General features: G+C 73.9%; 42 protein-coding genes, 1 tRNA gene, 1 other RNA gene, 1 pseudogene and 1 riboswitch (2 of these 46 cut by a window edge). Of the genes and pseudogenes, 10 read left to right on the forward strand and 35 right to left on the reverse strand.

Annotated features, from left to right (window positions below):
- A protein-coding gene (locus ACZ6Z8_RS26515) for an RDD family protein (RefSeq protein ID WP_465612547.1) crosses the window boundary here: on the reverse strand, positions 1-1,035 show its 5' portion. Its footprint begins 468 nt before the window's first position; only the first 1,035 of its 1,503 coding nucleotides appear in the window; the start codon lies at positions 1,033-1,035; the stop codon falls past the left edge of the window.
- 577 nt (positions 1,036-1,612) lie between these two features.
- On the opposite strand from ACZ6Z8_RS26515, the gene ACZ6Z8_RS26520 reads away from it, so the two are divergent.
- Positions 1,613-2,029, forward strand: a complete 417-nt coding sequence (locus ACZ6Z8_RS26520; RefSeq protein WP_030284038.1) for an SsgA family sporulation/cell division regulator — start codon at positions 1,613-1,615, stop codon at positions 2,027-2,029.
- A 155-nt stretch (positions 2,030-2,184) separates the two neighbouring features.
- On the opposite strand, the gene ACZ6Z8_RS26525 is transcribed toward ACZ6Z8_RS26520, so the two are convergent.
- From ACZ6Z8_RS26525 to ACZ6Z8_RS26535, 3 genes are all read right to left on the reverse strand, one after another.
- On the reverse strand, positions 2,185-3,585 hold the full coding sequence (locus tag ACZ6Z8_RS26525) for a glycosyltransferase 87 family protein (RefSeq protein ID WP_465612548.1): 1,401 nt from the start codon (positions 3,583-3,585) through the stop codon (positions 2,185-2,187).
- A gap of 323 nt (positions 3,586-3,908) precedes the next feature.
- Positions 3,909-5,384 carry a sensor histidine kinase gene (locus tag ACZ6Z8_RS26530; protein ID WP_465612593.1) on the reverse strand — a complete coding sequence of 492 codons (1,476 nt, stop codon included), beginning with the start codon at positions 5,382-5,384 and terminating at the stop codon, positions 3,909-3,911.
- A 17-nt stretch (positions 5,385-5,401) separates the two neighbouring features.
- Entirely contained in the window at positions 5,402-6,106 is a 705-nt protein-coding gene (locus tag ACZ6Z8_RS26535; protein ID WP_465612549.1) for a response regulator transcription factor, read from the reverse strand.
- A gap of 142 nt (positions 6,107-6,248) precedes the next feature.
- Here ACZ6Z8_RS26535 and ACZ6Z8_RS26540 point away from each other — a divergent pair, with 142 nt between their 5' ends.
- Positions 6,249-6,785 (forward strand): hypothetical protein, encoded by a 537-nt coding sequence (locus tag ACZ6Z8_RS26540; RefSeq protein ID WP_465612550.1) that lies wholly within the window; start codon positions 6,249-6,251, stop codon positions 6,783-6,785.
- Between the two features lie 154 nt (positions 6,786-6,939).
- Positions 6,940-7,497, forward strand: a complete 558-nt coding sequence (locus tag ACZ6Z8_RS26545; protein ID WP_465612551.1) for an Lrp/AsnC family transcriptional regulator — start codon at positions 6,940-6,942, stop codon at positions 7,495-7,497.
- 14 nt (positions 7,498-7,511) lie between these two features.
- Here ACZ6Z8_RS26545 and ACZ6Z8_RS26550 read toward each other — a convergent pair whose 3' ends face one another.
- The 3 genes from ACZ6Z8_RS26550 to ACZ6Z8_RS26560 form a co-directional block, all read right to left on the reverse strand.
- Positions 7,512-8,318 carry a S16 family serine protease gene (locus tag ACZ6Z8_RS26550; RefSeq protein ID WP_465612552.1) on the reverse strand — a complete coding sequence of 269 codons (807 nt, stop codon included), beginning with the start codon at positions 8,316-8,318 and terminating at the stop codon, positions 7,512-7,514.
- 51 nt (positions 8,319-8,369) lie between these two features.
- A complete protein-coding gene (locus tag ACZ6Z8_RS26555) occupies positions 8,370-9,020 on the reverse strand; it encodes an IclR family transcriptional regulator (RefSeq protein ID WP_030284022.1) in 651 nt (216 codons plus the stop codon).
- Between the two features lie 374 nt (positions 9,021-9,394).
- Positions 9,395-11,227 (reverse strand): DEAD/DEAH box helicase, encoded by a 1,833-nt coding sequence (locus tag ACZ6Z8_RS26560; RefSeq protein WP_465612594.1) that lies wholly within the window; start codon positions 11,225-11,227, stop codon positions 9,395-9,397.
- Positions 11,228-11,534: 307 nt separating this feature from the next.
- Between ACZ6Z8_RS26560 and ACZ6Z8_RS26565 the strand changes: the two genes are divergently transcribed.
- Positions 11,535-11,963 (forward strand): SsgA family sporulation/cell division regulator, encoded by a 429-nt coding sequence (locus ACZ6Z8_RS26565; RefSeq protein ID WP_465612553.1) that lies wholly within the window; start codon positions 11,535-11,537, stop codon positions 11,961-11,963.
- Between the two features lie 73 nt (positions 11,964-12,036).
- Here the strand turns inward: ACZ6Z8_RS26565 and ACZ6Z8_RS26570 are convergent, their stop codons facing one another.
- The 3 genes from ACZ6Z8_RS26570 to ACZ6Z8_RS26580 are packed head-to-tail and all read right to left on the reverse strand — an operon-like array spanning position 12,037 to position 16,531.
- The gene (locus tag ACZ6Z8_RS26570; RefSeq protein WP_465612554.1) at positions 12,037-14,577 is read right to left on the reverse strand and encodes a bifunctional lysylphosphatidylglycerol flippase/synthetase MprF; all 2,541 of its coding nucleotides are present in this window, start codon (positions 14,575-14,577) and stop codon (positions 12,037-12,039) included.
- Positions 14,574-15,890 carry an alpha/beta hydrolase gene (locus ACZ6Z8_RS26575; protein ID WP_465612555.1) on the reverse strand — a complete coding sequence of 439 codons (1,317 nt, stop codon included), beginning with the start codon at positions 15,888-15,890 and terminating at the stop codon, positions 14,574-14,576. Before ACZ6Z8_RS26575 ends, ACZ6Z8_RS26570 begins: the two co-directional genes overlap by 4 nt.
- Complete coding sequence (locus tag ACZ6Z8_RS26580) at positions 15,887-16,531, reverse strand: class F sortase (RefSeq protein WP_465612556.1); 645 nt, start codon at positions 16,529-16,531, stop codon at positions 15,887-15,889. The genes ACZ6Z8_RS26575 and ACZ6Z8_RS26580 overlap by 4 nt, the downstream gene beginning before the upstream one ends.
- Positions 16,532-16,982: 451 nt before the next feature.
- Here ACZ6Z8_RS26580 and ACZ6Z8_RS26585 point away from each other — a divergent pair, with 451 nt between their 5' ends.
- Complete coding sequence (locus ACZ6Z8_RS26585; RefSeq protein WP_465612557.1) at positions 16,983-18,305, forward strand: polysaccharide deacetylase family protein; 1,323 nt, start codon at positions 16,983-16,985, stop codon at positions 18,303-18,305.
- 19 nt (positions 18,306-18,324) lie between these two features.
- On the opposite strand, the gene ACZ6Z8_RS26590 is transcribed toward ACZ6Z8_RS26585, so the two are convergent.
- A complete protein-coding gene (locus ACZ6Z8_RS26590) occupies positions 18,325-19,797 on the reverse strand; it encodes an MFS transporter (protein WP_465612558.1) in 1,473 nt (490 codons plus the stop codon).
- A 92-nt stretch (positions 19,798-19,889) separates the two neighbouring features.
- Positions 19,890-20,204, reverse strand: coding sequence for a DMT family transporter (locus tag ACZ6Z8_RS26595; protein ID WP_465612559.1), 315 nt, complete (start codon positions 20,202-20,204; stop codon positions 19,890-19,892).
- 44 nt (positions 20,205-20,248) lie between these two features.
- Positions 20,249-20,314: riboswitch (guanidine-III (ykkC-III) riboswitch) on the reverse strand.
- A gap of 83 nt (positions 20,315-20,397) precedes the next feature.
- Here ACZ6Z8_RS26595 and ACZ6Z8_RS26600 point away from each other — a divergent pair.
- Positions 20,398-20,469: transfer RNA gene (locus ACZ6Z8_RS26600), tRNA-Cys, on the forward strand.
- 105 nt (positions 20,470-20,574) lie between these two features.
- Here ACZ6Z8_RS26600 and ACZ6Z8_RS26605 read toward each other — a convergent pair.
- From ACZ6Z8_RS26605 to ACZ6Z8_RS26630, 6 genes and pseudogenes are all read right to left on the reverse strand, one after another.
- Positions 20,575-22,905 (reverse strand): xanthine dehydrogenase family protein molybdopterin-binding subunit, encoded by a 2,331-nt coding sequence (locus tag ACZ6Z8_RS26605; protein ID WP_465612560.1) that lies wholly within the window; start codon positions 22,903-22,905, stop codon positions 20,575-20,577.
- A 623-nt stretch (positions 22,906-23,528) separates the two neighbouring features.
- Positions 23,529-24,080: pseudogene (locus ACZ6Z8_RS26610) on the reverse strand ((2Fe-2S)-binding protein); the annotation flags it as partial.
- Between the two features lie 71 nt (positions 24,081-24,151).
- A complete protein-coding gene (locus ACZ6Z8_RS26615) occupies positions 24,152-25,018 on the reverse strand; it encodes an FAD binding domain-containing protein (protein ID WP_046385723.1) in 867 nt (288 codons plus the stop codon).
- Positions 25,019-25,342: 324 nt separating this feature from the next.
- Entirely contained in the window at positions 25,343-26,953 is a 1,611-nt protein-coding gene (locus ACZ6Z8_RS26620) for a beta-N-acetylhexosaminidase (RefSeq protein WP_465612561.1), read from the reverse strand.
- An 84-nt stretch (positions 26,954-27,037) separates the two neighbouring features.
- A complete protein-coding gene (locus ACZ6Z8_RS26625; RefSeq protein WP_030283993.1) occupies positions 27,038-27,316 on the reverse strand; it encodes a DUF3039 domain-containing protein in 279 nt (92 codons plus the stop codon).
- A 72-nt stretch (positions 27,317-27,388) separates the two neighbouring features.
- Positions 27,389-27,982 (reverse strand): YqgE/AlgH family protein, encoded by a 594-nt coding sequence (locus ACZ6Z8_RS26630; protein WP_465612562.1) that lies wholly within the window; start codon positions 27,980-27,982, stop codon positions 27,389-27,391.
- A gap of 299 nt (positions 27,983-28,281) precedes the next feature.
- Between ACZ6Z8_RS26630 and murA the strand changes: the two genes are divergently transcribed.
- A complete protein-coding gene (murA, locus tag ACZ6Z8_RS26635; RefSeq protein WP_030283988.1) occupies positions 28,282-29,622 on the forward strand; it encodes a UDP-N-acetylglucosamine 1-carboxyvinyltransferase in 1,341 nt (446 codons plus the stop codon).
- A 69-nt stretch (positions 29,623-29,691) separates the two neighbouring features.
- Here the strand turns inward: murA and ACZ6Z8_RS26640 are convergent, their stop codons facing one another.
- From ACZ6Z8_RS26640 to ftsE, 8 genes are all read right to left on the reverse strand, one after another.
- Positions 29,692-29,973 (reverse strand): HU family DNA-binding protein, encoded by a 282-nt coding sequence (locus tag ACZ6Z8_RS26640; RefSeq protein WP_030059737.1) that lies wholly within the window; start codon positions 29,971-29,973, stop codon positions 29,692-29,694.
- Positions 29,974-30,482: 509 nt separating this feature from the next.
- Positions 30,483-31,952 (reverse strand): NAD-dependent malic enzyme, encoded by a 1,470-nt coding sequence (locus ACZ6Z8_RS26645; RefSeq protein ID WP_465612563.1) that lies wholly within the window; start codon positions 31,950-31,952, stop codon positions 30,483-30,485.
- 349 nt (positions 31,953-32,301) lie between these two features.
- Positions 32,302-34,605 carry a HelD family protein gene (locus tag ACZ6Z8_RS26650; protein ID WP_465612564.1) on the reverse strand — a complete coding sequence of 768 codons (2,304 nt, stop codon included), beginning with the start codon at positions 34,603-34,605 and terminating at the stop codon, positions 32,302-32,304.
- 151 nt (positions 34,606-34,756) lie between these two features.
- Positions 34,757-35,138, reverse strand: a transfer-messenger RNA (tmRNA) gene (ssrA, locus tag ACZ6Z8_RS26655).
- 86 nt (positions 35,139-35,224) lie between these two features.
- The gene (gene smpB, locus ACZ6Z8_RS26660) at positions 35,225-35,701 is read right to left on the reverse strand and encodes an SsrA-binding protein SmpB (RefSeq protein WP_350741094.1); all 477 of its coding nucleotides are present in this window, start codon (positions 35,699-35,701) and stop codon (positions 35,225-35,227) included.
- 63 nt (positions 35,702-35,764) lie between these two features.
- Positions 35,765-36,904, reverse strand: a complete 1,140-nt coding sequence (locus ACZ6Z8_RS26665) for a S41 family peptidase (protein ID WP_465612565.1) — start codon at positions 36,902-36,904, stop codon at positions 35,765-35,767.
- 113 nt (positions 36,905-37,017) lie between these two features.
- Positions 37,018-37,929 (reverse strand): permease-like cell division protein FtsX, encoded by a 912-nt coding sequence (ftsX, locus tag ACZ6Z8_RS26670; RefSeq protein ID WP_465612566.1) that lies wholly within the window; start codon positions 37,927-37,929, stop codon positions 37,018-37,020.
- Between the two features lie 77 nt (positions 37,930-38,006).
- Positions 38,007-38,696: a cell division ATP-binding protein FtsE gene (ftsE, locus tag ACZ6Z8_RS26675; RefSeq protein ID WP_030059730.1), complete on the reverse strand. Its 690-nt coding sequence runs from the start codon at positions 38,694-38,696 to the stop codon at positions 38,007-38,009.
- 368 nt (positions 38,697-39,064) lie between these two features.
- On the opposite strand from ftsE, the gene ACZ6Z8_RS26680 reads away from it, so the two are divergent.
- Positions 39,065-39,259: a hypothetical protein gene (locus tag ACZ6Z8_RS26680; protein ID WP_030059729.1), complete on the forward strand. Its 195-nt coding sequence runs from the start codon at positions 39,065-39,067 to the stop codon at positions 39,257-39,259.
- Between the two features lie 97 nt (positions 39,260-39,356).
- Here ACZ6Z8_RS26680 and prfB read toward each other — a convergent pair whose 3' ends face one another.
- The 3 genes from prfB to ACZ6Z8_RS26695 all read right to left on the reverse strand — a co-directional run bounded on the left by prfB (position 39,357) and on the right by ACZ6Z8_RS26695 (position 43,873).
- Complete coding sequence (gene prfB / locus ACZ6Z8_RS26685) at positions 39,357-40,469, reverse strand: peptide chain release factor 2 (RefSeq protein ID WP_465612567.1); 1,113 nt, start codon at positions 40,467-40,469, stop codon at positions 39,357-39,359.
- A 68-nt stretch (positions 40,470-40,537) separates the two neighbouring features.
- Positions 40,538-41,794, reverse strand: coding sequence for a serine/threonine-protein kinase (locus tag ACZ6Z8_RS26690; protein WP_465612568.1), 1,257 nt, complete (start codon positions 41,792-41,794; stop codon positions 40,538-40,540).
- A gap of 246 nt (positions 41,795-42,040) precedes the next feature.
- Positions 42,041-43,873, reverse strand: a complete 1,833-nt coding sequence (locus tag ACZ6Z8_RS26695) for a serine/threonine-protein kinase (RefSeq protein ID WP_465612569.1) — start codon at positions 43,871-43,873, stop codon at positions 42,041-42,043.
- 345 nt (positions 43,874-44,218) lie between these two features.
- On the opposite strand from ACZ6Z8_RS26695, the gene ACZ6Z8_RS26700 reads away from it, so the two are divergent.
- Positions 44,219-47,128, forward strand: coding sequence for an FtsK/SpoIIIE domain-containing protein (locus ACZ6Z8_RS26700; protein WP_465612570.1), 2,910 nt, complete (start codon positions 44,219-44,221; stop codon positions 47,126-47,128).
- Between the two features lie 130 nt (positions 47,129-47,258).
- On the opposite strand, the gene ACZ6Z8_RS26705 is transcribed toward ACZ6Z8_RS26700, so the two are convergent.
- The 5 genes from ACZ6Z8_RS26705 to ACZ6Z8_RS26725 all read right to left on the reverse strand — a co-directional run bounded on the left by ACZ6Z8_RS26705 (position 47,259) and on the right by ACZ6Z8_RS26725 (position 56,712).
- The gene (locus ACZ6Z8_RS26705; protein ID WP_465612571.1) at positions 47,259-52,205 is read right to left on the reverse strand and encodes an NAD-glutamate dehydrogenase; all 4,947 of its coding nucleotides are present in this window, start codon (positions 52,203-52,205) and stop codon (positions 47,259-47,261) included.
- A 286-nt stretch (positions 52,206-52,491) separates the two neighbouring features.
- Positions 52,492-54,117, reverse strand: a complete 1,626-nt coding sequence (pruA, locus tag ACZ6Z8_RS26710; protein WP_465612595.1) for an L-glutamate gamma-semialdehyde dehydrogenase — start codon at positions 54,115-54,117, stop codon at positions 52,492-52,494.
- Between the two features lie 124 nt (positions 54,118-54,241).
- Positions 54,242-54,898: an HAD family hydrolase gene (locus ACZ6Z8_RS26715; protein ID WP_465612572.1), complete on the reverse strand. Its 657-nt coding sequence runs from the start codon at positions 54,896-54,898 to the stop codon at positions 54,242-54,244.
- A gap of 84 nt (positions 54,899-54,982) precedes the next feature.
- Positions 54,983-55,492 (reverse strand): DUF6912 family protein, encoded by a 510-nt coding sequence (locus ACZ6Z8_RS26720; RefSeq protein ID WP_465612573.1) that lies wholly within the window; start codon positions 55,490-55,492, stop codon positions 54,983-54,985.
- Between the two features lie 122 nt (positions 55,493-55,614).
- Positions 55,615-56,712: a patatin-like phospholipase family protein gene (locus tag ACZ6Z8_RS26725; RefSeq protein WP_465612574.1), complete on the reverse strand. Its 1,098-nt coding sequence runs from the start codon at positions 56,710-56,712 to the stop codon at positions 55,615-55,617.
- A 353-nt stretch (positions 56,713-57,065) separates the two neighbouring features.
- On the opposite strand from ACZ6Z8_RS26725, the gene ACZ6Z8_RS26730 reads away from it, so the two are divergent.
- Positions 57,066-57,593 carry an Rv3235 family protein gene (locus tag ACZ6Z8_RS26730; RefSeq protein ID WP_465612575.1) on the forward strand — a complete coding sequence of 176 codons (528 nt, stop codon included), beginning with the start codon at positions 57,066-57,068 and terminating at the stop codon, positions 57,591-57,593.
- A 77-nt stretch (positions 57,594-57,670) separates the two neighbouring features.
- Here ACZ6Z8_RS26730 and secA read toward each other — a convergent pair whose 3' ends face one another.
- On the reverse strand, position 57,671 holds a 1-nt sliver of the coding sequence (gene secA / locus ACZ6Z8_RS26735; RefSeq protein WP_465612576.1) for a preprotein translocase subunit SecA. Its footprint extends 2,762 nt past the window's final position; only 1 of the gene's 2,763 nt is visible here; its start codon lies off the right edge, out of view; only part of the stop codon is in view: it crosses the right edge, with 1 base visible at position 57,671.

A 57,671-nucleotide genomic window follows, 5' to 3' on the forward strand; every position in this document is an offset into this window, starting at 1 on the left:
CCGCCGCCCCAACCCGGCGGGCGCCGGGGCCGCCGACCGACCGCGGACGGCGGTCTTCCGGGCCGGCCGCGCCGCGGGCAGCGGGGCGGCGGGAGGCGCCGCGGGCCCGGCCACCGGCGCGGGGGTCTCGACCGGACGGGTCGCCACCCGGACCGGGACGGGCGGCTCCTCGGGTTCGGCCGCCACCTGGACCACCGGCATCGCGATGACGGCCTCGACCGGCGCCGACACCTCGCGGACCGCCACCGCCACGGCGGGCGCGGCGGGCGCAGCGGGCGCGGCGGGCGCAGCGGGCGCGGCGGGCGCAGCGGGCGCGGCGGGCGCGGCGGGCGCGGCGACCTCCACCGCAACAGCAGTGCGCTCCCCCTCCGCGCGCCCCTCCTCTTGCTCGGGCGCCCCCGGAAGCACCCCCCAGGACACCCAGCGCGCGGACCCTCCCGTCTCCATCAGCCCCCGCTGGGCCTGTGGATCCACCTGCCATCCGGAGGCCCCGGGTGCCCCGGTGGCCTCCTCCGCCGAGGGCTCGACGGTGCGGAACACCGGGCCGCCGATCACCTCGGCGACCCGCGGCCCGATCACGAAGGACGCCCCGCCCGTGGTCTGGTCGAGGTACACCGGCCCGGTGTCGCCGGAGCCCGGGACCTCCCGGGACGGTGACGTCGTACGCGAAGTCGCGGGCACCACCACAGGCAGCTCCGGACGCTCGGGCGACGCCGACAGCGCCACCGGCGCCGACACCGGTACGGGCCCCGGCTCATGGGCGGGCGCCGATACCTGCGCGGGCGCCGGAACCGATGCCGGCACCGTCGGAGGCGGCACCACCCGCGCCGCCGCGACGTCGGGGGCGGGCCGCCGGGCGGCGTACCGGGGCGGCCGCAGCACCTCGCCCTCGGCGGGCGCCGGCCGGGTGGTGCCCGGCACCCAGGCCGAGCCGCCCCAGTACCGGATGAAGCCGGGGATCGACGGGTCGGGGTAGTAGCCGGGCTCGGGAGCGACGGCCGGGTCGCCGTCGGCGGCGAAGGGGCGGTCCGTCATGGGGTCTTCTCTCCTGTCAGGTCCTGACGAGGGGCGGCGGGGGGCGGCCGGCCCTCAGCAGGTCGAAACGGGTCCGGACGGGTGGAGGAAACGGGTGGAGCAAAACGGGTGCAGGAAAGCGGGTGCAGGGAAACGGGTGGAGGGGACGGTGCGGGAAGCAGGCGCGGGAAGCGGGTTCAGAAAACGGATGCGGGAGTACGGCGGCGCGCGAACAGGTCTAACGGGTCGAACGGGTCTAACGGATCGAACGGGCTGCGCGCCCGCGCACGCCCCCGGGCGACGACGCACGTGGGGGCTCCACCGAAGGCGGACAGTCGCCGGGTAGTCACAAAGGGTAGTACCTCGCCGGAGTGCCGACGGGAAGTTGGCGATTCCCCGGACAGCGGACGGCCGCCCGGGGTAAGGAACCGGGCGCGCGACGGCAGCCCGCGCGCCGCACCCACCGGCCGTTCACCACCCCGCACGGAACTACCCGAAGAAATTTCGGAAACGTGTGTAAGAACCGCGCCGGACCGCCCTCTCAAAGGTCACAGGGCCCGCAACCGGGCACGAACCGAAGGCAGAGAGGTAGACGATCATGGACCGCCCCGTCAGCGTCGTGGAGCACGAGTTGGAGCTGAACCTGGTGCTCTCCCCGGAGCACAGCGTCCCCGTCCCGGCCCGGCTGACCTACGGCAGCCACGACCCGTACGCGGTGTACATCACCTTCCACCTGGACACCGGCTCCCCGGTGACCTGGGTGTTCGCCCGCGAGCTGCTGGTCGAGGGCACCTTCCGCCCGTGCGGCCAGGGCGACGTGCGGATCTGGCCGACCCGCTCGGGGCGGCGCAGCGTGCTGTGCCTGGCGCTGAGCTCGCCCGCCGGCGACGCGCTGCTGGAGGCGCCGCTGCCGGCCGTCGCCGCCTGGCTGGAGCGGGCCCACCGGCTGGTCCCGCCGGGCAGCGAGCTGGCCGCCCTCGACCTGGACGGCTCGCTCGCCGAGCTGCTCGCGTAGGCGTGCCGGTCGTGCGCCGCAGCGTGCACTGGTACGTCCAGGAACTCCGTGACGCCGGGGACCGCCCCGCGCAGGAGCACCGGCACGCCGGCGACCAGGGGGTCGACGGCAGCAGCCGGAACAGGGGAGGCGGGAGCGACGGCGCCCCCGCCGGGTCAGCGGGCCGCGGGGGCCTGCTGACGACCGCGGGCGGTGTCCGGGCCGCCGCCGTCGCGCTGTCCGGGCAGCCGGACGAGCGGGGCGCCGGCGGAGCGTCGCCGTGCCCTTATCCGGATGGCGGCGGCGAGCAGGAAGCAGAGTCCGACCCACGGATAGATCGAGGTGGGCAGCTGGCGCAGCGGTGACATGTGGAGGACGGCCGCACCGAGCGGCTTCGCCGCCCACATCGCGAAGGACAGGAAGGCGAGCAGGGTGGCCCAGAAGGCGGCCCGCCAGCGCAGCCGGCGGACCGCGGCGGGGCGGGCGTGCTCGACCGAGGCCTCGGCGGCGAGCAGGACGAGCATCGGGACGCACCAGACCCAGTGGTGGGTCCAGCTGATCGGCGAGATCAGCACCGCCGTGACGGCCGCGACGCAGACGCCCCAGGCCTCGGACCGGGGCAGCCAGCGGCCGCTGCGGGCGGCCCAGGCGGCGACGGCGAGGCCGGCGACGGCGACCACGCCGGCCCCGAGGGTGGCGAGGATGCCGGGGTCCGGGGTGTGCAGCAGCCGGGCGAAGGCGCCGCGCAGCGACTGGTTGTCGACGATCTCGGTCTTGCCGACCCGGGACGAGTCGTAGAGGTACTTGGTCCAGAAGCCCCAGGTGGCGTCGGGCAGGAAGAGCGTCCCGATCAGGAAGGTGCCGAGGAAGGTGAGGCCGGCCGTGAAGGCGGCCCGGACCCGGCCGGTGATCAGCAGGTAGACCGCGAACAGGCCGGGGGTGAGCTTGATGCCGGCGGCGATGCCGATCGCCAGGCCCTTGCTGCGGCGCCCGTCCGACCGGGTGAGGTCCCACAGGATCAGGCAGCCGAGCGCGAGGTTGATCTGGCCGTACCGGAGCGTGGTGAAGACGGGTTCGAGCCAGACGCCGAGGCCGGTGACCAGGACCACGCCGATCGGCCGCAGCTCGCGGCGTGGCCAGCCCACCAGCTTGAAGGACAGGTGGGCCATCAGGGCGAGCAGCCCGAGGTTGCCGAGAGTGATCGCCATCCGGAGGAAGGCGATCGGGAACCAGGTGGTCGGGACGAACAGCATGGCCGCGAACGGGGGGTAGGTCGCGGGCAGGTTCCACTCGGTGACGCGCAGTGCGTAGAGGTCGTTGCCGTTGGCGACGGCGGCGCCCTCCGCGCGGTAGACGATCATGTCGACCATCGAGGTGTGCACGAAGTGGCGCACCACTGCGTAGGCGACCAGCGACAGCAGCGCCAAGGACGAGGCGACCAGCATCGGACGGCGGGGCGCCTCACGGAGCGCGCGCACCGGGGCACCGACCGCGATCCGCAGCCGGTCGGACAGGGAGGCGGGCGGTGGGGCGGGTACGGCCCGCACCGGGCTGCGCTCGTCTTGCACCGCTGTCACTGTCCACTCCGTCCACCGCTCGGCCAACCAGCGACGATACCGGATGCGACCCGCCCCGTCCTGGGCGCGAGCGACCACGCAAAGTGACGAAAGTGCCCCGGCCGCCCGTGCTCGGCTGCGGACCGAGCAGGGACCGCCGGGGCTGTCGAGGCGGCCCGGAGAGGGCGTGGAGCGGGCACGGACTGACGGCGGGGCGCCTGCGGAACGGGCCCGCCCGACCGATGCCGGCCGCGCCGGGGGACCGGATCGGCGGGCTGAGCGAGGGATGGGATTCCTTTGGGCTTCCGTCGATGAACAGCCCGAACGGCCGCTCCCGTCCGCCGTCATCTCGGGAACAGCGCGCCCCGGGTCCGGCGCCGCCCGGCCCGGGCGGGCGGGGCCTGCTCCGGGCGGGTGCGCAGCCGCAGCCGGGTCTCGGCGCCGCCGAGAACGGCGGAGCGGCCGAGCGCGACGTCCCCGCCGGTGGACTCGGCGAGCTTGCGGACGATGTCCAGCCCGAGGCCGGTGGAACCCTCCCCGCCGTGGCCTCCGCCGCGCTTGAGGGCGGCGGCCGGGTCGCTGTAGCCGGGGCCGGCGTCGCCGACCAGCACGATCACCGAGCAGCCGGTGGCCAGGACGTCGACCGAGAAGGCGGTGCCGACGGCGGTGTGCCGGAAGACGTTGCCGAGCAGCGCGTCGACGGCGGCGGCCAGGTCGCCGCGCTGGACGGGTACCGGCGCGGGGCGCTCGGCGCCGGCCAGCTGCCAGCGGCGGCCCTCGTCCTCGGCGAGCGCGGACCAGAAGCCGACCCGTTCGCGGATCACCTCGGCGGCGTCGCAGCCGACCGCGACGGCGGGCGCGTCCTCGGGGGCGCGGCGGGCGGAGCGGATGATCTGGTCGACCTCGCGTTCGAGCTGGGCCACCGCGTGCCGGGTGGCGTCGGCCGCGTCGCCGTCGCCGAGCGAGGCGGCGTTGAGGCGCAGCACGGTCAGCGGGGTGCGCAGCCGGTGCGACAGGTCGGCGGCCAACTCTCGTTCGGCGGCGAGGAGCTGTACGACCCGGTCGGCCATGGTGTTGAACGCGTGGGCGGCTTCGCGCAGTTCCTCGGGGCTGCCGTCGACCTGCTTGCCCTCCACCGGGACGCGCACCGCGAGGTTCCCGGCGCCGAGCGAGCGGGCGGCGGCGGCGAGCCGGCGGGCGGAGGCGACGATCCGGCCGCCCATCCGGTCGGCGACCAGCACCGAGATGGCGACCAGGCCGAGCGCGACCGCGGAGAGCACCAGCCAGGCGGTGGAGACGCCCCGGGTGAGGTCGCTCTCGGCGACGAACACCTCGACCACGGCCGTCCGGCCGGTGTCCACCGCGACCGGCTGGAGCAGCGCGTAGCCGCCGGGGACGGCGACGGTGAAGGCCCGGCCCTGGCCGCCCGCCGTGGCCACGTCCGCCGCGGCGGCTCGCCCCTCCCCGATGGTCGGCCCGCCCGGCCCCTCGGCGCCGGTTCCCCCGGCACCCGTCGCTCCGGCACCGCCCGCCCCCGCCGCCCCTGTTGCCCCGGCCGCCCTCGCCGCCCCGGCCGGCACCGGCAGGTGCACCGCCATCCGCCCCTGCGCCCCCGCGTCGGTGCTGGCCAGCGCCCGGTCGATGGCGTCCTGGTCGGTGGTGATCGCCAGCGCCGGCCCGAGCGCCGCGGCCTGCCGTTCGGCGGCGGTGAACGCCCGGTCCCGGGCGGTCTGTTGGACCATCAGGCCGAGCGGGATGAGGAAGGCCAGCGCGACCATGGTGGTTCCGGCCACCGCGGCCCTGATCAGGGCCCAGCGCAGCGAGTGGGCGAACCGCTTCACGTCCGGTGCCCCGCGGGGCCCCCGGGGGCCTCCAGCCGGACCCCGACGCCCCGGACGGTGTGCAGGTAGCGGGGGCTGGAGGCGGTCTCGCCGAGTTTGCGGCGCAGCCAGGAGAGGTGGACGTCGATGGTCTGGTCGCCGCCGTAGGTCTGCTGCCAGACCTCGGCGAGGATCTCCTTGCGCGGCACCACCACCCCGGGCCGGGCCGCCAGGAAGGCCAGCAGGTCGAACTCGCGCCGGGTCAGGTCGAGTGCCCGCCCGTCCAGGACGGCCTCGCGCCGCTGGAGGTCGATGGCCAGTCCGCCGACGTGCAGCACCTGGGCGACGGGCGCTGCGCCGCCGCCGAGCCGGCGCAGCACGGCGGTCATCCGGGCGCTCAGGTGCTCACCGGAGAAAGGTTTCACCAGGTAGTCGTCGGCGCCGTCGTTGAGCAGCCGGACGATCTCCGCCTCGTCGTCCCGCGCGGTGGAGACGATCACCGGGACGTCGGTCAGGCCCCGGATCATCTTGAGTGCCTCGCTGCCGTCCAGATCGGGCAGGCCCAGGTCCAGGATCACCAGGTCGCAGCCGACCTGCGCGACCTCCCGCAGCGCCTCCAGGGCCGTACCCACGCTGCGGACCGCGTGACCGGTGTCGGTCAGATGGCGGATGAGCGCGGAGCGTACGAAGGGGTCGTCCTCGACCACGAGCACTGTTGCCATGGCCCTGCACGGTACGCCATCCACGGGCAGTGGTCTGTACCTCGTGGGTCGCTCCGTAACAGTCCGGACATTGGGCAACTGCCTTGCCGAACAGCGGGGGTGCCACTCCGCCGATCGGGAAATACGGCAGGATGTGCGGACGATGCGGAACGGACTGGTGCAGCTCTGCGCCTGGGCGGCGGCCACCGGGGCGGCGGTGGCGCTGTCCTGGCTCGGCGTGCACGCGGTGCTCACCGGGGCCGCGTTCGAGCAGCCCACCGCGCTGCCGCTGCCCTCCCCGAGGGCCGGCGGCACCCCGCTCGGCGCGACCGCCACCCCCGGCCCGGCGCCGACGGCGGACACCCCGACCCAGCCCGCGTCCCCGAGCGCGACCGCCACCTCCGCGGCCACCACCGCCGCACGCACCCCGGCCACCACCCCGCCTGCCAGACGGCCGGCGCCCAGCGCCACCACCACGTCCACGGTGCGCAGCTACCCCGTCCCCGGCGGCCGGGTCGCCCTGGACATCCGCGCCGACCGGGCCTCGCTGGTCTCCGCCACCCCGGACCCGGGCTGGCAGATGCAGGTGTGGAACGGCGACCAGTGGATGCGGGTGGACTTCACCAGGGACACCCAGGCCAACTCGGTCTTCGTCTACTGGAACGGCCACCCGCCGGTGGTGGAGACGGCCGTCCGCTGATCCGGCGTCGGTCGGTCACCAGCCGGCGAAGGGCTCCTGTCCGGGCGGGCCGACCGGGGCGCACCTGGTCCGATTCATCCTGGTCAAGCTGCGCCCCGGGCGGGAGAATCGGCGGCACCGCTGTACAGAATGCCCACCGGAGGACGGAGCCGCGATGCCCCCCGCCCAGTCCCCGAGCTCCCCCGGCTCGCCCGACTCCCCCGCCCGGCAGGGCGCTTCCGCCACCCCGGCGGGCGGCGGGAACGACTCCATCGACGCCCTGGACGGCCGGCTGATCCGGCTGCTGGCGGAGGAGCCCAGGATCGGCGTGCTGGAGTGCTCGCGCCGGCTGCAGGTCGCCCGGGGCACGGTGCAGGCCCGGCTGGACCGGCTGCAGGCCAAGGGGGTGATCAGCGGCTTCGGCCCGGAGGTGGACCCGGCCGCGATCGGCTACCCGGTGACGGCCTTCGCCACCCTGGAGATCTCCCAGGGCCAGGGCGCGGACGTGCGGGCACACCTGGCGCGGGTGCCGGAGGTGCTGGAGCTGCACACCATCACCGGCATCGGGGACATGCTGGTGCGGATCGTGGCCCGGTCGAACGCGGACCTCCAGCGGGTGATCGACCGGGTGGTGGGCTTCGACGGGATCGTCCGCTCCTCCACCGCGATCGTGCTGGAGAACCCGGTGCCCTACCGGATCCTGCCGCTGGTGGACCAGGCCGCCGCCGAGTAGGCCCCGGTCCGGGGTCAGCAGCTGGGGACGTCGCCGCCGCTCTTCAGCGCGTCCAGCGCCGCGACCGACTCGGCGAGCGTGCCCACCGGCACCAGCCGCAGGTTCTTGGGGGTGTTCACCTTGGCGTCGGTGCACTCCTCCTTGGGGACCAGGAAGACCGTCGCGCCGTCCCGGGCCGCCGCCTGGGTCTTCAGCGGGACGCCGCCGACCGGGCCGACGGTGCCGTCCTTGTCGATGGTGCCGGTGCCCGCGATCCTGAGCCCGCCGGTGAGGTCGCCGCCCTTGCCGTCGCCGGCCAGCTTGTCGACGATGCCCAGCGCCAGCATCTGCCCGGCGCTGGGGCCGCCCACGTCGCCGAGGTCGACCTTGACCTTCACCTGGTCCGGCGAGAGGTGGAGGTAGCCGAGGGCGGCCGCGGTGGCGCTGTCCTGCGACTGCGCCATCTGCTCGGCCGTCTCCTCGTTGGCCTTGGCCGGGCTGCTCTGCGGGTACACCACCTCGGTCGGCTGAACGGCCTCCTTGGGGTCGAACCAGGCCTGCAGCGAGCGCCACAGGGAGGTCCGCTGGTCCGCGTTGGTGGCCGTGATGGTGACCATCCGCAGCTCGCCCGTGGTGCTGCGCAGCGGCGCCCCGCTGATGGTGAGCACCGGCTTGTCCTGGTACGAGCCCAGGGTGTCCGCGGTCAGGCCCGGCCAGGTGACGGTGTACGGCAGCGGGACGAACGCCGCCACGCCGAACAGTGCGGCGATCAGCACCCCGCAGAGCGCGAGCGCGCGGGTCCGCGGGGACGGCAGGGCCTTGGGCAGCTTGGTGTCGGACACAAGGGGAATCCAAACACACCCGGCGCCGTGATTCCCCACTGCCGCCGGGCGCTACCTCAGGGCGTCGGCGACCTCGGTGGCGGCCTCCACCACCCGGGGGCCGACCCGCTCGGGCACCAGCCCGTTGAGCATCACGACCCCGACGCTGCCCTCGATGCCGCTCAGCCCGAGCAGCGCGGCGGCGGCCCCGCTGGCCCCGGACTGCTCCTCCGCACGGGTGATGACGAAGCCCTGTTCGGGCCGGCGCTGGCTGGGGAAGGTGCGGGCCTCCAGGATCGCCCGGCCGGCCGCGCTCTCGGTGAGCGGGTGGCGCAGTCCGGTGCGGTAGGCGACGTGGAAGTCGGTCCAGCTGGGCTCGACCACGGCCACGGCCAGCGCCTCGTTGCCGTCCACCAGGGTCAGGTGGGCGGTGGCGCCGAGGTCCTCGGCCAGGCTGCGCAGGGCGGGCAGCGCGGCCTCGCGCAGCAGCGGGTGCACCCGGTGGGCCAGCCGCAGCACGCCCAGGCCGACCCGGGCCCGGCCGCCGATGTCGCGGCGGACCAGGCCGTGCTGTTCCAGGGTGGCGAGCAGGCGGTAGACCACGGTGCGGTTGACGGCCAGCCGGGCGGCCAGCTCGGTGACGGTGAGCCCGCGCTCGGAGTCGGCGAGGAGTTTGAGGACGCGGACGCCGCGGTCCAGCGTCTGGGAGGTCTCGGCAGTCACGACGGGCGGTCCTTTCCGCGGCGCTCGCGGGGCGTGCGGCGCCGGGCCCGGGGGGGTCGGGGTCGCGCGCAGGTGGGGGTGGCCGCGCTCGGGCCGCGCGGCGTCGTCCTTGACGACCGCGCGGTCCTGCGGAGCCCGTCCCGCGGGGGTTGCCCGGCGGAAGAGCGTGGGGGAAAGGTAGTGAAGGAAGTCTCGCGACGGAAGTGGTTGTCCAAAATTCGGGCGCGATCGTCATCGCGACCGCCGGGAATTCGGGACGAACCCCACCATTTCGCCAGCTCTGCCAGAGCGTCAGTTCGACGCCGGTCCGATGTCCGGACACGCCGGAACGGACGGGTCCGGGCCGGAGCGGCCCGGACCCGCCCGCCGGACCGTTACTTCGCCCACTCCCGGATCTTGGCGATCCGCGCCTTCAGCTGGTTGGCGGTGGCCTGCGCGGTGAGCGGCCCGCCGCACTGGCGGCGCAGCTCGTTGTGGATGGTGCCGTGCGGCTGGCTGGTGCGGTGGTGCCAGGCGGCCACCAGCGCGTTCAGCTCCTTGCGCAGTTCGCGCAGCTCCTGGTGGGTGACCACCGGCCGCTGCTCGGCCGGCAGCTCCAGCAGGTCGGCCTCCTCGGCGGGCTTGGTCCTGCTGCGCTGGATCTGCCGGTGCTGGCGCTTCTGCAGCAGCATCTGCACCTGGTCCGGCTCCAGCAGTCCCGGGATGCCGAGGTAGTCCTCCTCCTCCTCGCTCCCGGGGTGGGCCTGCATGCCGAACTCCATGGCGTTGTACAGCACCCGGTCGAAGACCGCCTCGGAGCCCAGCGCCTCGTAGGAGAACTCCTCCCCGCCCGCGCCGTCCGGCCCGTCGTTGGCCCGCTCGGCCTCGGCGAGCAGCCGGTCCTCCTCGTCGAAGAGGCCGTCGCCCTCCTTCTTCGGCCGGTCCAGCACGTGGTCGCGCTGGAGCTCCATCTCGTTGGCGAAGCCCAGCAGCATCGGGATGGTCGGCAGGAACACCGAGGCCGTCTCGCCGCGCTTGCGGGCGCGCACGAAGCGGCCGACGGCCTGGGCGAAGAACAGCGGGGTGGAGATCGAGGTGGCGTACACCCCGACGCACAGCCGGGGCACGTCGACGCCCTCGGACACCATGCGGACGGCGACCATCCAGCGCGAGGTGCCCGCCGCGTAGTCGGAGATCCGCTTCGAGGCCTCGGCCTCGTCGGAGAGCACCAGGGTGACCTTCTCGCCGCTGATCTCGCGCAGCATCTTGGCGTACGCGCGGGCCACGTTCTGGTCGGTGGCGATCACCAGCCCGCCGGCGTCCGGGATGGCCTTGCGGACCTCGGTCAGCCGACGGTCGGCGGCCTGGAGGACGGACGGGATCCACTCGCCCTGCGGGGACAGCGCGGTGCGCCAGGCCTGGGCGATCAGGTCCTTGGTCATCGGCTCGCCGAGCCGGGCCTCCAGCTCGTCGCCGGCCTTGGTGCGCCACCGCATGTTGCCGCTGTAGCTGAGGAAGATCACCGGGCGGACGACGTGGTCGGCGAGCGCGTGCCCGTAGCCGTAGGTGTAGTCGGCGACGGACTTGCGGATGCCGTCGCTGCCCGCGTCGTACGCGACGAACGGGATCGGGTTGGTGTCCGAGCGGAACGGCGTCCCGGTCAGCGCCAGCCGGCGGGTGGCCGGCTCGAAGGCCTCGAAGCAGGCCTCACCCCAGGACTTGGAGTCACCGGCGTGGTGGATCTCGTCCATGATCACGAGGGTCTTGCGGGCCTCGGTGCGGTTGCGGTGCAGCATCGGGTTGACGCCGACGCCCGCGTAGGTGACCACGATGCCGTGGTAGTCCCGGGAGAGCGGCCCGGAGGAGTACGCCGGGTCCAGCCGGATGCCTATCCGCGCGGCGGCCTCGGCCCACTGCTTCTTCAGGTGCTCGGTCGGTGCGACGACCGTCACCTGCTGCACCAGGTGGTTGTGCAGCAGGTACGAGGCCAGGGTGAGCGCGAAGGTGGTCTTGCCTGCGCCCGGGGTGGCGACCGCGAGGAAGTCGCGCGGCTGGGTCTCGATGTACTTGTCCAGCGCACCCTGCTGCCAGGCCCGCAGCTTGCCCGCGGTGCCCCAGGGGGCACGGCCGGGGAAGGCCGGGGAGAGGTGGTGCGAGGCGGCGGGCGCGGCATGGCCGGCGGCCCGGGCGGGCTCCTGCGGCTCCGATGCGTCGGAGAACAGCGGCATCGAGGAGGCGGCGGCAGTACTCACGGTCTCCGAGGGGGATCATCGCAGGTCAGAGGCGTTCTTGCGGCCCCGTCCCGCGGTCGGGCGGCGATCGGACAACCCGCCCAGCGTACCGGTCCGGGGCTGTTCGGGCCTCCAGGCCGGGCTCCGCGCCGGGCCCGGACGGCCGGAAATCGATGTGACACAGGTCACAGTTGATCGCCCGCGGAACCGGGTAATCCCCGGTCCCCCCGGCACTCTCATCAGGGTGAGGCCGCGCCAACCCCACCTGCCGTCGCGCGGCCCCGCCGAACGAAGGGACCCACCCTTGTACTCCGCCGTCGAAGAGACCGTCCAGGCCCACCTGATCCTCTCCCCGCACCGCTCGGCCCGGCTGCGCGTGGTGCTGTCCTACCTGCCGGAGGACCCCTTCGCGGTCCGGATGACGTTCCCCGCCGAGTTCTCGCTGGACGACGCCGTGGACGGCCCGAGCGCCGAGGACGTCGTCTGGGTGTTCGCCCGTCGGCTGCTCTCCTCCGGCCTGGAGGTGCCGACCGGCGTCGGCGACGTCCACGTCCGGCCCACGGTCGCGCGGCGCACCATGGTCGAGCTGCGGGCCCCCGAGGGCACCGCGCTGCTCCGCTTCGACACCGCCGACCTGCGGCGCTTCCTGTGGCGCAGCCGGCTGCTCGTCCCCGAGGGCGAGGAGCACCTGCACCTGGACGCCGACCGCGCGCTCGCCCAGCTGCTCGGCTGACGAGGCGACCGGCGTCCGGGAGCGCCCCCGTGCTTCCGGACGTCAGAGCCGGTCACCGGCGGTCACCGGCGGCTCAGCCCGACAGCCTGCGCATCAGCCGGACCCCCTGCGCCGGCGTGAGGTGCGGCAGGTAGGCCTTGCCGATCGCCCTGGTGATGCCGGGCAGCGCGGCCGGGTCGGGGTAGGCCATGTACATCGGCCGGTACTCCGGCTGGAACTTCGCCTTGAACGCCAGCAGCGAGCGGAAGCCGTACACCGGCTCCAGCGCCCTGCCCATCCAGTCCAGCGTCCGCTGCAGCCCGGTGGGCTCCTCGTCCTGCCTGGCGCGGGCCAGCGGCGCGCCCGACAGCGACAGGAAGCGCGCGCCCTCGGCCTTGAAGCCGAGCGCGGCCGAGGCGATCAGGAACTCGTTCACGCCGCGGAAGCCGTCCGAACGCCGCCGCATGAAGTCCAGCGTCCAGCCGACCGGCACGCCGTCCTCGTAGACCGGCATCCAGCTGGTCAGCCCGTGCACCACCCGGTCGGCGTCCACCGCGACCAGCACCCGCACGTCCGGGTCGTCCAGCTCCTCCAGTCCGCCGAGGGTGAAGCCCATCTCGGGCAGGCCCTTCTCGGAGACCCACTCCTCGGAGATCGCCCGGATCTGCTCCCGCAGCGCGAGCGGCGCCTCGTGGTACGTCCACCACTCCGCGGTGATGCCCTGCTTGCCGGCCTTGTTCAGGGCGGTGCGGATGTCCTGCCACTTGCGGCCGGTGAAGGCCAGCTCGGGCAGCGGCACCACGGTGTCCTCGGCGACCTGCACCGAGCGCCAGCCCAGCTGGGCGGTGGACGCCCTGGTCCCGGCGCCGACGCTGTAGAAGCACGGCGTCCAGCCCCGGTCGTCGCAGTAGCGGGCGAATCCGGCCACCGCCCGGGCCCGGTCCTCCGGGGCGCCGAAGGGATCACCGGTGGTCAACGCCACGGTGCCGACCACCCGGTAGGCGACGGCCGCGCGGCCCTGCTCGTCGAACCAGTAGTGGTTGCCGTCCCAGGTGGTGAGGAAGGACAGCGTCCCGCCGCCGTGCGCGGTGAGCAGCGCCCGCGCCCGGGCGGCCGCCTCCGCGTCGGCGTGCAGCATCGGACGGCGGAACGCCGACAGCAGCGCGCCCAGCGCGACCACCCAGAACGCCAGCCCGCAGTACGTCTCCAGGAACAGCGCCACCGGGCCGACCGCGATCGGGTAGTCCGGCAGCAGGTCGTTGTAGGCGGGCGGCAGGAACTGGGCGGGCAGCCCGTCGGCCAGCCCGCGCAGGCCCGCGCCCGGCTCGAACTGTGCGGCCACCAGCCGCCCGAGGCCCACGTACGCCGCCGAGGCGGCCAGCGCGGCCCCGCCGACCACCAGGGCCAGTCGGCGCACCGCCCGGCCGGACAGCCGCAGCCGGAACCGCTGGCGGGTCGCCAGCAGCAGAGCGGTGGTCAGCAGCGGCAGCAGCATCGCCTCGACGAAGTACTGCACCATGTCCCCGCTGACCGGCCCGGCCTCGAAGTACAACCAGGTCAGCAGCGCCGCCCAGAGCACTTCGGTGGCGACGCTGATCCGCCAGGCGAACCGCAGGCCCCGGCGCAGCCCCTCGGCGAGCACCAGCAGCAGCGCCGGGAACAGCGCGGCCATCAGCCGGCCCGGGGTGTCGAATATCCGCTCGACGGCGTGCGCCCGGGCGCAGTCGTGCGCCGAGACCGCACAGAAGTCGGCCACCTCCTCCGGGCTGAGCCGGTGGGAGAAGTAGAGCTCGGAGAAGGTGTTGAAGGGCCCGCTGGCGTTGTCGTACAGCGAGGCGATCAGCGGCCCGCAGGCGGCGGCGACCAGGCAGAGCGCGACTAGCACCCGGGTCTCGGAGTGCGAGGAGCCGTGGCTGCGCGGGTACGGCCGGCCGCGGCTGAGCAGCGCGCCCACGCCGAGGCCGAGCAGTGCGGCGGCGCACCGCTGGACGCTCTGCAGGTGGCCGACGTACAGCGTCATGACCAGCGGGACGAGCAGCACCAGCAGGTGCAGCCGACGGCGCCAGAGCACAGTGAGCCGGTAGCCGAGCACCCCGGCGAGGGCGAACAGGCCGACGCCGGGCCCGACCGAGGTCTGGTCGGCCACCGAGGCCGTCCACTGCTCGCCGGCCAGGGCGCCCGTCTCGACCAGCCCGGTGCCCAGCAGGGTGCCCGCGACCTGCCCGCCGACCAGCACCGCGAGGGTGCGCAGCCGTCCGAGCCGGCGCTCGGCGGCCGGGCCGACCAGGAGCAGCAGCAGGCTGGTGAAGACGTACGCGCCGATGCCCGAGCACCACAGCAGCGAGCTGACCGGCGTCCACCAGCGGCCCCCGCCGAGCGTGGGCAGGCCGACGCCGGTACGGGCGAGCAGCGGCGCGGAGGGCCCGCCGGACAGGCTCCCGGTGGCGGCGCCGAGCACCCAGAGCCCGGCCAGCAGCGAGAGGGTCAGCGGCGCCGAGCGCAGCTGGTGGCCGAGTGCCCGGGCCGCCCGGCGGATCCGCTGGGGGCCGGCCTCCGGAGTGCGGGTGACCGGGGCGAGGTCGGCGCCCTGGTCCCGCTCGGCGGCGCGCGGCGGTGCGGCGAGGAGTCTGGTCACCGGATCAGTCCCGTCTGCTGGGCGAGCCAGGGCAGGTTCTGCTCGAAGGCCTGCCGGAACACCGTCCAGCTGTGCCCGCCGGGAATGGTCTGGTAGCCGACCCTCATGCCCGCCGCCTGTGCCGCCGCACGGATCTTCTCCTGTCCCGGCCGGAACCACGGGTCGTCGGCGCCGACCACGATCATGGCGGCGGTGTCGGGGTACTTCCGGCCGGCCATCAGGTGCACCGGGTCGACGGCGTCGAAGGCCGCCTCGTCGCCGCCGAAGGCCTGGTCCACGGTCTCCTGGTGGGTGCCCAGGGTCGGCTCCTCCTGCCCGGAGATGTCCAGGAAGGTCCCGTACACGTCGGGCGCGTTGACGGCCAGCTGCAGGGCGCAGGTCCCGCCGAGCGAGAGCCCGCCGATGGCGAGGGCGCCGCGGCCGGTGGCGGTCTGCAGGTTGCGGTGGATCCAGTCCGGGACGTCGACGCCGAGGTAGGTCTGGGACTTGGCGATCCGGGAGTCCATGCAGAGCGGGTTGGCGAAGTTGCCGCCGGTCTGGTCGACGACCAGCACGATCGGCGCGAGGCCCTGGTGCTCGGCGGCGAACGCGTCCAGGCTCTCCCGGATGGCGCCGGAGTTGACCCAGTCCTCCGGCGCGCCGGGCTGGCCGGGCATCAGCACCACGACCGGCAGCAGCGGCCGCGGATTGGCCCGGTAGGCCGGCGGCAGGTAGACGTAGCCGGGGCGGGGGCTGAAGCCGGACCTGGTGCCGGGGACGGTCACGGTGGAGAGGGTGCCCTTGGCCGGCAGGCCGGCCGGCGCGTGCCAGAGCTCGGAGAGCGGGCGGTCGGGCGAGCCCTGCACGACGGCGGCGGCCAGCCCCGTGGTCAGTTCGTCGGTGTGCGGCGCCAGCATGGCCCGGGCGGTCGGGTACTGGTCGAAGCCCCGGTTGACCTGCGAGGCGGCCATCAGCACCACCAGGGCGAGGCCGCCGACGGCCAGGAACCTGCGACGGGTGGGCAGCAGCGGCGTCCGGAAGCAGAGCAGGGCGAGGGCGAACAGCGCGACGGCCGTCCAGCGCAGGACGAAGTCCGGGGTGCCCTCCGGGAACGGGTGCCACCAGTCGTCGACGACGACCTTCACCAGGACGGTCAGCACGGCGCCCAGCAGCAGCGCCCCGAGTATTCGCGGGGCGCGCCAGCGCTCGTGCCGGGACACCGCCAGCAGGGCGAGCGCGGCCCAGCCCGCGGCGAGCACCGCGTACGGGACGGGGCCGTGGGTGAGCGGCCAGTCGACCGGGTTCCAGCGGGTGGCGAGGGTGAGCGTGCTCATGCGGCTTTGCCCGGCGCTCTGGTGTCGGCCAGGAACCCGTAGGCGACGACGTTGCCCTCGTAGCCGTGTTCCCCGCTGTACGCGCCGCCGCAGGTGATCACCCGCAGCTGTGCGTCGGCGGCCTGGCGGTAGACCCGGTCGTCCGGGAAGTCCTTTCGGTCGTGCACTTCGATGGCGTACAGCTGGTAGACGGCGGTGGCGCCGTCGGCCCGGGCGATCTCGATCCGGTCGCCCCGGCGGAGCGCTCCCAGGTGGTAGAAGACGGCCGGCCCGGACTCGTTGTCGACGTGCCCCGCCAGGATGGCGGTGCCGCGCTGGCCGGGGCTGGCGCCGCCGCGGTACCAGCCCGCGAGGTTGCGGTCGGCCGCGGGCGGGGCCTGGAGGTGGCCGTCCGGGTCCAGGCCCAGCTCGGTGACCGGGGCGTCCAGCCGCACGGACGGGATGCGGATCCTGGTCGGGGCGGACGGGCCGAGCGGCGGGACGACCGAGACCGGGGCGAAGCCGGACAGCGCCTGCCCGGCGCCGGGCGCGGGCGGCAGGACCGACGAGCCGCCGTCGTGCAGCAGCCAGGCACCGAGCACCAGCGCGGCGCCGGCCGCCAGGGTACCCGGCCAGGGGCTCCTGCTCTGCTGGACGCCCACGGGTGCTCCCCTCTGCCGCTCGGATCCCGTTCCTGAGAGTTTCCTGGGAACCCATTCAATCGGATCGGACCCTAAGGCACGTCCCCATCGCGGTCCTATCCGCACCCGCCGATCGGCAGGGTCGACGGCCCCGGTCCTGCGCTCGGTGGGGGCCCGGCGACCCAGCGTGACGGCACTGTCCCGCGTACGGGCGCGGCACCACCACCCCCTCGAACAGCATCGACGTCCCGGCCCGCCGGTTCGGTTGCGTCAATCGGGCGATCGATCACGACCGTTCGCTGCGCCTCTCCGACCGTTCCGGCCCTCATGGCATGCTGACCCGGTCACGGGCTCCATCCCCCTCCGGTCGTACCGGACTTCCGCACGCCGCACGCCTGCCGCGGGGCCGCCACCCGCCCGCACGCCGCACGCACCCCCGTCGCCGGCACGCCGCACGCCTGCCGATCGCCTCATGAACGGAGTGACCATGGACGCGCTCTCCCGTCGAACCCTGCTGGCCGCCGGGGCGGCCACCGCCGCCACCCTGGCGGCGGGCTGCGGCAGTGACCGGGCCGGCGGGGGCGGGGAGCACAAGGCCGGCAACGCCGCCCCGGTCGCCCCGACGCCCGGCGACCGGAGCGCCACCCCGGCCCCGGCCCCGCAGAAGCCGCAGACCGTGCTGATCGGCGACGGCTCCACCTCGGACACCGGCCTCCAGCCGCACCAGCCCGTCGCCGAGCGGCTCCAGCCCGGCCAGCGGCCCCCGCAGTTCGTGGTCTTCTCCTGGGACGGCGCCGGCGAGCTCGACAACGGCCTGTTCGCCCGCTTCCGCCGGCTGGCCCGGGAGCACAACGCCTCGATGACCTTCTTCCTCAGCGGCCTCTACCTGCTGCCCGAGTCCAAGAAGGAGCTGTACCGCCCGCCGCAGCACAAAATCGGCGCCTCCGAGATCGGCTACCTGAGCGACCAGCACATCCACGACACCCTGGAGAACGTGCACGCCGCCTGGCTGGAGGGCCACGAGATCGGCACCCACTTCAACGGCCACTTCTGCGGTTCCACCGGCGTCGGCCAGTGGTCCCCGGAGGAGTGGGACAGCGAGATCCAGCAGGCGATGGACTTCGTGATGAACTGGCGCACCAACACCGGCTTCACCGACCTGCCGGCGCTGCCCTTCGACTACCGCAAGGAGCTGATCGGCAGCCGCACCCCCTGCCTGGAGGGCCAGCGCAACCTGCTGCCCACCGCGGTCAAGCGCGGCTGGCGCTACGACAGCAGCGGCAACGGCACCCAGGTGTGGCCGCAGAAGATCCAGGGCGGGGCCCTGTGGGACCTCCCGCTGCAGTCCATCCCCTTCCCCGGGCACACCTTCCAGGTGCTGTCGATGGACTACAACATCATGTTCAACCAGTGCGGCCCCAACACCAAGGCGGACCCGGCGCTCTACCCGGGCTTCCAGACCCAGGCCCGGGACTCCTACCTGATGGGCTTCGACCGCACCTACAACAGCAACCGGGCGCCGTACATCATCGGCAACCACTTCGAGGAGTGGAACGGCGGCATCTACATGAACGCCGTCGAGGACGCGCTCAAGTCGATCGCGGAGAAGCCCGAGGTCCGGCTGGTCTCCTTCCGCCAGCTGGTGGACTGGCTGGACGCCCAGGACCCGGCGGTGCTGCGCAAGCTGCAGAGCCTCGGCCCCGGCCAGTCCCCGGCCGGCGGGTGGGAGAGCTTCCTCGGCACCCCGGCGGCGCCCCCGCTCCCCTCCCCCACCGCGGCGGCCACCGCCGGCTGACCGCCGGGCCGTCGGACGGTCAGGCCCGGGCCCGGACCCGGCCGGCGAGCAGCGCCCCCAGCACCGCCACCGAGGCCATCACCAGCAGGATCGCGGCGAAGGCGCCGGGCGAGCCCCCGGCCCCGGCCCCGGCGCCGTCGCGGGCGGCGGCGAGCGAGCCGCCGCCCAGCGCCGCGAACAGCACGCCCGCCAGGCCGGTCAGCAGCACGTTGCCCAGCGCGTCGCTCATCTGCAGCGCGGCCGAGTTGGCCCCCGCGTCCTCCGGCGCCGAGAGCCGCATCATCAGCACGCTGACGCTGGCGACCGTCAGCCCCATCCCGACGCCGCCGACGCCCCAGGCCACCGACGCCGTCCAGGACGGTACGGCCGGGATCAGCACCAGCGCGGCGCCCGCGATCGCCACCGCGGTCAGCACGAAGCCGCCGCGGATCATCGCCCCGCGGTAGCGCTCCGCCCCCGGCCGCCCCTGCAGCCAGGAGCCCAGCGCCCAGGAGAGCCCGCCGCTGGTCAGGGTGAGCCCGGCCAGCGTCGGCGAGAAGTCGCGCTGGGTGGTCATCATCAGCGGGATGAAGGCCTCGGCGGCGAAGAACGCCCCCGCCGCCACCCCGCGCAGCAGGATCACGGTCGGCAGCCCGCGCCCGGCGCGCAGGGTCCGCTCGGGCAGCAGCCCGAGGACGGCCGGCACCAGCAGCGCCGCCCCGGCGATCCCGGGGAGCAGCCCGACCAGGTCGCGCCGCTGGCCCGCGTACTGCAGCAGTCCGGCGCCGACCGCGGCCATCGCCGCCAGCAGGGTGCGGCGGCGGTCGAAGTCCGCACCCCGCGGCACCGGGTGCTCCCTCCCCCAGCCTCCGGCCGGGGGGACCCCCATGGAGCGGCGCAGCGCCGGGCCCATCACGCCCAGCGGCAGCAGGATCAGCACCGGCACCGCCAGGAACACCCAGCGCCAGCCGAGGTGCTGGGTGACGGCCCCGGAGACCAGCGGCCCGACGATCGAGGGCAGCACCCAGGCCGAGGAGAAGGCGGCGAACACCGACGGCCGCAGCCGCTCCGGGTAGGCCCGGCCGACCACCACGTACAGCGCGACGATCACCAGCCCGCCGCCCAGGCCCTGGATCGCCCGCCCGGCCACGAACACCCACATCCCGGGGGCCGTCCCGGCCACCACCAGGCCCGCGCCGAACACCGCGATGCCGGCGAACAGCGGCTGCAGCGGGCCGCGCCGGTCGCACCACTGGCCGGAGACGACCAGGGCGAACAGCGTGGTGGTGAAGTAGCCGGAGAAGGCGAAGGCGTACAGCCCGAGGCCGTTCAGCTGGCGGGCCGCGGTCGGCATCGCGGTGTTGACGGCGGTCGCCTCGAAGGCGATCACCAGGACCACCGACACGATCCCCAGCGTCAGCGCGCGGTAGCGGCCGCTGAGGACCCCGCCGCCGGGGTCGGTTCCGGGCGGTATCGGGGCGGGGTCGACCGAGGTGGGGGAGGCAGTGGTCATACGTAACATCGTAAGGGCCGTCCGCGCTCATGACCCCTGACCCGAGTCGGTGACCGGATCGGTCCGCAGGCCTAGGACCGGTGGCCCGGCGGTCAGTGCAGCACCTTGAGCCCCACCACGCCGGAGACGATCAGCAGCAGGCAGCCGATCCGGGCCGCCGTCGCCGGGTCGCCCAGGACGGCCATGCCGTAGAGCGCGGTGCCGACGGCGCCGATGCCGACCCAGACGGCGTAGCCGGTGCCGATCGGGACGGTGCGCATCGCGTACGCCAGTCCGCCCATGCTGAGCAGCAGCGCGACGCCGAAGACGAGGCCGGGAACGAGGCGGGAGAAGCCCTTGGACGATTCCAGGGCCACCGCCCAGACGGTCTCCAGGAGACCCGAGACGATCAGAACGAGCCAAGCCATGACGGCCGTACCTCCGCAGTCCACAGCGGCCGGATTGCCGCTGAACTGCGTCGTCTTGTCGTCACCGGGTACGACGCGCTCGTCCGGGGTGGCGGGAGGACAGCCACCGCCTCCGACGGTAGCACGCATTGCCACACGGAATTTACACGAGTTCATTGACCCCATTCGGGGGATCGGCCATCCTGAATTCGCCGGCCGTGTGCCCGAGTGGCTCAGGGAACCGTCTGCAAAGCGGTGTACGCGGGTTCAATTCCCGCCACGGCCTCGAAAAGGGAATTGCCGGTCGACCTGAAAGGTCGACCGGCAATTCCGCATTCTCCGTTCCGGATCCGCGCATCCGGATCCGCGCGTTCGGATCCGGATTCCGCGCTCAGGCCGTGACGGCGTCCTCCGGCCGGATCGGCAGCCGGCCGACCGGCAGACCGGTGGCGGCCCGGACGGCGGCGGCCACGGCCGACGGCGCGACCACCGCGGGCACCGCGCTGACCGCCTTGGCGCCGAAGGTGGCCACCACGTCCCGCTCCTCCAGCAGGGCGGCGATCCGCACCTCCGGTGTGTCCAGCGAGGTGGGCAGCCGGTAGCCGGTGAGCGAGGGGTTGCCCAGCAGCCCGCCCGTGGTCTGGAGGTCCTCCATGAGCGCCAGGCCCACGCCCTGGGCCACGCCCGCCTCGATCCGGTCCTCGATCTGGCGCGGGTTGAGCGCCCGGCCGACGTCCTGGGCGACGGTCATCTCGACCACCCGCACCGCCCCCAGCTCGATGTCCACGTCCACCACCGCGCGCATCGCGCAGAAGGAGATGGAGACGAAGGCGTCGCCCTGCCCGGACTCGTCGAGCGGCTCGGTCGGGTGCGGACGGCACTGGGCGGTGGCCCAGAGCTCCTTGCCCTCCAGTGCCTCGGCGACCGGCATGCCGAGCACCCCGTCGTAGGAGGTGATCTTGCCGTCGGCGATCTGCAGCAGCTCCACCGACATCCCGAAGTTGGCCGCGATCGGCTGCAGCAGCTGGTGGCGGACCATCAGCGCGGCCCGCTCGACCGCCCCGCCGGACACCCAGGTGTGCCGGCCCCGGGCGGAGGGCCCGGCGATCGACTGGTCGCTGTCGGCCGGTGCGATGTAGACCTCGCTGACGCCCAGCACGGTCTGCACGATCTGCCGGGCCAGCGTGGCGAAGCCCTGCCCGGCGTCGACGGCCGCGCAGATCACCGTGGCGTGGTCGCCGCTGACCCGCACGGTGGCGGTGGAGACCTCGTCCTCGCCCTCGGCACCCAGCATGTGCACCATGCCGACGGCGTAGCCGATCCCGCGCCGCACCGCGGCCGGGTCCCCGGCGCCGCCCGGCCCGCCGGGCAGCAGCCACTCGGCGTCCGGGTCGTCCACCGGCAGGGCCGGCAGCGGCTCCGCGGCCACCGCGTCCAGCAGCGCCTTCACCGGCGCCGGGCAGGTGACGGCCTGTCCGGTGGGCAGCGGGTCACCGGTGGACATCGCGTTCCGGCGGCGGATCTCCACCGGGTCCACGCCGACCCGGGCGGCCAGCTGGTCCAGCTGCGACTCGTACGCGAAGCAGGCCTGCAGCGCGCCCTCGCCGCGCATCCGCCCGGCCGGCGGGTTGTTGGTGCGCACCGCCCAGGCGTCCACGAACACGTTCGGGCAGACGTACGGGCCGACCGAGAAGGCCGTCGCGGCGGCCAGCGCCTCGGCCGAGACGTCCGCGTAGGCGCCGCCGTCCAGCAGGATCTGCGCCTCCACCTTCACCAACTTGCCGTCGGCGTCGGCGTGGTGGCGGTAGCGCAGGAGGGCCGGGTGGCGCGAGGTGTGGGTGTGGAAGGACTCCTCGCGGGTGAGGGTCATCTTCACCGGGCGGCCGGTGCGCAGCGCCAGCAGCGCCAGGGTGACCTGGAAGGAGAGGTCCTCGCGGTCGGTGGTGGCGCCGGGCACGCCGGTGACCACCAGTCGAACCCGGTCCGGCTCCAGACCGAGGCAGGCGGCGGTGCGGTCGCGGTCGCCGTGCGGGTCGGTGGAGGACAGGTGCAGTTCCACCCCGCCGTCCGGGCGCGGCACGGCCAGCCCGGCCTCGGCGCCGAGCGGGGCCGGGTCCTGCCGGCCGACCTGGTAGAGGCCCTCGACGACGATCTCGCCGACCGCGTCCGGGTCCCCGGTGCGCAGCGGCAGGTGGCGGAACAGGTTGCCGTCCGGGTGCAGCGCCGGGGCGGTGAACGCCTGCTCGGGGTCGGTGACCGCCTCCAGCGGCTCGTAGTCGACCGCGATCAGACCGACCGCCAGCCGGGCGGTGTCCGGGTGGTCGGCGGCGACGGCCGCGATCGGCTCTCCGTGGTGGCGCACCACGCCCGCGGCCAGCACCGGCCGGTCGGCGACGATCGGACCGGCCGGGGCGCCGTCCGGCAGGCCGTCCGGGCCGGGCGGCAGGTCGGCGGCGGTGACCACGGCGTGCACCCCGGGCAGGGCGAGCGCGGCCGAGGTGTCGATGCCGCGGATCCGGGCGTGCGGGTGCGGCGAGCGCAGCACCGCGCCCCACAGCAGCCCCTCGGCCCACAGGTCGGCGGCGTACGGGTAGATGCCGAGCGCCTTGGGCAGCGCGTCACTGCGCAGCGGGGAGCTGCCCAGGCCGAAGGGTTCCGGTGCGGCGTCGCCCTCGCCGCCGTCCTGCTGGAGTGCTGCGCCGATGTCGGTAGGCGACGTCATGATGCGTGGTCGTCCTCGGGGAGCCGGATGCCGTGGGCGGGGGTGGCGCCGTAGGGGACGCCGGTGGTCGGGGCGCCGGGCGGCCCACCGCCGTCGGCCGGGGCACCGTGCGGGTCCGGGTACGGGGTGCCGTGCGGGGGCGTGCCGTCGTGGACGGCGCCGGGCAGCGGGGTGCCGTGCGCGGGGGTGGGCTCGTAGACCGGGGCGTCGTAGCCGGTGTCGTAGCCGGTGTCGTAGCCGTTGTGCTGCTGGTGGCCGTCCGGGTAGCCGGCCGGCACGTAGGTGCCGTGGGCGGGGGTGGCCTGGTACGGCTGCTCGGGGTAGCCCTGCGGCTGGTAGTACACCTGGTCGTCGGCGGCCTGGGCGGGGATGCCGGGCTGCATCGCCGTCAGGGCGGAGGTGTCGTACACGCCGGTGTCGTAGCCGCTGTCGCCGTACGGCTGTTCGGCCTGCGGCTGGTCCTGGGCCCGGGCCTGGTCGGGTGCGGCGGCGGGCTCGGCGGGCGGCTGGGGGACGTGCTCGATCCAGGCCCCGGCGTCGGCGTGGACCGGCGGCTCGACGACCGGCTCCGGCGCGACGGCGCCCGGCTGCTCGACGGCGGCTGCCTGTTCGGCGGGCGCGGCGGCGGTGCCCGGCGACCCGGCCTCGGCGGACGGTTCGGCGGCGGTCTCCCCGGCGGCGGCCCGCTCCGCCTCCTCGGCCTCCAGCGCGCGGGCGTCCGCGACGGTCTGGACGGCGGCCAGCACGCCGCGGTAGCCGGTGCAGCGGCAGAGGTTGCCGCACAGCGCCTGCCGGGCCTCGACCTCGGTGGGCCGGTGGTTGCGCTGGAGCAGGTCGTGCACGGCCATCGCCATGCCGGGGGTGCAGTAGCCGCACTGCACGGCGCCGGAGGCGGCCAGCGCCTGCTGGACGTCGCTCGCGGCGCCGCCGGCCGACAGGCCCTCGACGGTGTTGATCTCGCTGTCGGCGGCCAGCGCGGCGGGCACCAGGCAGCCGGCCACCAGCTGGCCGTCCACCTGCACCGAGCAGGCCCCGCACTCGCCCTGCTCGCAGCCGTCCTTGGCGCCGGCCAGGCCGAGCCGCTCGCGCAGCACGTAGAGCAGGCTCTCGCCGATCCAGGCGTCGGTGACGGGCCGTTCGAAACCGTTGACCCGCAGCGTGTAGGAGGCGCACGGGCGCAGCTCCCGGCTGACCTGCGGGGCGAGGCCGAGCGGGTCGGCGTGGAGGGTCTCGATGGGGTCTGTGGTCACTTCAGCGCCCTTCCCAGTGCCCGTCGGGCCAGCACCGATACGGTACGCCGCAGCCGAACGGCGGCCGCGGTCGGCCCCTCGGTCACGGCCTCCCAGGCGCCCTCGGCGCCGTAGTTGTCGGGGACGCAGGCGGCGGCCACGTACTCGCCGAAGGCGGCGCCGGCCGCCGGGTCGATCTCCCGGCTGCCGTCCCAGTCGATGCAGCCGGCCACCCAGGCCTCGGCCTCCAGCGGGCGCAGCGGCACCGGGGCGACGGCGCCGACGGCGCAGCGCACGGCGCGCCGGGCCGGGTCGAGGACGAGCGCGACGGAGGCGGTGGCGCGGGCCGGGCCGCTGCGGCCGGTGGCCTTGAGGAAGACCTGCGGCGCGTGCAGCAGCGGGACCCGCACCCAGGTGAGCAGTTCGCCGGGGCGCACCGGGTCGAGGCCGGTCAGCAGGTGACTGACCGGCACCTCGCGGCTGGCGCCGGCCCGGGCGAGGGTGACGGTGGCCTCCAGGGCGGCGAGCACCGGGAGGGTGTCGCCGGCCGGGGCGGCGGTGACGATGTTGCCGCCGAGGGTGCCGACGTTGCGGACCTGCGGCGGTCCGGCGGTGCGGGCGGCGTCGGCGAGGGCGGGGATGAGCGCGGCGAAGTCGGGGCGGTCCATCCGGGCGTGGGTGAGTCCGGCGCCGAGCACGGCGGTGCCGCCGTCCTCGTAGCGCCAGCCGCGCAGTTCGGTGATCCGGCCGAGGCCGACCAGGGCGGCGGGGCGCAGCCGTCCGGCGTTGACGGCCTCCATGAGGTCGGTGGCTCCGGCCACCGGTACCGCGGCCGGGGCGGCGGCCAGCGCGTCGACGGCCTCGTCGAGCGAGGCCGGCAGCATGATCGTCCGGTTCACCTGGGTCCCACCGTGCTCCACTTGCTCATCGATCGCCTGCCGCCCGCGGCCGCGGCCGCGGCCGCACTGTCCGCGTCAGCAGCCCGGCCTGGCCGTAGGGTACGGGCGATCGGGCCGGGTTGGGCAACTCTGGCACACAATGCTCGATGATCACTTCGGGGCCGGTGAACGGGACTGCCCGATTGGGACGGATACCGGGCGGTATCTGCCCCGACTCTGACCGAGCCGGGGCAGATGTTCATCTCTTCTTGACGTCAGATGACCGCTCATAAGTTCCCGACAGTCACATCGGCGCTCCGGGGCACCGGCTCAGCGCACCGGCGGCGGCCCCTCGATCGGCCGTCCCGCCACCCCGGGCCGGCGCTGCCACGGATGCGGCCCGTCCATCGGGCGGTACTCCACGCCCAGCGCGTCCAGCACCTCCAGGTGGCCGCGCAGCCGGCGCTCGAAGCCCGGGTAGTCGCGCTCGGCCGGATCGGCGGGCAGCTCGGACCAGGCGACCTCGGCGAAGGCGACCAGCCGGGGGAAGACCCGGTAGTCGACGTCCCGGGCGCTGTCCGCGAACTCGCTCCACAGGTTGGCCTGGGTGCCGATGACGTGCCGGGCGGCGGCCTCGTCCAGCTGCGGCGGGACCGGCTCGAAGCGGTAGACGTCCTCCAGCGTGCGCACGAAGCCGACCGGGACCGGCTCGTCCGGCCCGTCCGCCTGCCGGTGGTCGAGGTAGACGTGCTGCTCGGGGCACATCACCACGTCGTGCCCGGCCCTCGCGGCCGCGATCCCGCCGCCGAACCCGCGCCACGACGAGACCGCCGCACCGGGCGCGAGCCCTCCTTCCAGGATCTCGTCCCAGCCGATCAGCCGGCGGCCGCGCTCGGCCAGCCACCGGTCGAAGTGCCGGATGACGTGGCTCTGCAGCTCGTCCTCGTTGGCCAGGCCGAGCTCGCGGATCCGGGCCTGGGCGGCGGCGCTGTCCTTCCACTGCTCCTTGGGGCACTCGTCGCCGCCGAGGTGGATGAACTCGGACGGGAACAGCTCCAGGACCTCCTCCAGCACACCCTCGAAGAACCGCAGGGTCTCCTCGGAGGCGTTGAGCACGTGGTGGCTCACCCCCCAGTCCGTCCAGACGCCGAGCGCGGCGGTGTCCACCGCGTCGGTGTTGCCCAGCTCGGGGTAGGCGGCGACGGCGGCCTGGGTGTGGCCGGGCAGGTCGATCTCCGGGACGACGGTGACTCCGCGCGCGGCCGCGTAGGCGACGATCTCGCGCAGGTCGTCCTGGGTGTAGTAGCCGCCGTGCGGGCGGTCGTCCCGGCGCTGCGCGGACCGGTGGCCGACCATCGAGCGCTCCCGCCAGGCGCCGCGCCCGGTCAGCCTCGGGTAGCGCTTGATCTCCACCCGCCAGCCCTGGTCGTCGGTCAGGTGCAGGTGCAGCACGTTGAGCTTGTGCGCCGCCAGCAGGTCGACGAAGCGCAGCACGTCGGACTTGGGCAGGAAGTGCCGGGCGACGTCCAGCAGCGCGCCGCGCCAGCCGAACCGGGGCGCGTCCGCGATGTCCGCGCCGGGCAGCACCCAGCCCTCCCGGCGCAGCGGGGAGCGGCGGTACGCGTCCGGCCCGAGCATCTGCCGCAGGGTCTGCGCGGCCCACAGCGCGCCGGCCGGACCGCCCGCGGCGAGCAGGGCGTGGCCGGGGCGCACCGTGATCCGGTACGCCTCGGCGGCCAGCGCGTCGTCCAGGACCAGTTCGATGCCCGCACCCGGCCGGCCGGGACCGAGCGGGAGCCCGGTGGCCGCGGACAGCGTGCCGCGCAGCCACCGCTCGGCGTCGGACAGGCCGGGCGGCGCGGTCAGCGTGGTGGTGGCGTCGAGCGGGAAGTCCTCGTCCGGGCGGCGGACGGCACTCGAAGGTGCGGGGATGAGGTCCATTCCGACATCCTGCCCGGGCCCGCCACGATTGGCATAGACCAGTTCGGGAACGTGGTGCTCTGCAGAACCACGTCCCGCGGACGGCTACTGCTTGTCGCCGTCGCCGCCCTGCGGCTTGCCGATGCCGTCGTAGATCTCCTTGCACATCGGGCAGACCGGGTACTTCTTCGGGTCGCGCCCGGGCACCCACACCTTGCCGCACAGCGCCACGACCGGGGACCCGGAGAGCGCGCTCTCCATGATCTTGTCCTTCTGGACGTAGTGCGCGAAGCGCTCGTGGTCGCCGTCCCCGTGGGACACCTGCGGGACGGGCTCGACCAGGGTGCCGGTGCCGAGGCCGCGCTCGGGCTCAAGAGTGCTCATGAGTGCCAAGTCTATGGGCGCCCCCGGAAACCGGGCCAGTGTCGCGCCGCCGCCCGGCCCGGGGGCGGCCGCTCAGTTCATCGTCGGGTCGTCCGGGTAGGTCGCCAGCAGCGCCAGCGGGCCGCGCTGGCGGCGCAGCACCGCGCGCCACAGCCGCTCCGGCTCGGGGCTGGAGACGTCCCCGGGCTCGCAGTCCACCAGGTACCAGGCGCCGCTCTCCAGCTCGGCCTCCAGCTGGCCCGGGGACCAGCCGGCGTACCCGGCGAAGATCCGCAGGCTCCCCAGCTCCCCGGCCAGCACCTCGGGCGGCGCCTCCAGGTCCACCAGGCCGATCGCGCCGTGCACCCGCCGCCAGCCGAGCGGCTCGCCGGAGCCCGGCTCCCCGGGAGCGACCGCCAGGCCGAGCGCCGAGTCCAGCGCCACCGGACCGCCCTGGAAGACCACCGCCGGCTGTCCGACGAGTCTTCCCCAGCCGTCCAGGACACTGCCCACCTCGACCGGTGTGGGCCGGTTGAGCACCACGCCGAGCGCCCCCTCGGCGTCGTGGTCGAGGAGCAGTACCACCGCCCGGGCGAAATTGGGGTCGGTGAGCACGGGCGTCGCGACGAGCAGACGGCCGGTGTGCGACCGGCCTCCGTGCGAATGGGCCGCCGTCATGCCACACATGATCCCGCAGAACGGCACCGGTCGGACACCGCAACACTCGAAACCCCGCCACGCCGGACGAACACCCGTACGGCCGAACCGGCGGGCATGAGCGGGGCCGGAGAGAGCACCATCACGGGAGAGGCTCACGGGAACCATCGGGACGCCTACTACCATCTACGGATGGTGGACGCCCCTCTACGGTGCCGACTCGGATTCTCCGGGGGCCCGAACGCGCCCGTACGCCCGTACCACCGGTCCACCAGCGGTTCCGTACCGGAGCCGTTCCCACTCCTCTGGCACCCCGGATTGCGAGAACGATGACCGACGACGTCCTGCTGGTCCACGGCGGAAACCCGCTCGAAGGCGAGATCCGCGTCCGCGGTGCGAAGAACCTGGTCCCCAAGGCCATGGTCGCCGCCCTCCTCGGCCAGGGCCCCAGCAGACTGCGCAACGTCCCGGACATCCGCGACGTCAAGGTGGTCCGCGGCCTGCTGCAGCTGCACGGCGTGACCGTGCGCACCGGTGACGAGGACGGCGAGCTGATCCTCGACCCCTCTCACGTCGAGAGCGCCAATGTGGCCGACATCGACGCCCACGCCGGCTCCTCGCGGATCCCGATCCTGTTCTGCGGCCCGCTGCTGCACCGCCTCGGCCACGCCTTCATCCCCGGCCTGGGCGGCTGCGACATCGGCGGCCGGCCCGTCGACTTCCACTTCGAGGTGCTGCGCCAGTTCGGCGCCACCATCGAGAAGCACCCCCAGGGCACCTACCTGGTCGCCCCGCAGCGGCTGCGCGGCACCAAGATCGAGCTGCCCTACCCCTCGGTCGGGGCGACCGAGCAGGTGCTGCTCACGGCCGTCCTCGCCGAGGGCGTCACCGAGCTGCGCAACGCGGCCATCGAGCCGGAGATCGTCGACCTGATCTGCGTGCTGCAGAAGATGGGCGCGATCATCACCCTGGGCACCGACCGCACCATCCTGATCACCGGTGTGGACGAGCTGGGCGGCTACACCCACCGTGCCCTGCCGGACCGCCTGGAGGCCGCCTCCTGGGCCTGCGCGGCGCTCGCCACCAAGGGCGACATCTACGTCCGCGGCGCCCGCCAGCTGGAGATGATGACCTTCCTCAACACCTTCCGGAAGGTCGGCGGCGCCTTCGAGGTGGACGACGAGGGCATCCGCTTCTGGCACCCGGGCGGCGAGCTCAAGGCGATCGCCCTGGAGACCGACGTCCACCCGGGCTTCCAGACCGACTGGCAGCAGCCGCTGGTGGTCGCGCTGACCCAGGCCACCGGGCTGTCCATCGTGCACGAGACGGTGTACGAGTCCCGCCTGGGCTTCACCGGCGCGCTGAACCAGATGGGCGCGCACATCCAGCTCTACCGCGAGTGCCTGGGCGGCACCCCGTGCCGCTTCGGCGCGCGCAACTTCCTGCACTCCGCGGTCGTCTCCGGCCCGTCCAAGCTGATCGGCGCCGAGCTGGTCATCCCGGACCTGCGCGGCGGCTTCTCGTACCTGATCGCGGCGCTGGCGGCCGAGGGCACCTCGACCGTGCACGGCATCGACCTGATCAACCGCGGCTACGAGAACTTCATGGAGAAGCTGCGGGACCTCGGCGCCCACGTCGAGCTGCCCAGCGAGCAGCTGGTCGACGCGTAACGGCCGACGCACGGCGAGAGGCCGGGCTCCCCGCGGGGAGCCCGGCCTCTCGGGCGTTCAAGGGGTGACTCAGGCGCCCTTGGCGGCTTCCTTCAGCTTGGAGCCGGCGCTGACCTTGGCGCTGTAGCCGGCCGCGATCTGGATCGGCTCACCGGTCTGCGGGTTGCGGGCGGTGCGGGCAGCGCGGTGGGTGCGCTCGAAGGTCAGGAAACCGGGGATGGTGACCTTCTCGTCGCCCTTGGCGACGACCTCGCCGACGATCTCGGCGAAGGCGGCCAGAACGGCGTCGGCGTCCTTGCGGGTCACCTCGGCGCGCTCGGACAGCGCGGCCACCAGCTCACTGCGGTTCATGTGTACTCCTGTGGTCTGTTCGCTTGCGGTGTGCGGGGGCCCATCGGTGCTCCCACCGGGGGGCACCCGGATGGGCCGCAGGTCCGCACACTGTGCTCATGCAGGCAATGCGTGGTCGCAGGCCGGGTCCGTACCCGATGCCGCGCGCCGGAGCCGTCGAAGGCCCGCCCGCCCGCCTGGGAACGAATCCTGCCCCGACCGGCCCCGAGAAAGCCAATCGGGCCCCGGCCGAGCCACCCGAACAACGCCCGCCCGTTGGAGGTGTGACGCTCCGTCGGCTCCGGCGGACCGGGCGCGGGCGGCGGTCAGGACGACACGCCGGAAGACCAGGGGGACGTTCCGTACTTGTCGGACACGCCTGCCCCGTGCAGGGCTACCGTACGCCCTAGGCACGACAAGCCCAAACACGCCCCTCGCCCTTGTGTCGCAAGGGTTCGGGGCGCGCTCGGGCGAGTATGGCCGCTAATCGGACATTTGACCGATCGACGACACGTCGTCGGATGCCGTCGTCAGAGCTTGACGACGGGGAACGCGGAGGTGTCGAGGGTGCCGACGATGCCGGGGGTCGGACGGGCCGGGGCGGGCGCCTGGGCGTCGGCCAGGGCGGCGTCGCGCACCGCGGCGGCGACGGTCTTGGCGACGTCCTTGTGGAAGACGCTCGGGATGATGTAGTTGGCGTTCAGCTCGTCGTCGCCGACGGTGGTGGCCAGCGCCCGGGCGGCGGCGATCATCATCTCGGTGTTGACCGTGCGGCTCTGGGCGTCCAGCAGGCCGCGGAAGACGCCCGGGAACACCAGCACGTTGTTGATCTGGTTCGGGAAGTCGCTGCGGCCGGTGGCGACCACGGCGGCGGTCTGCCGGGCGACGGCCGGGTCGACCTCCGGGTCCGGGTTGGCCAGCGCGAAGACGATGGCCTGCTCGGCCATGGTGGCCAGGTCGTCGCCGTCCAGGACGTTCGGGGCCGACACGCCGATGAAGACGTCGGCGCCCGCCACGGCCTCCTTGAGGGTGCCGGTGCGGCCCGAGCGGTTGGTGTGCTCGGCGATCCAGCGCAGGCTCTCGTTGAGGTCGTCACGGCCCAGGTGGACCACGCCGTGGACGTCCGCGACGGTGGCGTGCTCGACACCGGCGGCCAGCAGCAGCTTGAGGATCGCGGTGCCGGCGGCGCCGGCGCCCGACATCACCACGCGGATGTCTCCGATCTCCTTGCCGACCACCTTCAGCGCGTTGGTGAGGGCGGCCAGCACCACGATCGCGGTGCCGTGCTGGTCGTCGTGGAAGACCGGGATGTCCAGGGCCTCGCGCAGCCGGGCCTCGATCTCGAAGCAGCGCGGCGCGGAGATGTCCTCCAGGTTGATGCCGGCGAAGCCCGGGGCGATCGCCTTGACGATGGCGACGATCTCGTCGGTGTCCTGGGTGTCCAGGCAGATCGGCCAGGCGTCGATCCCGGCGAAGCGCTTGAACAGGGCCGCCTTGCCCTCCATGACGGGCAGCGCGGCCGCCGGGCCGATGTTGCCCAGGCCCAGCACCGCGGAGCCGTCGGTGACCACCGCGACGCTGTTGCGCTTGATGGTGAGGCGGCGGGCGTCCTCGGGGTTCTCGGCGATCGCCATGCAGACCCGCGCGACACCCGGGGTGTAGATCATGCTGAGGTCGTCACGGTTGCGGATCGGCAGCTTCGAGGACATCTCGATCTTGCCGCCGAGGTGCATCAGGAAGGTCCGGTCCGAGACCTTGCCGATCGACACGCCGTCGATCGCCCGCAGCTTCTCGACGATCTCCTCGCCGTGCGCCACGGAGGAGGCCGCCACGGTCACGTCCATCCTCAGCGCCTCCAGACCGGAAGCGGTGACGTCGAGACCGGTGACCGATCCGCCGGAGGACTCCACGGCCGTGGTGATCGCACTGACCGCGTTGCCGCTGGCCGGGACCTCCAGTCGCACCGTGATCGAGTTGGAGACACTGGGCACCGTCGCCATCGACGCATCCTTCTTCCGTCTGTCCCGCAGGCTCAACATTTTGTTGAAGGCATTCGCCTGCGCATGCTAGACCTCGATCGTCGCACCTTCCAAGGGATTGCCAGAAATAACGTTCATTGAGTGTGCGGATCCGACAATCGGGCCCGGCCGTCCGCGGTCTTCCGCCCTCCACTCCTTGCCTCTGCGGGCCGATGCGTTACATTGGACAGGCACCGGCTCGATCCAAGCCCCCGGGCCCAACCTTCGTCCCTCAGAGGGACCACTTGCCGCGAGGCGAGCATGGCGGGTCGGTGTTCTAAACGTCTGAAGGCCCCTCACCACCGGTGAGGGGCCTTCGTCATGGGGCGGGTCAGCCGTGCAGCAGCGCGGGCACGCCGGCCGCGTCCGGCAGGTCGTCCGGGCCGGACAGCACGGTCAGCCGCTGGGTCGCCCGGGTCAGCGCCACGTACAGCACCCGGAGGCCGGCCTCGGACTCGCCCGCGATGCCGGTCGGGTCGGCGACCACCGTCGCGTCGTACTCCAGGCCCTTGGCCTCCAGGCTGCCCAGCGCCACCACGCGCTCGCCCAGGCCCTCGGCCCAGCCCGCGGCCTCGGCCCGGCGGTCCATCGGCACCACGATCGCCACCGTGCCGTCCACCTCGCCCAGCAGGCGCTCCAGCTCGGCCCGGGCGGCCTTGCCGAAGGCCTCCGGCGCTGGGTCGGTGACGGCCGCGAAGCGCGGCTCCACGCCGACGTGGCGCACCGCGCTCGGTGAGGGCGTGCCCGGCGCGGCCAGCGCCAGCACCTTGGCCGCGACCTCGGCGATCTCGGCCGGGTTGCGGTAGTTGACGGTCAGCGTGAAGCGGCGGCGCGGCTTGCCGGCCAGCACCTCGTCCATCGCCGCCTGGGCCTCCTGCGGGAACGGCCAGGAGGACTGCGCCGGGTCGCCGACGATGGTCCAGGTGGCCATCCGGGACCGGCGGCCGATCATCCGCCACTGCATCGGGGTGAGGTCCTGGGCCTCGTCCACGATGACGTGGGCGTACTCCTTGCGCTCCACCGGCTGGCGGTCGCGCTGGCGGGAGCTGCGGTCGGCGAAGGTGGTGACCTCCTCCAGGCCGCTCAGCAGGTCCACCGCGTCCACCTCACGGACCTTCGGACGGGCCGGCTCGCCGAGCAGCACCTGCAGCTCGTCCACCAGCGCCACGTCGTGCGCCGACAGCGCGCCCTCGCCCGCCGGCGACAGGTGGCGCCAGGAGGCGGCCAGCAGCCTCGCCTCGTCCGGCGTCACGGCGCGGCGGGCGATCCGGTTGGTGTGCCGGGCCTGCTTGAGCGTGGCGAGCACCCGGCGCGGGCTCAGGGCCGGCCACCAGGCGTCCAGGAAGTCCAGGAAGGACGGCTCGTCCGAGACGTAGTCGTCGAAGGACTCCTTCTCCTCCTGGCGCTGCTCCCGGGAGTAGTGGTCGGTGGGCTTGGGCAGGTGCCGGGTGGCCTCCTGCCACAGGGCGTCCAGCAGCAGCCGGCGGGCGCGCGGGCGCAGCAGGTTCAGCGGGGTGCCGCCGGAGCCCACCACGTTGCCGCGCACGGCCCGCAGCCGGTCCGCGTCCAGCTTCAGCACCTCACCGCGGGCGACCACCTTGAGCTCCTGCGGGGCACCCAGTTCCAGGGCCGCCCGGGCGGCCCTGCGCAGCAGCTGCACCATCCGCGCCGAGCCCTTGACCCGGGCCGCCTCAGGGGTGTCGTAGGTGCCCGCCTCGATGCCGTCCACCAGCGAGCCGACGGCGCGGATGGCCACCTGGCCCTCCTCGCCGAGCGAGGGCAGCACGCCCTCGGTGTAGGAGACCAGCAGCGGCGTCGGCGAGACCACCAGGATGCCCCCGGCGTAGCGGCGGCGGTCCTGGTAGAGCAGGTACGCGGCGCGGTGCAGGGCGACGGCGGTCTTCCCGGTGCCGGGGCCGCCGGTGACGAGCGTGGCACCGGCCGCCGCGGCGCGGATCACCTCGTCCTGCTCCTTCTGGATCGAGGAGACGATGTCGCGCATCGAGTGGCTGCGGGCGCGGCCCAGCGAGGCCATCAGCGCGCCGTCGCCGACCACGGCCAGCTCCTCGCCGTCCAGGGTCGGGGTGAGGTCGGGGCGCAGCAGGTCGTCCTCGACGCCGATGACCTTGCGGCCCTTGGAGCGGATCACCCGGCGGCGGATGACCCGGCCCGGCTCGACGGGAGTGGCGCGGTAGAACGGCGCGGCGGCGGGCGCCCGCCAGTCGATCACCAGCGGGCCGTACTCGGCGTCCAGCACGCCCAGGCGGCCGATGTGGAGGGTCTCGGCGACGGCCGGGTCGGCCGGGTCCAGCGGGGTGTCGGACGGGATGCCGTGCTCCTCCGGGGCGTCCGCCTGCTGGAGGTCGATCCGGCCGAAGAGGAAGTCCTCGAACTCGTTGTTGAGGCGCTGGAGGTGCGCACCGGCCCGGTAGACCTGGGCGTCGCGCTCGGCGAGGGCGCCGGGGGTGCCGACGTGGACGCGCTTGGCGGCGTCCTCCAGGATGTACTCGGCCTCGGCGAGCTTCTCCTCCAGCCGGTGATAGACGGTGTCGAGGTGCTGCTGCTCACCGGCGATCTCGCGCTCGCGGACGGTCTCGTGATCGGCGGTGGGGGTGGTGTCCGTGTTGCTCTGCATGGCCTCGGGGGTTGCGGCGGAATCCGGCTCCGGAAAACGAGCGGACGGATGATCCTACGCCCGGGCGGGTGGACGCGCCGCACCGGGACGGTAAAAGTTCGAAGGCCGCCCTCCGCGTGAGCGGGGGGCGGCCTTCGGTGTGAACATGGGGTGGTGGAGATGCCGGGAATCGAACCCGGGTCCAGTGGAGTTAATTCAGGGCTTCTCCGAGCGCAGTCCGCTGTGCTTTTCTCGGCCCTGGCGGTCACGCGGACAAGCCGCCAACAGGCCCAGCTGCTGTTTGATTTCCCATCCGCCCTCGCAGCCCGGGCGGACGGTTGAGTTCCCTAGATTATGCCAGGGTCCGGGTCGGGAACTCCCCGGTCTGACACCCAAGCGCTATCGGTGCTTATTAGGCAGCGAGAGCGAACTGCTGGGAATCGCGCTTAGAGTTGGCGATTATTTTTTTGCGACACGTGGTTAACGAGATCATTGCCGCGTTCCTCGGCTCGCTTCCCCTGTTTCAACATCCCCTGTCGAAACCGATCATCCCCATGTTTTTTTGAGAAACAGCTCGGACGGTGACCGTCCGTGTTGCTTGCGCCATAGTACGCGAGGCGACGGGCAAGGGTCCAGCGGATTAACGCTGGCGCCGCCGGGCCGCCGCCACCGCGCGGGCCGCCTCGCGGGTGTCCTGCTTCTCGCGGAGCGTCTGGCGCTTGTCGTACAGCTTCTTGCCGACCGCGAGCGCGAGCTCCAGCTTGACCCGGCCGTCCTTGAAGTACAGGGACAGCGGGACCAGGGTGTGGCCCGCGTCGCGGACCTTGGTCTCGATCTTGCGGATCTCCAGCTTGTGCAGCAGCAGCTTGCGCTTGCGGCGGGCCGCGTGGTTGGTCCACGTCCCCTGGGTGTACTCGGGGATGAAGACGTTGTCGATCCACGCCTCGTGGTTCTGGATGTAGGCGTAGCCGTCGACCAGGTTGGCCCGCCCCTCCCGCAGCGACTTGACCTCGGTGCCGGTGAGGACGAGGCCGCACTCGTAGGTGTCGAGGATCGTGTACTCGTGTCGCGCCTTCTTGTTCTGCGCGATCAGCTTCTGTCCGGTTTCCTTTGCCATAGCGCGGTCATTCTCGCACTTCGGCGCCGGATCGGGCAGCTGCTTTAGGGACCGTCCGGCCGGTCAGGAGCGCGTCCCGAGTCCGGCGAGCACGCGCAGGGCCAGCGCGTCGGCGTCCTCGCCCGCGGTGGCCGGGACGTCCGGGGTCAGGCCGGTGCCGTCCAGGGAGCGCCCGGCCGGGGTGTGGTAGCGGCCGACGGTCATCTCCAGCACGGCGCCGTCGGCGAGTCGGCTGGGCTGCTGGACGGTGCCCTTGCCGAAGGTCCGCGAGCCCACCACCACGGCGCGGCTGCGGTCCTGCAGGGCGCCGGCGAGCAGTTCGGCGGCGCTCATCGTGCCCCCGTCCACCAGCACCACCAGCGGGGTGCGCGCGTCACCGCCGGGCGGGGCGGTCAACTCCCGAGTCCCGCCGCGCTCCTGGTACGAGCCGACCGCTCCGCCGTCCAGTAAGCTCCCGGCGGTGCCGACCGCCTCGTCCACCAACCCGCCGGAGTTGCCGCGCAGATCGAGCACCACACCGGTGTGCGGGGCGCGCAGCGCTTCGCGCACCTGGTCGGCCACGCCGCTGGTGAAGGCCCGGACGGTGATCCGCAGCACGCCGTGCTCCAGGTGCTCCGCGGTGACCTGCCGGCTGTCCAGCAGCACCCGCTTCAGCCGCAGTTCGCGCACCTCGCCGTCGCCGCGCCGCACGGCCAGGGTGACCTCGGAGCCGGCCCGGCGCTCGTCGCCCTGCCCGCGCAGCCGGGCGACCACCTCGGTGACCGGCAGCCGGTCGGCCTGGTCCGGGCCGATCCGCAGCAGCCGGTCGCCGGGGGCGATCCCGGCCTGGGCGGCCGGTCCGGCCGGGACGACCTGGGAGACCTCGGTGACGCCGTCCTCGCCGCGGCCGACCGACAGGCCGACGCCGGGGTAGCGGCCGTCCAGGCCCTGGCTGAACTCGGCGTACTCCTGGGCGGTGTAGTAGGCGCCCCAGCGGTCGCCGCCGGCCGCGAGCAGGTGCTCGGCCTGCTGCTCGGACAGTGCCCTGCCGGACGGGTCCGCCGGGAGCCCGGCGGCGGCCGCCGGGGCGTGGTCGGCGGAGGCGCGGCGCGGCGGGTCGCTCGGGTCGCCCCAGGCGCCGGTGGCGGCGCCGGCCAGCAGCACGGCGCCGAACACCAGGCTGAGGGCGGCCACCTGACGCGCCCTGCGCGGAGTTTGCAGCATGGCATCGGAGTGTAGACACCGCGCCGCGCGCGGCGGGCCGGAACGAGCGGGGGCGGAACGGCGACGGCCCCGTACGGCGCAGTGCCGTACGGGGCCGGAGGAGCCTGCGGGGGTCAGACCTTGAGGTACTTGCGCAGCGTGAAGAACGCCGCGATGCCGGCCATGCCCATACCGACCACGACCAGCAGCGGGATCACCGCCAGCACCGAGCCGAGGCCGATGAAGTGGATGAACTGCACCCGGTCGGCCAGCCAGTTCTGGACGAAGAAGTGCCCGCCGATCAGCAGTCCGGAGGCGAGCGCCGCGCCCAGCAGCGCGGAGAACGCCGCCTCGGCGATGAACGGCATCTGGACGTAGAAGTTCGAGGCACCGACCAGGCGCATGATGCCCGTCTCGCGCCGCCTGCTGTACGCCGACACCCGGACGGTGTTGACGATCAGCAGCAACGCGACGAAGAGCATCAGCACCATGATCACGAACGCCGCCGTCTGCAGACCGTTGAGCAGGCCGAACAGGTTCTCCAGGATCTTCCGCTGGTCCTCGACCGACTTGACGCCCGGCTTGCCCGCGAAGGCGCTCTGGATGACGTCGTACTTGGTCGGGTCGTTGAGCTTGACCCGCCAGGACTGCGGCATGGCGTCCGGGCCCAGGACGGAGATGAGCGGGTTGTCCGGGTTCATCTCCTTCCAGTGCTTGTACGCCTCGGGGGAGCTCTCGTAGGTGGACGACTGGACCACCGAAGTCATCTTGTCCAGCTGGTCCTTGATGTCCTTGACCTGCTGGTCGGTGGCCGCGCCCTTGTCGCACTGCGGCGAGTTGCGGGCGTCCGCCTTGGTGCAGAAGTAGATGCTCACCTCGACCTTGTCGTACCAGTACCCCTTCATGGAGTTCACCTGGTCGCGGACCAGGAGCGAGGAACCGGCGAGGGCGAGGGAGAGCGCGACGCTGACCACGACCGCGATGGTCATGGTCAGGTTGCGTCGGAGACCCACACCGATCTCCGACAGGACGAACTGGGCACGCATGCGGGAAACAACTCCAGGGTCGGTACTGCGCGGTCTGGCGGTCGGGCCGGCGGCCCCACGGGGTCAGCGCTGGTGGATCAGTGCTGGTAGCCGTAGACGCCGCGGGCCTGGTCGCGGACGAGCAGCCCCTTGTCGAGTTCGATGACCCGCTTGCGCATCTGGTCGACGATGGCCTGGTCGTGGGTGGCCATCAGCACCGTGGTGCCGGTGCGGTTGATCCGGTCGAGCAGCTTCATGATGCCGACCGAGTTCTGCGGGTCGAGGTTGCCGGTGGGCTCGTCCGCGATCAGCAGCATCGGGCGGTTCACGAACGCCCGGGCGATCGCCACGCGCTGCTGCTCACCACCGGACAGCTCGCCCGGCATGCGGTCCTCCTTGCCGCCGAGGCCGACCAGCTCCAGCACCTCGGGCACCACCTTGTTGATGGCGCTCTTGGGCTTGCCGATCACCTCCAGCGCGAAGGCGACGTTCTGCGCGACCGTCTTGTTGGGCAGCAGGCGGAAGTCCTGGAAGACGGTGCCCAGCTGGCGGCGCATGTGCGGCACCTTCCAGTTGGACAGCTTGCCCAGGTCCTTGCCCAGCACGTGCACGGCGCCCGTGGAGGGGCGCTCCTCGCGCAGGCACAGGCGCAGGAAGGTGGACTTTCCCGAGCCGGACGAGCCGACCAGGAAGACGAACTCACCCTTCTCGATCTCCAGCGAGACGTTGTCCAGGGCGGGACGGTTCTGCTTGGGATAGGTCTTGGAGACGTTGTCGAATCTGATCACGGCTGCATCACGGAGGCCATCCTAGGCGGCGCCAGTCCTCGGTCGGTCCGCCCCGGAGGCCCGGTCCGGCGGCGGGCGATGGGAGCGCGGAGGGCCGCTCCCGGTCTGGGACCATACGCGAACCGGCGACCGCCCCGCAGGGACGGCCGGGGAGGGACCCCGGAATCTGGGGGAGAATGTCCGCTTGTGCCCCGATAATTGCGAGCCATCTCACAGCCCGGGAGCCGTGAGCGCCAGAACCTGGCAGAGTGGAGGTGGCGTCCGTGTCCGGCCGCTCCCCCGTACAGGGCAGACTCCCCCGTACAGGTAAGAAGAGGGAACCAAAGCCCCGTCCGGTGCGTTGGCTGTAGCAGCGAGGAGGAGATCGCATGACGTGCGACCATCTGGTGTGCGCCAACTGCAACGGCCGCGTCAGCGACGGGCGTTGCCCGGTGTGCCGCGCCAACCGGGCCCGGCTGCAGGAGCAGCAGGGGCCGTTCGCCGCGCTCTCCCCCGCGATGCTGCTGGCCCTGCTGGCCGGACTGCTCGCGGTGGCGCTGATCGCGCGGCAGGCGCTGGCCTGAGGCCCCCGACCACGCGGAAGGCCCCCGACCTCGACGGTCGGGGGCCTTCTGCGTGCGTCCGGGCCCGCGCGGGGCCGGGCTGCCTGTGTCCGGGTGCTTACTCGGCGCTGGTCTCGCGCTGCTTGCGCCAGCGGATGCCGGCCTCGATGAAGCCGTCGATGTCGCCGTCCAGGACCGCCTGCGGGTTGCCGGCCTCGTACGCGGTGCGGACGTCCTTGACCATCTGGTACGGGTGCAGGACGTAGGAGCGCATCTGGTTGCCCCAGGAGCTGCCGCTGTCCTTCAGCGCGTCCATCGCGGCCTTCTCCTCCTGGCGGCGCCGTTCGAGCAGCTTGGCCTGGAGGACGTTCATCGCGGACGCCTTGTTCTGGATCTGCGAGCGCTCGTTCTGGCAGGACACCACGATGCCGGTCGGGAGGTGGGTGATGCGCACCGCCGAGTCGGTGGTGTTGACGCCCTGGCCGCCGGGGCCGGAGGCGCGGTAGACGTCCACCCGCAGGTCGCCCTCATCGATGTCGACGTGGTCGGACTGCTCGACGACCGGGAGCACCTCGACACCGGCGAAGGAGGTCTGCCGGCGGCCCTGGTTGTCGAAGGGCGAGATGCGGACCAGGCGGTGGGTGCCCTGCTCGACCGAGAGGGTGCCGTAGGCGTACGGGGCCTTCACGGTGAAGGTCGCGGACTTGATGCCCGCCTCTTCGGCGTACGAGGTGTCGTACACCTCGGTGGGGTACCCGTGCCGCTCGGCCCAGCGCAGGTACATGCGCATCAGCTGCTCGGCGAAGTCGGCGGCGTCCACGCCACCGGCCTCGGCACGGATGTTGATCAGCGCCTCGCGGGCGTCGTACTCGCCGGAGAGGAGGGTGCGGACCTCCAGCTCCTCGACGGCCTTCTGCAGCGAGACGAGCTCGGCCTCGGCCTCGGCGCGGGTGTCCGCGTCGTCCTCGGCCTCGGCCAGCTCGAACAGCACGCCCAGGTCGTCGATGCGGCCGCGCAGGCCCTCGACGCGGCGCAGTTCGCCCTGGAGGAAGGAGAGCCGGCTGGTCACCTTCTGCGCGTTCGCGACGTCGTCCCACAGGGTGGGGGCGGCTGCCTCCTCCTCCAGGACCGCGAGGTCGGCCCGGATCTTGTCCAGGTCGAGGACGGCCTCGATCGACCCCATGGTCGTATCGAGGTTCTTGAGCTCTTCGGAAGGATCGACGGCTGCCACGCCCCCAGCGTAATGGTTCCGGGGGTGGTCATGACGACACCCCCGTTCCGGGAGGGGCCCGGAGGGCGCTACGGGGCCCGCGGGGCGGTGCCGTGCACGGCCGGTCGGGCCGGGTGGCCGGTGCCCGGCCCGGTGGCGGCGAAGGCCGTCCAGGCCGCGGCGGCGCCCGCCAGCAGCAGCACGGTGGCCAGCAGCACGGCCAGCATCCGGCGGCGGCGCAGCAGGGCGGCACGGTCCCGGCGGTGGCCGCCCGGGGCGGTGCGCTGGGCGCGGGACTCGGCGGCGTACGCGGCCAGCTCCTCGGCCGAGGGGCGGCGAAGGCTGGTGTGGGTGTCCCGGGTGGAGTCCGGGGCGGCGCCCGGCACCAGCGGGACGGCCGGGCCGCGGCGGCGCTTGTGGACGCCCGGGCCGGCGTCGACCTCGGCGTAGACCGCCTCGCCCGGGGTCAGCTGCTCCTCGGCCGGGGCGCGGCCCTGGGAGGGCACGGCCAGCACCGGCAGTCCGGCCAGCGAGGGCAGCTGCTCGCGCAGCCGGGCAGCCAGCTCGGCGGCGCGCAGCCGGGAGGCGGGGGCCTTGGCCAGGCACTCGGAGATGATCCGCCACAGTCCGTCCGGCAGGCCGGGGATCGGCGGCACCTGCTCGGTGACGTGCCGGCGCAGCACCGCGCCCGTGTGGCCGCCGCCGAAGGGGGTGAAGCCGGCCAGCAGCTCGTACAGCACGGTGGCGAGGGCGTAGATGTCGACGGCGGCGCGCGGCTCCAGACCCTCGATGATCTCGGGGGCGAGGTAGTCGGGGGTGCCGATGATCCGGGTGGCCCGGGTGCGGCGCGGGGCGTCGACCAGGCGGGCCACGCCGAAGTCGGTGAGCTTGGCGCGCGGGGCGCCGCCGGGGCCGGGGGCGGCGGCGAGGTCGAGCAGGACGTTCTCCGGCTTGACGTCGCGGTGGACGATGCCGGCCGCGTGCGCGGCCGCGAGGCCGTCGGCGACGTCGGCGATGACCGAGGCGGCGACCTGCGGCGGGAGGGCGCCGTCCCGCTCCAGCCGGGAGCGCAGGTCGGTGCCCTGGACCAGTTCCATCACCAGGGCGAGGTCGCTGCCGTCCACGACCATGTCGCGCACGCCGACCACCCGGGGGTGGTCGAGGCTGGTCAGCGCCGTGCGCTCCTGGACGAAACGGCCGACCAGCACCTGGTCGGCGGCGAGGTCCTCGCGCAGCAGCTTGACCGCCACCGGGCCGTCGGGCCCCTCACCGAGCCAGACCGTCCCGGCCGAACCCCGGCCGATGACCTGGTGGACGGTGTACCGGCTGCCGATCTTGCGTGCCAATGCTGCTCCGTGGGCGGCGCGGGAGCGCTCCGGGGGTCCGGGCGCGCTCGGTGGGGCGGGACAACAGCGACCAACCTACGCGCCCGGACCCCCTGCGCGGGGCGCCTGGGGGCCGTGGAGCGGGACTCGGGGCCGAGAAATCTCGTGAATTGTCGACAAAGCGTCAATCCTGGCTTCCGGAACGGGTCCGGACCCCCGGTCAGCCGCCCGCGACCCACCGGCGCGGCCCCGCCGCGCGGCCCCGCGCTACTTGCTGGAACTGCCGAACACGCTGGTCACCCAGTCCCGCGCGGTGTCGAACCAGCTCACGGCGTTGTCCCAGTAGTGCGGCAGCGGCGTGAAGTTCCACAGCGCGATCGCGGCGACGGCCAGCACCAGCAGCACCATCAGGCAGCCCTTGAGGCAGCCCAGTCCCGGGATGTACATCCGGTTGCGGCTGCGCGGGCGCCGCTCGCGCGGCGGGGCGCTCTCCCGGCGGGGCGGTGCGGGCGGCTCCTCCCGGGGCGGCCGGGGCTCCCGGTACTGCGGCGCGGGCGGCTCGGCCCGCCGCGGCGCCGCGGCGGGCGGGGGCGGCGGGTAGCCGCCCTGCGGCCGGCCGTACCCGTCCGGGGCCTGACGGTAGCCGCCCTGGGGCTGCGGACGGCCGCCCTGGCCGCCCCGGGACCCCTGGCCGCCCTGGCCGACCTGGTAGGGCGGCGGGGCCACCGGCGGGCGCTGGGCGTAGCCGGGCGGCGGGCCCTGGCGTCGCTGGTCCTGGCGGTAACCGGCCGGCGACTGCGGGTGGCCCGGCCCGCCCTGGCCCGCCTGGTACGGCGGCGGGGCGACCTGCGGGTCCTCGAAGTCCTCCGGGCCGAAGTAACCCACCTGGGTCTGCTGGTTGCGGTCGCGCGCCGCCCGCAGCTGGGTCTGCCACGGGTGCGGCGCCTCCTCCTGCGGCGGCGCGGGCGGACCGGCGGGCGGGGGCGGCGGCACCGCGGTGGGCGGCATCACCTGGGTGCGGTCCTGGGCGCCGTACGGCGGCGCGGGCGGCGGCTGGGTGCCCATCACCCGGGTCGCCGCGGCCGGGTCGTACTGCGGGCCGCCTGGGGCCGGGGGCAGCACCTGGGTGCGGTCCTCCGTCCCGGCCCCGGGTCCGACCGGCACGGTGCCGGGGACGGCGGTCGGCTGCGGGTCCGGCAGCAGCAGGGCGCCGACCGCCAGCGCCTCGTCCACCGCCGCCGGGGAGGCGTGCACCCCGACCCCGGCCGCGACCACCCGCAGCGCCCGGGCCAGCGCGGTGGCGCTCGGCCGCTGCGCCGGGTCCTTGCGCAGGCAGCGCTCGATCACCGTCCAGAGCGGCTCGGGCATGGTGCTGGGCCGCTGGGGCTCCTGCGCCAGATGGGCCTGGAGCACGGCCAGGGCGCTGTCGCCCTGGAACGGCTGGCGGCCGGTGACCAGCTCGTACAGCATGATCCCGGCGCCGTAGACGTCCACCGCGGAGGTCTGCGGGCGGCCCTCGGCGGACTCGGGGGCGACGTAGGCGGGGGTGCCGACGAACTCGTGCGTACGGGTGACGCCGGGGGAGTCGGCCAGCCGGGCGATGCCGAAGTCGGTCAGCATCGGGTGCATCTGCTCGCTGCCCTGCACCACGGTCGAGGCGAGCAGCACGTTGGCCGGCTTGAGGTCGCGGTGGACGATCCCGTCCGCGTGGCTGGCCGCCAGCGCGTCCGCGACCTGGGCCATCAGCAGGGAGCCCGCGATCGGGCTGAACGGGCCGTTGGCACGCAGGTAGCGGGCCAGGTCGGGGCCCTCCACCAGGTCCATCACCAGGGCCAGCAGCTCGCCCTCGACGACCAGGTCGCGGACCCGGACGATGTTCGGGTGGCTCAGCCGCAGCAGCAGCGAGCGCTCGCGCAGGAAGCGCATCACGACGTCCGGGTCGGCCGCCAGCTCCTCGCGCAGCACCTTGATCGCCACCTGCTGCCCGGGCTCGCTGCCCGGCACCTGGACGTCCTGGCGCACCAGACCGCGCCAGACGGTCCCGGTGGCACCCCGCCCCAGGGTCTCCTCAAGCAGATACTTGCTGCCGACTGGCCGCACCTGTCGCACTCCTCGCCGTGCCGCCCGCGCGGGGCGCTCCCCCGCCGGTGTGCGGTGAGCCTGCCGGGCCCGTGTTTGCGGCCACTCTAACGGTGTCCGTACGGGTTTTTGGGGTGACCGGTGGGCCGTCCGAGCAGGGTTGGGGGACATCCCCTAGGGGACCGCCCGGGCGTGTCGCGGGTACCGGCCGGGAGGTGGCCGCCGGGGTCCGGGGCGGGGCCGCCGGTGCGGCGGTTGACCTGACCCTCCGTCGCCTCCACCATGGCGATGATCGCAAGATCGTCAAATCCGGTACGGTGCGCGGACTGTCCACGCCGGATGGCAGGATGGACACTCGCCACTCGTGTGGCCCAATGGGTCGCCGCGACCGCCCGGCGCGTCCGCGACGACACCGGGCAGCGGTACCAGGCATCACACCAGCAGAAGGGACCCGCGGGCGAGATGCAGATCCGGCTGACCGTCCTCCGACCGCGCAGCGGCCCGACCGCCGCCGGCTCCGCCATCCCCTACGTGGACGTGCTGGTCACCGCGCCCGTGGGCACCGCACTCGGCGCCATCGCGGGCGCACTCGCCGGCGCCGTCGGCGTGCGCGGACCGCGGGCCGCCACCCATGTGCACCTGTACGCCGGGGCGCACCGGGTGGACGAGCACACCCTGCTCGGCCACCCCCCGCTGCTCGACGGCGCCGTCCTCAGCCTCAACGAGCCCGACCCGACCGCCGACGACCCCGACGACACCCCCGCCGCCGCCGAACTGCGGGTGGTCGGCGGCCCGGACGCCGGCGGCGTCCACCGGCTGCACGGCCGGGAGATCCGGGTCGGCCGCTCCGGCGAGGCCGACGTCCCGCTCGACGACCCGGACGTCTCCCGGCTGCACCTCGCCCTCCACCTCGGCGAGGACGGCCGGATCGCCGTCCGCGACCTCGGCTCCACCAACGGCACCACCCTGGACGGCCGGATCGTCCCGCCCCTGCCGGCCGAGGCCGCCGTCCCGCTGGACAACGGCGCCCTGCTGCGGATCGGCGAGTCCACCCTGCAGGTCCTCGAACCGGCCGACCCCGCCTCCGTCCGGGCCGCCCTGCCCGACGGCAACGGCCACCTCCAGCTCGCCGCCCCCGGCCCGGTCCGGACCCCGGCCCCGGTGATCGAACCCCCCGCCGCCCCCGAGCCCGCCCAGGGCCGTGGCCGCGGCCTGTTCTCCCTGCTGCCCGGCCGCGCCGCCGAACCGCCCGGTCAGGAGAGCGCCGAACGCCACCACGCCGCCGTCCGGATGCGCCAGGCCGCCGCCCAGCGCGACCGCTGGCCCGACCTCGCCACGGTGCTGCTCAACGCCGTCGGCCCCGGACCCCGGCTGTGGGAGCGCGGCCCCGGCCACCCCGACGCCCTCACCCTGCGGCTGGGCACCGCCGACCGCCCCGGCGGCGCCGGCACCACGCCGGGCACCGTACTGCCCGCCGTCCCGGTCACCCTCGACCTGCAGACCGCCGGCAGCCTCGGCCTCAGCGGTCCGCGCGAGCGCCTCGACGCCCTCACCCGCGCCGTCGTCGCCCAGCTCGCCGCGCTCCACCCGCCCAGCGGACTGAGCCTGGTCGTGGTCGACGCCGACCCGGGCCGCAGCCCCGAGGAACGCGTCGACACCTGGGCCTGGGCGCTGTGGCTGCCCCATCTGCGCCCCGCCGACGGCCAGGACTGCCGACTGCTGGTCGGCCTCGACGACGAACAGGCCACCGCCCGGCTGACCGAGCTCACCGCCCGGCTCAGCGGCCCGACCGGCCTCGGCGGCCACCCCGCCACCGTGGTCGTGGTCGACGGCCGCCCGACCGGCGAGGCCGCCCGGCAGGCGCTCGACCTGCTGCTGCGCCAGGGCCCGGCCGTCGGCATCTTCCCGATCTGCCTCGCCGAACAGCCCGAGCTGCTCCCCCGGGGCCTCGGCGCCACCGCGCTGATCACCGGCGAGGTCGGCACCCAGCTCTCGCTGGACCGCCCGGTCGCCCGCGGCCGGGAGACCCTGCACGAGATCTCGCTGGACGCCGTCTCCGACGCCTGGGCCGAACGGCTGGCCCGCGTCCTCGCCCCGCTGCGCGAGGCCGCCCCGGCCTCCCGCGGCCCGCTGCCGGACGCCCTGCGGCTGCTCGACCTGCTCCAGCTCGACACCGTCACCCCGGCCAAGCTGTCCGCCCGCTGGGCCGCCCACGCCGGCGGCATCGGCGCCGCCACCGCGCTGCTCGGCACCACCCGGGACGAGCTGTGCACCCTCGACCTGGCCGACCCCGAACTCTCCCTGCCCTCCCCCGACCCGGGCGGCCCGCACCTGCTGATCGGCGGCGCCCGCGGCTCCGGCAAGACCGAGCTGCTGCGCACCCTGGTCGCCTCGCTCGCCGTCTCCGAGCGGCCCGAGCGCCTCGCCGTCACCATCGTCGAGGGGCGGGCCACCGAGGACGGACTGTCCGGCTGCTCCGAGCTGCCGCACGTCACCGGCCGGGTCAACGCCGCCGCCGACCCGCGCGCCGCGCTCCTCGCCGCCGAGGCGCTGGAGGACGAACTCGCCCTGCGCGAGCGGCTGTTCGACGGACTGGACTTCGCCTCCTGGCACGCCACCCGCATCCTGGACGGGCACAGCCTGGACGGGCAGGGCGTGGGCTCCGTCCCCGTGCCCGCCACCGTCGGCGCCGCCTCCGCCCCGGTGCCCCGGATCATCCCGCCGCGCAGCGGTGACGGCCCCCGGCCGGGCGCCACCCCCTCCGGGCCCGTCCCGGCCCGGCTGGTCGTCGTCGTCGACGACTACGACGCCCTGCTCTCCCCCACCTCCCCGGCCGGGCGGCCGCTGGCCCGCGCGCTCGCCGCCGTCGCCCGCCGCGGCGGCCCGCTGGGCGTCCACCTCGCGGTCGCCACCGGCCGCCCGGAGGAGAGCGCCGGCACCGAGGTGGACGAGGCCGCCCTGCTGCGGATCGCGCTGCGCACCGAGGACCCGGCCGACTCCGACCTGCTGATCCACCTCGGCGACGCGGCCGCCCTCCCGGAGGACACCCCAGGCCGCGGTTACCTGCGCCGCCCGGACGGCGGCGTCACCGCCTTCCAGACCGCCCGGATCAGCGGCCGCATCCCCCGCACCGCCACCCTGCGCCCCACGGTGGTCGCGATAGACCCCCTCCAGCTCGGCGCCCCACCCGCCCGCCGCCCGGTCCGCGAACTCGGCAACGGCCCCACCGACCTGGCCCTCCTCGCCAGCGCCCTGCAACGCGCCGCCTCCCGCTGACCCACCGGCACCTGAAGGGCCCCGACGGACCGAGCGGTTCGTCGGGGCCCTTCGGCGTCGCTCCTGGCCGGAGGACGCGGAAGGGGCCCGCGTCCGGGATGGACGCGGGCCCCTTGCGTTCGGCTGTCCGTCAGCGCATCGAGCCGGTGCGCAGCAGGGTGCGGATGACGCGCATCGCGACCGAGAGGCTGGACAGCTCGTAGTTGTCCGAACCCCTTATGTCGTCCAGGGTGGCCTTGGCGCGGTTCAGCAGGGTGGAGTTGAGCTCCGCCCAGGCGTTGTAGCGCTCCTCGGGGGAGGCGCCGTCGGGGCCGCAGGCCAGGACGTCGGCGGTCAGCGCCGCGTGCGCCGCGAAGAGGTCCTCGCGGATCGCGGCCCGGGCCATCGACGACCAGCGGTCGGTGCGGGGCAGTTCGATGATGCGGTCGAGCAGGTGGGAGATCTGCAGGCGGTCGCCCAGGTCGTAGTACAGCTCGGCGACGTCGGCGACGTCCTTGCCGGCCCGGTCCGCGACCTCGCTGATGTCCAGGGTCGGGAAGACCGAGGACAGGCCGGCGATCCGGGTGGCCAGCTCGTCCGGCACGCCGGCCGCGGCCAGCTCGCCCTGGATCGACTCGAACCAGGCCAGGTCCTCGCCGCGCAGCGGCTTGGGCAGCGAGCCCCAGACCTGGTTGACCCGGTCGTGGAAGAACTCGATGGTGCCGGCGATGTCGAGCGGCTGGCGGCGGTTGTTGAGCATCCACCGGGTGGCGCGCTCGACCAGGCGCCGCGAGTGCAGCCGCATCTTGGTCTGGGTCCGGGCGGGGACCTGGTTGTCCAGGCCCTCGATCCGGCCCCAGATCTCCTCCAGGCCGAAGACGGCCCGCGCGGCGGTGTGGGTCCGGGCGATCTCCTCGTAGGTCGCGCCGGTCTCCTCCTTCAGGCGGAAGGCGAAGGTGCAGCCACCGCGGTTGATCGTGTCGTTGACGATCAGCGTGGTGATGATCTCGCGGCGCAGCGCGTGGTTGTCGATCGCGTCGGCGAACCTGGCCCGCAGCGCGCTCGGGAAGTACTCGTGCAGCGCGGTGCGGAAGTACGGGTCGTCCGGCAGGTCGGTGGCCAGCAGCTCCTCGGCCAGGATGATCTTGGTGTAGGCGAGCAGGACGGACAACTCGGGCTGGGAGAGCCCGCGGCCGTTCTGCTGGCGCTCACGGATCTGGCGCTCGGTGGGCAGGAACTCCAGGCCGCGGTCGAGCTGGCCGGCTGCCTCGAAGCGGTTGATCATCCGGGCGTGGACGTTGACCATGCTGTGCGCCTGGGCGACGGCGTTGGCCAGCACCACGTTCTGCGCGTAGTTGTTGCGCAGCACCAGGTGGCCGACCTCGTCGGTCATCTCGGCGAGCAGGGCGTTGCGCTGCTTGACCGTCATGTCGCCCTCGGCGACGACCTGGTTGAGCAGGATCTTGATGTTGACCTCGTGGTCCGAGGTGTCCACACCGGCCGAGTTGTCGATGGCGTCGGTGTTGATCCAGCCGCCGGTGCCCTCGGGGCCGCCGTTGGACGCGTACTCGATGCGGCCGAGCTGGGTGCAGCCGAGGTTGCCGCCCTCGCCGATGACCCGGGCCCGGACCTGCTCGCCGTTGACGCGGATGGCGTCGTTGGCCTTGTCGCCGACCTCGGCGTTGGTCTCGGTGGAGGCCTTGACGTAGGTGCCGATGCCGCCGTTCCAGAACAGGTCGACCGGCGCCTGGAGGATCGCCTTCATCAGCTCGGCGGGGGTCAGGCGGGACTCCTGGATGCCCAGGGCGGCCCGGACCTGCGCGCTGACCTGGATCGACTTGGCGCTGCGCGGGAAGACCCCGCCGCCGGCCGAGATCAGCGACTTGTCGTAGTCGTCCCAGGAGCTGCGCGGCAGCTCGAACAGGCGGCGGCGCTCGGCGTACGAGACGGCCGCGTCCGGGTTCGGGTCGAGGAAGATGTGGCGGTGGTCGAAGGCGGCGACCAGCCGGATGTGCTCGCTGAGCAGCATGCCGTTGCCGAAGACGTCGCCGGACATGTCGCCGATGCCGATGACGGTGAAGTCCTCGGACTGGGTGTCGACGCCGAGCTCGCGGAAGTTGCGCTTGACCGACTCCCAGGCGCCGCGGGCGGTGATGCCCATGCCCTTGTGGTCGTAGCCGGCCGAGCCGCCGGAGGCGAACGCGTCGCCGAGCCAGAAGCCGTACGACTCCGCGACGCCGTTGGCGATGTCGGAGAAGGTCGCGGTGCCCTTGTCGGCGGCGACGACCAGGTAGGTGTCGTCCTCGTCGTGGCGGACCACGTCGGCCGGGTGGACGACCTCGCCGGTCACCAGGTTGTCGGTGATGTCCAGCAGCGCCGAGATGAAGGTCTTGTACGAGGAGACGCCCTCGGCCAGCCAGGCGTCGCGGTCCACGGACGGGTCCGGCAGCTGCTTGGCGACGAAGCCGCCCTTGGCGCCGACCGGGACGATGACGGTGTTCTTCACCATCTGGGCCTTCACCAGGCCGAGGATCTCGGTGCGGAAGTCCTCGCGCCGGTCGGACCAGCGCAGACCGCCGCGGGCGACCTTGCCGAAGCGCAGGTGCACGCCCTCGACCTGCGGCGAGTAGACCCAGATCTCGAACGCCGGGCGCGGGGCCGGCAGGTCCGGGATGGCCTTCGGGTCGAACTTCATCGACACGTAGGAGTGCCACTCGCCGGAGCTGTCGTGCTGGAAGAAGTTGGTCCGCAGGGTGGCCTTGATGAGGTTCAGGAAGGAGCGCAGGATGCGGTCCTCGTCCAGCGAGACGACCTCGTCGAGCGCGCCGGCCAGCTCCTCCAGGATGCCCTCGGTCAGCTCGGCGGCACCCAGCTGGTGGCTCGGGCTGAGCCGGGCCTCGAACAGGTTGACCAGCAGGCGGGTGGTGTGGGTGTTGTTGCGGAGCGCGTCCTCCATGTAGTCCTGGGAGAACGTGGAGCCCGCCTGGCGCAGGTACTTGGCGTACGCGCGGAGCACCATCGCCTGGCGCCAGTTCAGCCCGGCGGTGAGGACCAGCTCGTTGAAGCCGTCGTTCTCGGCCTTGCCGGTCCAGGTCGCGGCGAAGGTGTCCTGGAAGCGCTCGCGGGCCTCGTCGGTGAGCTCGGTGGCCTCGCGCAGCCTCAGGCCGAAGTCGTACACCCACGCGGTGGTGCCGTCGGAGCGGCGCAGCGCGTACGGATGCTCGTCCAGCACCTCGACGCCCAGGCGCTGCAGCACCGGCAGGACCTCGGTGAGGGAGATCGGGCCGCCGACCCGGTAGATCTTGAAGCGGCGCTCGTCGTCGCCCGCGCCGACCGGCTGGTACAGGTTCAGCCGGAAGTCGCCGTCGCCGTGCAGCGACTCGATCTGCTTGATGTCGGCGACGGCGGTGCGCGGCGGGAAGTCGGCGCGGTAGCCGTCGGGGAAGGCGTTGGCGTACTTGTGGCCGAGCTCGGCGGCCTTCTCCTCGCCCAGCTCGATGTGCAGCTGGTCGTGGAAGCCGTCCATCCAGAACCGGGCGGCCTCGGCCAGGCGGTTCTCGATCCGCTCGATGTCGGAGTCGGTGAGCTGGGGCAGCTCGGTGCCCGGGGCGACCCGGACCACGAAGTGCAGGCGGGTCAGCACCGACTCGGTGGCGTACACCGTGTAGTCGATGGTGGCGCCGTTCAGCTCCTCCTTGAGGATGTCGGTGAGCAGCAGCCGGATGCGCGTGGTGTAGCGGTCGCGCGGCAGGTAGATGAAGGCGGAGAAGTAGCGCCCGTACTCGTCCTGGCGCAGGAAGAGGCGCAGCTTACGGCGCTCCTGCAGGTAGAGCACGCTGGTGGCGATGGACAGCAGTTCGGTGGCCGGGGTCTGGAAGATCTCGTCCCGGGGGAAGGTCTCCATGATCTGCAGCAGGTCGCGGCCGTCGTGGCTCTCGCTGGAGAAGCCGGACTCCTCCAGCACCGCCTGGACCTTGCGGCGCACGACCGGGATGCGGGTGACCGACTCGGTGTAGGCGGCGGAGGAGAACAGGCCGAGGAAGCGGCGCTCGCCGATCGGCTCGCCGGCGGCGTTGAACTTCTTCACGCCGACGTAGTCCAGGTAGGCCGGCCGGTGCACGGTGGCGCGGCTGTTGGCCTTGGTCAGGACGAGCAGCTTCTTCTCGTGGGCCTTGGCGCGCACCGGCGCGGAGAGGCGGCCGAAGGCCTCGGAGACCGCGTGGTGGCGGTCGTCGTGGCTGTGCGGGTCGGAGCGCAGGATGCCGAGGCCGGTCCCGGCGACGGCCTTGAGGACCTCCTCGCCCTCGTGCTCGACCAGGTCGTACTCGCGGTAGCCGAGGAAGGTGAAGTGGTCGTCGGCGAGCCAGCGCATCAGCTCCCAGGCCTCGCCGACCTCCTGCTCGGGCAGGCCGGCCGGGGGCTCCTCGGCCAGCTCGTCGGCCAGGCGCAGCGCGCTGTCGCGCATCTTGGCCCAGTCCTCGACGACCTCGCGGACGTCGCCGAGCACGCGGCGCAGGTTGGTCTCGATGGTGCGCAGGTCGTCGCGGTCGGTCTCGCGGTCGATCTCGATGTGCATCCACGACTCGACGGTCGCGTCGGCGGGCCACTCGGCGCCGGCGGCCTGGCTGCGGGAGCAGGCGTCGACGTCCAGGATCTCCAGCAGCTTGCCGGTGATGTCACGGCGGACGACCAGCTGCGGGTGGACGACGAGGTGGATCGCGCGGTCCTGGCGGGACAGCTCGTTGGTGACGGAGTCGACCAGGAAGGGCATGTCGTCGGTGACGACCTCGACCACGGTGTGGCCGCAGGACCAGCCGTTCTCCTCGACCGAGGGGGTGTGCACCCGCACCTCGGCCGTGCCCTGGGGGCGCTTGAGGCCCAGGCGGTAGTGGGAGGCGGCCGCGCCGTACACGTCGACCGGGTCGAGGTCGACCAGGTCCTCGGGCGCGGTGTGGAGGTAGTAGTGGTGCAGGTACGCGGTCAGAGCACCGTTGCTCAGACCCTCCCCCGGCGCCGCTCCCCCCACCTGGCTGTTCTCAGCGGCTACGGCTGCCTTCTTGAGCAGTTCGGCCTTGGCTGCGTCCAGCTTGGTCTGCATGACTTCTTGGCTCCTGTCGCGCGCCGTTGCGTGACTCGGTGGTGTATGGGTGTACACCGACGGGTCGCTCGCAATCCTGCCGCACCGTCCGACTGAAAGGGGCTCATGGCACGCATGAAACGCCCTCCCAGCGGGTAGGACGACTCGTTCGTCCTGCAAGCCACCCGACGACGCCAGCCAGCCTAACCGGATCAATCGAAGGTGCACAGGGACAGGGAGGCGCAAACCCGCAGGATGTCGGGTCCGTCCTGGACACCATGTCCAATCCGGAGCGTCGTGTTCGCTTTCAGCCCATATGCGGGTACCCGTGGTGGATCGGCGGTACGAAGGTCTCCTTGATCGCCCGGGCCGAGGTCCACCGCAGCAGGTTCTGGGCGGCGCCCGCCTTGTCGTTGGTCCCGGAGGCCCGGGAGCCGCCGAAGGGCTGCTGTCCGACGACGGCCCCGGTGGGTTTGTCGTTGATGTAGAAGTTCCCGGCGGCGAAGCGCAGTTCCTCCACGGCCTGGGCGATCGCGTAACGGTCCTGTGCGATCACCGCGCCGGTCAGGCCGTACGGGGCGCCCGAGTCCACCCGGCCGAGCACGTCCTCCCAGCGGGAGTCCTCGTAGACGTGGACGGCGAGGATCGGGCCGAAGTACTCGGTGCGGAAGATCTCTCCCCGGTGGTCGGAGGAGACCAGCACCGTCGGCCGGACGAACCAGCCGATCGCGTCGTCGTACTGGCCGCCGGCCACCAGCTCGACGGTCGGGTCCGCCTTGGCGCGCTCGATGGCACCCCGGTTCTTCTCGAACGCCCGCTCGTCGATCAGGGCGCCCATGAAGTTGGACAGGTCGGTGACGTCGCCCACCGTGAGGGCGTCCACCTCGGCCAGGAAGTCGTCCTTGATCCTCAGCCAGAGGCTGCGCGGCAGGTAGGCGCGGGAGAGCGCCGAGCACTTCTGGCCCTGGTACTCGAAGGCCCCGCGGATCAGCGCGGTCCGCAGGATCTCCGGGTCGGCCGAACGGTGGGCCAGCAGGAAGTCCTTGCCGCCGGTCTCGCCGACGATCCTCGGGTAGGTGCGGTAGCCGCCGATGTTCGCGCCGATGGTCTGCCAGAGCGACTGGAAGGTGGCGGTGGAGCCGGTGAAGTGCAGCCCGGCGAGCGCCGGATCGGCGAGCGCCACCGGGGAGACCTGCAGGCCGTCGCCGGTGACCAGGTTGATCACCCCGGGCGGCAGGCCGGCCGCCTCCAGCAGCCGCATCAGGTGGTACGCGGCGAGGGTCTGGGTCGGCGCGGGCTTCCAGACCACGGTGTTGCCCATCAGGGCGGGGGCGGTCGGCAGGTTCCCGGCGATCGCGGTGAAGTTGAACGGGGTGACGGCGTAGACGAAACCTTCCAGCGGGCGGTGGTCGACCCGGTTCCACACCCCCGGGGAGGAGACCGGCTGGTCCGCCAGCACCTGCCGGGCGAAGTGGACGTTGAACCGCCAGAAGTCGATCAGCTCGCAGGCCGAGTCGATCTCGGCCTGCTGCACGGTCTTGGACTGGCCGAGCATCGTCGCCGCGTTGAGCGTCTCCCGCCAGGGCCCGGCCAGCAGCTCGGCGGCGCGCAGGAAGACCGCCGCCCGGTCGTCGAACGAGAGCGAGCGCCACTGCCGCCCGGCCGCCAGCGCCGCGTCCACCGCCGCCCGGGCGTCCTCCCGGGTGGCGTTGCCGAGCACGCCCAGCTTGGCGGCGTGGTGGTGCGGCTGGACGACGTCGATCCGCTCGCCGCCGCCGAAGCGCTGCTCGCCGCCGATGGTCATCGGCAGCGGGACCTGTTCGGCCGCCAGCTCGTCCAGCCGCCGGACCAGCCGGTCCCGCTCCGGGCTGCCGGGCGCGTACGCCCGCACCGGCTCGTTGACCGGAGTGGGCACCTCGGTGACTGCGTCGATGGGCATGGCGGCTCCGTCCTGGCTCTACCGGTGTCAGTCCAGCCTGACCAGCGCGGGGGCGATCCGCCCGTCCAGACACGCCAACGGCGGACGTGGCGCCCGCCACGTCCGCCGTCGGGAACTCTCAGCCCGTCAGGATCCCGGCCAGCTCGACCGCCTCGGCCAGGCTGTCCACCACCGGGACGCCGACCGGCTCCAGCTTCTCCCGGGTGTGCGAGCCCCCGGTGTACAGCACCGCGTGGGCGCCCGCGTGCCGCGCCGCCAGGGCGTCGTCCGCGGCGTCGCCGATCAGCACCGTCCGGGCCGGGTCGACCCACTCGCCGAGCGCGGCCAGGTGTTTCGTCAGCTGCTCCGCCTTCTGGCCGCCGGAGGGCCCGCTGCGGCCGTCCACCCGCAGGAAGCTGCCGGTCAGGCCGAAGGAGTCGACCAGCGGCACCAGCTTGTCGTGCACGTACATCGACAGCAGGGACTGGCTGTGCCCGGCCGCCTGCCAGCCCGCCAGCAGCTCGGGCACGCCCTCGGTCAGGCCGCAGGCCAGGCTGAGCTCGCGGTAGCGGTCCTGGAAGGCGTCGTCCAGCCGCAGCCACTCCTCCGGGGAGGGCATCCGGCCGAGCAGCCGCTCGTAGAAGCGGGGGATCGGGACCTCGTACTGCTCGCGGTACTGCTGCATGGTCATCGGCCCGACGCCGATGGTCGCGAACGCGGCGTTGCTCGCGCCGAGGACCGCGTCCATGTCGTGGAAGAGGGTGCCGTTCCAGTCCCAAACGATGTGAGTGCGCACGGGGTCAAACGGTAACCCGAACGGCCGACCCGCCGGTAGGACAGAACCCACCCGGCCCGGCTCATCCGGCCCGGCCCGGCCCGCTCAGCCCAGCAGGGACGGGATCTCCTGGGTCGCGTACCAGAGCAGGTCGTGGTCCTCCGCGCCGTCCACGGTGAACTGGGCGTCCTGGTCTCCCGAGTCGGCGGCGGCCACCGCCGCCACCGCCGCCGCGACGTCCTCGACGACCTCGTCGTCGGCCACGTCTGCGTGCACCGAGGCGGCCTTCGCCAGCTTCACCGGGCCGGCCAGCACGACCCGGCCGAGCGAGGCCTGGTCCTGGTACTCGTCGCCGGGGAAGGGGCGCACGGCCGAGTCGACCACGTCCAGGGCCACCACGACGCGCCGGCGCGGGGCGTCGGGCTCGGCCGCCAGCAGCCGCAGCGAGGACTGGGCGGCCCGGTTGAGCGCCGCGTACTCCAGCTCCTCCAGGTCGTCGCTCACGTACCACTCGCGCAGCGCGGGCGTGACGGCGTAGGCCGCGGACGGCTCCAGGGCGCCGCCCTCGTGCGCCGCCGCCAGGCCGGTCAGGGTGGTGGGCACGTACACGCGCATCGGTGGCACTCTCCGGTTCGTCCAGCGGGGGTTCGTCCAGCGGGGGGTTCGTCCAGCGGGGGGTTCGTCCAGCGGCACAGCATCCAGCGCCCCAAGAATAAGCTCCGCCGGGCCGCCCGCGATCACCTCGGGCCGGGTCCGCGCCCGGCGGCCAGCGCCTCCCGGCTGGTCCGCAGCGCGCTCTCCAGCACCTCCCCGCGGCGGGCCGGGTCCATCAGGTTCGGGCCCATCACCGCCAGGTCGGCCAGGGTCGGCGCGAGCAGCCGCACCCGGACGCCCTCCGCCCGCAGCAGCGCGGCCTCGCGCAGCAGCTGCCGGGTCACCGCCCGCCGGTAGCGGCTGACCAGCTGGGCCAGCACGCCGCGCGGGCGGTCCCGGGCCCGCCACTCGCGCAGCGCGGCCAGGGTGCCGCGGTCCGAGCGCTCGGGCCGCGGGCCCAGCCGCAGGGCCATCGGGGCCAGCACGTACACCTCGTCCAGGCCGCGGCCGAGCAGCAGGTCGGCGTTGGTGGCCGACCAGCAGCCGCCGTCCACGTACGCCGAACCGTTCAGGCGCACCGGCGCGAACCAGCCGGGGATGGCGCAGGAGGCCATCACGGCGTCGGCCACCGCGACGGCGGGGGCCTGCGGGTCGCCGAAGACCACCCGGTGGCCGCTGCGGTAGTCCACCGCGGCCACCCGCAGCGGCGCGGCGGCCGCGCTCGGCGCCGGCCCGGCGGCGGTGGCGCCAGCGGCCGGGGCCCCCGGGGCCGGCCAGCCGTCCGGGCCGAACAGCCCGCGCACCAGCTCGCCGACCGGCGCCAGCGAGCCGCGGCCGTGCGGCGCCATCGCCGAGACCATGGTCAGCAGCGGGTACTCGCGCGGGTGCCGGACGGCGTCCCGCAGCAGGTCGGGCGAGCCGATCCCGGCCCGCGGGCGGGGCGGCAGCGCGCCGCCCACCGCCGTCTCGTAGTCGAAGGCCACCCCGGCCAGCGGGCCGTCGGTGATCGGCAGGCCGCGCTGGTGGTCGCGCAACTGCTCCGGGGGCACGCCGCCGGCCAGCAGCGCCGCCAGGATCGCGCCCGCGGAGGTGCCGAGCAGGACGTCCGCCCCGCCCGGCGGGTGCCCGGTGGCCTCCTCGACGGCGCACAGCGCGCCGACCGTCCAGGCCGCGCCGAGCATCCCGCCGCCGCCCAGCACCAGGCCGCGCCGGGGCTCGCCGTCGGAGGTCGTTCCCGGCACCGCCGTCCGTGTGGTCGTCCCCGCTGTCGTCATCCCGTCCGCCCGTCGTCGTTGGGAGCGGGTCAGGCTACCGATGGTGCGCGCGGGCGGACGGGCGGCGCAACGGGAGCGGGGTCCGCAGCCACCCGGTCCGCCGTACCCGGGCGTCCCCTTTCGGGCCGTACGGCCCGCCCCCGCACGTCAACCCGCCGCCCGAGCGACGCCCGCCGGGCCCGTCGCCGCACTGGGTGACTCACCCGGATAGGTGAACTTCGGACCGCTCTTCCGGCCGCCCGGAAACGCGTTGCCGCCCCGCCCGGGCCGCCGCCAGCCTGGACCCGTCCGTACCCGCACCACCCTTACCGGGAGCCACCGTGACCGCGCAGCTCGGCACCGACCTCAGCACGCATCCCGCCACGCACCCCGCCACGCACCCCACCGCCCGCCCCGTCGCCCGCCCGCACCGTCGCGTCCGCGCCTCCGGCGGCTGCGACCCGGCCGGGCGCCGGCCGCGCCACCCGCGCGCCGCCTGCAACGGAGCCCCCGCCACCGCCGGGGCCACCGGAGCGACGCGCCACGACACCGGGGCGCTCGCCGCCCGCTTCGCCCACCAGCTGGTCGAGGTGCTCACCGGAGCCCGGCCCTCCGGCCAGCTGATGCGGCACACCACCCTGGACGGCTACGGGCAGCTCGCCTCGCTGGTCCGGGCCGGTGCGCTGCGCCGCGGCGGCCCCGCCGACCGGCCCCGGCTCGGCCCGGTGCACGACCGGTCGCCCTCGCCCGACGCCGTCGAGGCCTGCGTCCGGGTCGACCTGGGCCGGCGGCACCACATGGTGGCCTTCCGGCTGGAGCAGCGCGGCCCGGCCGGCCAGTGGCAGTGCACCGCCGTGGAGGCCCGATGACGGCCACGGCGCACGGGACGGCGCAGGGCGCCGCCCCGGTACGGGAACGGCGCCCTGCGCTGTGTGCTGTGCGTGGCT

The organism is Kitasatospora sp. NPDC101108 (assembly GCF_055584725.1).

What these genes read in the sequence shown, in the direction of transcription:
- ACZ6Z8_RS26645 (WP_465612563.1), bottom strand. Translation starts at nt 31,952, where the DNA reads ATGGCGACGGTGCCCAGTGTCTCCAACTCGATCACGGTGCGACTGGAG.
- ACZ6Z8_RS26540 (WP_465612550.1), top strand. Translation starts at nt 6,249, where the DNA reads ATGCGGAACGGACTGGTGCAGCTCTGCGCCTGGGCGGCGGCCACCGGG.
- ACZ6Z8_RS26560 (WP_465612594.1), bottom strand. Translation starts at nt 11,227, where the DNA reads ATGCCGCTGTTCTCCGACGCATCGGAGCCGCAGGAGCCCGCCCGGGCC.
- ACZ6Z8_RS26575 (WP_465612555.1), bottom strand. Translation starts at nt 15,890, where the DNA reads ATGAGCACGCTCACCCTCGCCACCCGCTGGAACCCGGTCGACTGGCCG.
- ACZ6Z8_RS26620 (WP_465612561.1), bottom strand. Translation starts at nt 26,953, where the DNA reads ATGGACCTCATCCCCGCACCTTCGAGTGCCGTCCGCCGCCCGGACGAG.
- ACZ6Z8_RS26605 (WP_465612560.1), bottom strand. Translation starts at nt 22,905, where the DNA reads ATGACGTCGCCTACCGACATCGGCGCAGCACTCCAGCAGGACGGCGGC.
- ACZ6Z8_RS26615 (WP_046385723.1), bottom strand. Translation starts at nt 25,018, where the DNA reads ATGCTGCCGGCCTCGCTCGACGAGGCCGTCGACGCGCTGGCCGCCGCC.
- ACZ6Z8_RS26585 (WP_465612557.1), top strand. Translation starts at nt 16,983, where the DNA reads ATGAACGGAGTGACCATGGACGCGCTCTCCCGTCGAACCCTGCTGGCC.
- ACZ6Z8_RS26520 (WP_030284038.1), top strand. Translation starts at nt 1,613, where the DNA reads ATGGACCGCCCCGTCAGCGTCGTGGAGCACGAGTTGGAGCTGAACCTG.
- smpB (WP_350741094.1), bottom strand. Translation starts at nt 35,701, where the DNA reads ATGGCAAAGGAAACCGGACAGAAGCTGATCGCGCAGAACAAGAAGGCG.
- ACZ6Z8_RS26630 (WP_465612562.1), bottom strand. Translation starts at nt 27,982, where the DNA reads ATGTGTGGCATGACGGCGGCCCATTCGCACGGAGGCCGGTCGCACACC.
- ACZ6Z8_RS26545 (WP_465612551.1), top strand. Translation starts at nt 6,940, where the DNA reads ATGCCCCCCGCCCAGTCCCCGAGCTCCCCCGGCTCGCCCGACTCCCCC.
- ACZ6Z8_RS26720 (WP_465612573.1), bottom strand. Translation starts at nt 55,492, where the DNA reads ATGCGCGTGTACGTGCCCACCACCCTGACCGGCCTGGCGGCGGCGCAC.
- ACZ6Z8_RS26680 (WP_030059729.1), top strand. Translation starts at nt 39,065, where the DNA reads ATGACGTGCGACCATCTGGTGTGCGCCAACTGCAACGGCCGCGTCAGC.
- ACZ6Z8_RS26640 (WP_030059737.1), bottom strand. Translation starts at nt 29,973, where the DNA reads ATGAACCGCAGTGAGCTGGTGGCCGCGCTGTCCGAGCGCGCCGAGGTG.
- ACZ6Z8_RS26650 (WP_465612564.1), bottom strand. Translation starts at nt 34,605, where the DNA reads ATGCAGAGCAACACGGACACCACCCCCACCGCCGATCACGAGACCGTC.
- ACZ6Z8_RS26665 (WP_465612565.1), bottom strand. Translation starts at nt 36,904, where the DNA reads ATGCTGCAAACTCCGCGCAGGGCGCGTCAGGTGGCCGCCCTCAGCCTG.
- ACZ6Z8_RS26625 (WP_030283993.1), bottom strand. Translation starts at nt 27,316, where the DNA reads ATGAGCACTCTTGAGCCCGAGCGCGGCCTCGGCACCGGCACCCTGGTC.
- ACZ6Z8_RS26590 (WP_465612558.1), bottom strand. Translation starts at nt 19,797, where the DNA reads ATGACCACTGCCTCCCCCACCTCGGTCGACCCCGCCCCGATACCGCCC.
- ACZ6Z8_RS26705 (WP_465612571.1), bottom strand. Translation starts at nt 52,205, where the DNA reads ATGCAGACCAAGCTGGACGCAGCCAAGGCCGAACTGCTCAAGAAGGCA.
- ACZ6Z8_RS26535 (WP_465612549.1), bottom strand. Translation starts at nt 6,106, where the DNA reads ATGGCAACAGTGCTCGTGGTCGAGGACGACCCCTTCGTACGCTCCGCG.
- ftsX (WP_465612566.1), bottom strand. Translation starts at nt 37,929, where the DNA reads ATGCGTGCCCAGTTCGTCCTGTCGGAGATCGGTGTGGGTCTCCGACGC.
- murA (WP_030283988.1), top strand. Translation starts at nt 28,282, where the DNA reads ATGACCGACGACGTCCTGCTGGTCCACGGCGGAAACCCGCTCGAAGGC.
- ACZ6Z8_RS26595 (WP_465612559.1), bottom strand. Translation starts at nt 20,204, where the DNA reads ATGGCTTGGCTCGTTCTGATCGTCTCGGGTCTCCTGGAGACCGTCTGG.